We start from the raw sequence: 57,671 nt of genomic DNA on the forward strand, positions 1-57,671 counted from the left end.
CTCTCCCTCATTCGCCAGTTCTCTAAACTGACTAATGGTTTCACGCATGCGAGGAAGCGCCTCCTGCTTATAGGTGCTAATTGAATCTAGCGCCGATAGCACATCAACAAAAGCCTGTTTCATCGTGTCGACTGAAATATTCGTTTCAAGTGATTGCTTATGGATCGCTGCACCCTGATCTTTCAGCATTTTTGAAGTACCGCTGATGAGAGTGTCCGTGGTTTGATTGAGAAGCTCAATCTTTTTTAATACAATCCTTTGATTGTAGAGTGCGCTGGCCACTGTGACTGAAATTTTCAGGGCAGAAACGGTAACATTCCTCGCTCTGTCTACCCCTCTCATAAGCTCCTTATTATTTCTCATCACAACTTCAATTGCCATAATCCCCTGTTGATTAACGACCATCATTTGCTGCAAATCCATGAGTCGCTGGCGCAAAGGAAACAAAACTTCCTCTGTGATGAACAGGATTTTGTCTTCAGATTCTTGACGCAGTTTAGCTGCTTCGATCTGCGATTCAATTTCCGAATCCATTAAAACACCCAGTTGGATTTCCTTTTGAAGCTTTTTAGTGAGCTCCCTGAGAGCATGCTGCTCAATTTCCAAGGTTGTATTATCATTTTTCAATACCGTTTTTCCCTTATCCAAAGATATTATGATGTCCGAAATGACAGCATCTGCTTTCTGGTACTTTACAAAATAGCGCCGTAAAGGGTTAAACAACATGCCTAAAACGCCGCTTTTCGCAAAATCTATGACGCTGGGATCTAGATCTTTTAACTGAAGATGCAGCTCCGCCAACCCCTTGGCTACCTGCCCGCCTTCATCCCCTGTTTTGGATAAGTTCCCTACGGAAACCTGCAAAAGAGCATTTTTCTCCGAGGATGACCGCATGGAGCTCATCCCGAAGCTATCGATGGATTGCAAGACCGCCTTCCGTTTCTCCAATGACTCGATATCCAATGCCAAAATCGTAGAAACATTATTTAAAGCCAGCTCCTTCAGCTGCGTTAATTCCTCTGGCTCGGGCTTAACCTGCTCCTCCATTGCTGATTTCAGTTTTTCCTCACTAATTACTTCCATAGAAAATGACATTGAAGCCCCTCCTCATTGATAATCCTTACATTTGAACGTTGAGCAAATTGCTGATTTTATAAACAACATCTTCTGTATCTGCGTTAATGCTGGCCGCCTCATTGATGCTCGAAATACTTTGAAGCGCCTTGATGTTTGCATTGTAGCCTATCGTGTAGATCGGAATTTTGTACGTCTCAATCAGTCCTCTAATATCCTTAAGCGAATGCCCTTCATTCGTTTCCCCGTCGCTGAGCACAAAGATTAGCGGTTTCACATCTGGATTTAAGGCCATCTCATCCTGAAGCATTTTCATTGCCACCACAATACCGTCAAAAGTAGCTGTTCCTCCACTGGCTTGAAGGCTGTCTATGGCCCCAACGAACATCGACTGCTGATTCGTGTCATACTTCCCTATAGGAAGATTAATGGCCACATCACTGGAGTAAGAAACGAATCCAATACTGTTGTCCCGTCCCAAAAACTTTTGTCCTTTCAGCAGAGATTCCTTCAATCGGTTTAAGGGTTCACCGCCCATGCTCCCTGATACATCTGCTACAAACACAGCCGCAATCGGTTTACTCCCGTTCTTCTTTTCCTTCCACAGCTTCTGCGCAGCAGACAAAATACTGCCATCCACCGCTTCAAGCTCAGACTTATAGTCATTCAGGCCATTAAAACCCTTTTGCTCCGCTAATTTCTGATATTTCTCTTGTTCCACAAAATCGGCAAACTTCTGAATAATGTCGAGCTTATCCTTTGGCAAATCACCTAAAGCATAAAGCGGGCTGTCATGCCTGACACCGAAAGGGGTGAACACATAACCCGCTTTGAAATCTGTTGCGTTCACAAAGGTTTGATACTCAAGAACAAAAGCATCAAGCATACCCGTCTTGGCAGCCTCACGCATTTGCAACGTGGTAGAAGCAATAAACGGTACATTGGCCTGGAACTTCTCAAAACCTTGAACCGCTTTCTCCCCAAGCAGATTGGAGCTGTCAAAGGTTCCGAGGGCAGTCACCAGAAAGTTTAGCCCTGTAGAACTGGCAAATGGATCTGTATACCCCATAGCCAGCTCATTATCCGCGATAGCGTCGGTTACTGTTTTTAAATTTAGAGAACCGTATTTATCGACAAGCTCATCATATTTCGCCTTCGTTGCTACAATGCCAGTAACATTGCCAACAAGACGCTTAGAGATCAGCTCAGCTTGGATGCCATCCGCTTTCACCATTTCTCCCCACAGCTCGTTGGAAGGAGTAAAAGCATCCGGTATATATTTGCCTGATCTGATATAATCGGTAGCAGTTCCCGAAGCAATATTACGGATCATGACCGAAACCGGCTTTCCATTTACCGTCGTATTGGATTTATTGAATTCCTCAGCCACCTCGTTTAACCAGCCATCAACACCCGTTCCTGATTTCTCTGTGGAAGAGAAAATCTCTACAAAGCTGTCGGTTGTATTCGTTACTGAAACCGAAAACTTCGAAATATCAGGTAAGGAATCCCCGATTGACGCGGGATCGAGATCGATTTGACCCTTGATTGGCTCTATCGTTTTCACAGACACATCTTTATATAATTTATCAAGCTTTTTCGCTGCATCTTCCGTCGTGATCTGCGTCTTTGTTTTACCTAAATTTGAAGTTAAGCTTATGCCCAAATAAACAAGCAAAAAAACAGACACTGCAATAGCTCCTATCACTACAAAAGCTTTCCCCTTACCTGCCATATCCGTCTCCCTCTCCATGCTTATATAATTTTGTCTGCTTGATTAATATATCGATTTCCTTCATGCATGACATTTCCTCAACATCTCTATAGTCGGTACTGTTTAACAGCGATATTTCCAATAATAATTTATCTAGCTTAAGCAAAATTTCCTCATTCGCACGAAGATAACCCGTCACGTAGGATAAGTACTCCTTGTATAAATTTGTTTTTTCCTGTACTAGCTTGTTAGATAGCCCCGCGGGTTGTTGTTGGCCTGTAAAGTTGGAGTATCCTGAGGCATTGAATACACTAAGCTTATTGAGAATACCTCTAATATTAAGATAGAACAGCTTCTCAACCTCATAAATAACCGAATCGAACTTCTTATAGCTTAATTCCGTCTGATCAAATCGCTGACTAAGAACCTCGGTCAAGGCGGTCTTCTTCTTATCTATGCGTTCCAGCTGATCCAAAGCAAGAGCCATATCATTTTTAAGATCTTTTGCATGTCGATACGGTTGAAGCGCTGCGATATAATCCTCACGCGTTGAAATGTTTTTTACGGGCAGCGCAACTGGCGGTTTAAAAAGCAAACTATAACTCCCATATAACATAACAAGCAGGCTCACAACCAATAACGTTACGCCTGAAGCCGTTTCAAGTACACTTTCACCTCCTATTTCCACACCTAGAAGCCCAGGTGACAACACGACAATATTCAGGATCGCAACTCCGCCAATAAGCCCAAACAGCTTCACAAATCTCCCGTTATCCAACGTTCACACTTCCCCCTGCTATTACAGTAACTTACTCCAATTCAACTTTTTAAGAAGCATCGTTATCAACACAGCTACATCGTTAAAATATAGATATTAAACTCCTTATGCTTAATTTTATCAGAGAATAACCGAACAAGCTCCTAAATCTTACTAATTTATCCGTTTGAATTTATAAATGGAAAAAAGAGACGCCTGAGGGTCTCTTTTTTATTGGATTTATAAGTAGGGGAAGGCAATGATTTGCTGCCTAGAGGCATTAGAAAGCTGAAGCTGTAATGCCGTCTGTTTAAGTACCTTACGTGGACTTACGAGGGGTATATGATGTAATCAACCTATAAATTAAAAATTAAAATAGCTGCTTAATAAGTGAACAAGCAAAAACCCCGACCTCTTGTGGTCGGGGTTTCACATGGTGGAGACGAATTACATCAAAGTAAAACTACAATTCACCTCAGCGCAATGATTTGATTGCTGTGAGTAGTATGATTCCTTATATTCATTGCTTCCTAATCACTCTTTATGAAATGCGCAGCGCCTGTCTTCTCATCCACATCGTCGCGACCCACTTTTCACCTTTAATCACCGGTGTACCTGCATGCAAGGTGAAATCATTTATTTCATTATTGTTATAGAAATATTCAAAGTAAACAGCCATGCCTTTGTTAGGAAAAACTGAAATATTAAGCAGAGGGAACGCCGTTTCTCCGCCTTCCTCCACATCATTCAAATACATTATAAGCGTACTAATTCGATTGTTAGCACTTGCTCGATTTGTTTCTGCAAAGAAATCATAATGTGGCTGATACTCTTGGCCAGGGGTATATAGCAAAACTTGCAAGCCGTCGCCATGCTCAATGGGGATATTCATAATTTGAGAGAATCGTTTCTCGATTTTTGCAATCGTCTCATTCTCCTCACAAAATACTCCACTGCTCGTTCTAATTTGGTTCTCTGCACGATCTCCACTTATTTTTGAACGTTGCAATTGTTCCCTAGAATGTCTAATTAGCTCATCGCATTCCTCATCGCTAAGCACATTTCCTAGTACGACAACCAATGGCTCCTCATACTTGGCAAGAATACGAATCTCTCGATCTTCTGTCTTAATGGTATTTCCAGCATGATCAAATATCGTCCGCTCTTTCTCCGTCGTATCCCCTATCATTCTTACACAGCCCCTATGGTATGACATTCACCACAAAATACCATACCATACATTTCAAGTATTTACTTTAAAAAATCAGAAAAATCGAAACAATCAAACGGTCCACCACTTTATTGCTGCGCAGGTATATACATATTTTGTATCTCCTGTACTCCGGGCACAAATCCGAGATTAAAATAAACGGATTCAGCATCATTACCTTCCATCACATACAATCGTAAAATTGAATATTTATTTTTCAGCATACTCAAGGCCTTTTGCAACATCAGCGTCGCCAGCCCTCTCCCTCTATGAGCAGGTATTACACCGATACTATATACTGCTGCCATGTTATCTTGTAGACAAAGACGACAATTGGCAATGAGCTGACCAGAGTTTTTATCATAGATTAGTGTTGAAGCCTGAACTAATATGTCATTCGAATAATTAGGATCTTCATTTGGAATAAAATCTTCTAAAGAAAACTTTTTCCTCCTTACTGCTTCAAATCCGCCTTTAAAGCTTTCATAGTCACAATGAGCAATTTCATCTTCATTGATGAATCGCTTAGCTCCCCTTTCATTCTCTTCAATTTGGGGACTTTTAATAATTAGATTATCATCCCAGATCACTTCGAAATGATCTGTAGGACGCTGCATCCATCGGCATCTGAATTCATCCGCCCAGAAGCCTGCCCTCGCAAATAATTGAACTTGATCAGGAAGAACCTCAAAAGTCTTAATTGGCTGCGATCTGTCAGACCAATGCATTACTATTTTTTTAAGCAGCTTCAATATATTGAATGCATCATTAAAAGGAGGGATAAAAAATAAATGGTAGATTACGTTGGGCGCCATTCTTACGCCACCGATTTTATTCTCTCCCTTATAAATCCAAAATGAATTTCTTCGCGATGCGGCATAGCTTTCTTCTCTAAAAAACCCATTATATTGCATATTATAATATACAGAACAATACAATCCCCATTCTTCTGGCTCCGCCATCCGAATAGAATATTCCTTCGACAAATCATAAGTAATGGTATCCATAGACCAATTGTTTAATTGCATCCTCCATACCTCCTTGTAAATTCACAAAATAATAGAATGAAAACACAAATCATTACCGTTTGATACCTCTCCAGAAGACATTCGAGAACGACAAAAAGACTACAGATGAACATAGCTTCATCTGCAGCCTCTAATCTCCTAAGTGATCCCTATTCACAGGAATGAATTTCTTCATACCTGACATAAGTATACAATTACCGCGCACATAAGTGGTGTTAGAGTAAGGTCGTATGATATTACTATTATTCTTAATGTACGAGTTCAGCTAAATAGCAGATATGCAGATCATAACTGCGATCACATCCAATTGAGCCAAACCTCATATATTCAGTTATTTTTTCAACTGATTAAGAACAACAATAATCACGACACCATTCACTCCTATCGCATGCTTATTTGCCTATATTACCAACGAGATTGCCTATTTTCAATTTACTAAATAATTATAAAAGATCTCTACCCGTATTTTATCCTACAGATAGCAAAAACTTAACGACCTACAATCTGCCTATTGCTTCTGCCTTTCTATTTTACCAGCTACAATTTGTGGAGGATAAGATTGCATTACAACATATTCACCATTATCATTCGTTTTGGGAGTTATAGTAACTGATTCACCTATCGCCAGCTCGTTGTAGAGCAGAGTATCTTCAACAATATAATTTATTAACTCAATATCATTCTTTTTAAATGTTTCAAAGTCCATATTTTCTGCATCTTTCCAAGAGATGTCCTTCGCTACTAAGATTTTTTGCTCTTCCTTGGCAATAATGTAATTCCCCTTTTTATCGTCTGACGAGGAACTGCAACCAGCAAATACACATACGAAAATTAATAAGGCTACTCCTAATACTAACTTTTTCAACATTTTCACCCCTATTCAGTATAACCTTTAGACGAAAATGCAAGTGATATGTTACGAACGAATATAATTTTTAGCTTTTGTTTCGGTTGATTTATAACATAGAGCAGCTGCCCGAGAAAAATGTTACCTGTTTACTAAATGGGAGGTTGAATTTTAGATATTTACATTTTGGATAACATGAAAATCACTCACTTTGTATCCGTTTGTACTAGCTTTGAAAGTAATTCGAACTATATCAGAGCTAGAATCTTGTTTCGTAACTCTCCCTTCAAGTATGAACTCTTGTTGAGGAAAAGAATCGGATTTCCTCATCGGTATAATATGAGCGCCGCCAAAAAGATAGTTATCATACTCTTTTTTAAGTACATTCATAATCTTAGGACCAAGTTCGAAAATAAGAACCTCTTCATAGCTCTTATGTCGAATGTCGGCATTATATTTAGTTGGTAGTTCTTCACTGTAAGCTTCAACACGATCCATTACTGTGAAGTTAGTTACCCCAATTACCCAAATCAAAATTATACCTTTCCACCACATGAGAAATAACCTCCACTTTTTGGGTTATTTTGCTCAAAAGGTTATCGAACTATACCGCCTTTTAGCTCAATAGTTACATGGTGATCTTCTCACCTGAAGCGGCATAAAGCTGTTCAGCAGCTATAATTAGACAGCGATTTACTGAATCTGATATAGGGGTTGATGAATGTAGAACTCCCCAATACCCGTCCTCTCCCAAAATTTCGCTTATTTCAACATCATGTTCTAACCACATGAAAGTTTTTGATGTATATAAACCATCCTTAGACCGTTTAATTAACTGGACCTTGTAAAATCCGCTTGGAGATTTTATTTCTGTTATTACTTCATCCATTCTCCAGTACCCCTCATTTGCACTAACCTGATCGTTAGATTAACAACAACAAAATTACTCATCTGTTGCGTCAATCCCAATGTATATACCTTGTTTTTAAGCCCTGATTCAAAACATGCAACGTTAAATAATTCGCTTTGGCAACTTCAATATCCTTCCAGTTAAGGTGCTATCTCCTCCAATATAAATCTCCAATAGTGTAACGGTAGATTGAATTATTCCACATGCATTACGACTTACCAACCAATGTATGAGCTTATTAATTCATTATATACGTTGACACGTATATACACTTAGATGTATATTAAGTGCATGAACACAACAACTATGCAATTAACTTTACTTACACTCGCCGAGCCGAACCGCTTCAACATTGTTGAGCTGTTAAAAAAAGCACCGCGATCGGTGAGCGAGATCGTCCAAGCGCTCAATATCGGTCAGCCGCAGGTGTCTCGCCATCTACGTATTTTGAGCGAGGCTGGGTTGGTGCGCTCCCGCAACAAAGCACAACAGCGAATATATAGCCTCGAAGCAAAGCCCTTTCAGGATCTGGATGTGTGGTTTGATTCATTTAGTATCCTTTGGGAAGAGCGTCTCGATCATTTTGAGGACTACATGCTCGACTACAATAAAAAGGAGGATTAATGCTAGCCTTTTATCTCAAGCGTTATCGCAGCAATGTTCGAAATTACCAAGCCATTTGGAATAATCGATTTGACGCACTAGAAAATGATCTAAAAAGGATGAATGAAGATGCGATCAAAAACAAAAATCCATAAAAACCGGGAACTTCGTGAGCTTACCATCGAACGGATATTAGCATTGCCTCCCAAGCTTGCTTGGGAAGGTTGGACAAACCCGGAACATATTGCGCGTTGGTGGGGCCCTAAATTATGGACAACCACCGTCTATGAAATGGATGTAAGACCCGGCGGTATTTGGCGTTATAGTCTCAAATCAGATGACATTATCGGGGAAGAGGCATTCTGCAAAGCTGTTTATCAAGAGGTTACTGAACCTTTTACACTAGTATACACCGACTCGTTTACCGACAAAGACTGGAATGTCGTAGAGAACAGTGAGATGCTAACGACTGTTCTATTCGAGGAAACAACAAATGGCACAAAGCTTAGTATCGTTACACGATTCGCAAGTGCCGAGGAATTGGAAAATGCCGAAGCAATGGGTATGATTGAAGGCTTCAATGATGCATTTGACCGACTTGAAGTGTACTTAGAAACGTCAACGGGAGGACATATGGATACCGTTACTTCAAAGGATGGAACAAAGATCGCATATGAAAAGTTAGGAAATGGACCTGCAATTATTCTAATATCATCGGCCGTTGCCGACCATAGCGATGCAGCCCAGCTTGCCCAGCTGCTTGCAACTCATTACACCATTTACAACTATGATCGCCGTGGCCGCGGTCAAAGCTCTGATGTCGCGCCTTACTCCGTCCAACGTGAAGTCGAGGATATTGAGGCTCTAATCCATAAAGCCGGCGGTAACGCTTGCTTGTTCGGAAGCTCGTCCGGCGCTGTGTTAGCCCTTGAAGCAGCAAGTCGATTAGGAGACCAGGTTTCGAAGCTGTATCTTTACGAACCACCATTCATTATTAATGACAGCCGTAAACCCTTGCCTACAGAATATGTTCACCATTTGAACACGCTAAACCAAGCAGGCAGACGCAGCGAAGCGGTCGAATACTTCATGTACGAGGCTCTCGGTATTCCGGAAGAATATATTGGCTACATGAAAGCCGATCCTTCTTGGCAAGCGATGGAAAGCATGTCTCACACAATCGCCTATGATGGCATGATTATGGGTGACACGCAATACGGCAAACCGCTTCCAACCGACCGATGGAAAGTAAATGTTCCCACGTTAATTATGACAGGCGAGAACAGCGAACCGCTCTTTCACGAGTCAGCCAAAGCACTTACCGAACTGCTGCCTTTTGTTGAATCCCAAACGCTGCCCGGACAGGATCATTCGGCAGTCGTGATGGCTCCGAGCATTCTAGTGAAGACGATTGTCGATTATGACATCGTCCGAGAAGAAAAATGACGAGATTATTGCCATTAGAGAATACGAAATCAGCTAAACCACTATTGATTGCAAAACCTATTTCCTCGATGTCATCTAATGCCGCACGATTTTCTATTGTCTCTGGATTACTCTTCATCTTGATCCTGGGTTGCCTACACCTCTTAGAGCCTGAATTCGATCCGACTTGGCGTTTTATCAGCGAGTACGCATTAGGTAACTTCGGCTGGATGATGCATTTTGCATTTTTATTGCTCGCTGTAAGTCTTATAAGTGCCGGAGTTTCAATCTTCTCACAGATTCGTATCGTCTTGGGATATATCGGGCTCGTTATTCTTGGACTAAGTGTCTCAGGTATCATAATAGCAGGCATTTTTGTGACCGACCCTATATCGGTGAGCCCGGATGCTGCAACGTTCAGCGGTAAAATGCATGCCATCGGCGCCACGCTCGACTATTCGCCTGTCGCTGCCCTCTTGATCAGCTTTGCATTGGTACGCAATGAAGCTTGGAGGCCCATTCGCGGACGACTGTTAATCAGCAGCGGAATTATGTTTGTGTTAATGGCGCTATTTATAATTCAAATTCCTCAAGATGGACAGTTCACTCCCGACGTACTTGCAGGTTTATTCGGACGATTCTTAATCGTATCCTACCTTGGTTGGCTTTTGGTCGTCGGGTTCCACGTGCTCAAGCTTCGCAAGCAGAGCTTATAAAAACAGATTTGCCCTACTAGCATGAACAAAAAAACCAAAAAATCCGACCTCACGAGGTCGGATTTTTTCATGGTATTGGTGGCGAACCATGGCTGTGCAAAGCCATAATTCGCCGAAGTGTGATGCTCAAACGGTTTGATGTGTGGAATGACCAGTGGCACGTCCTCCTCACAGGCACAGCCTTACTCTTTCACCGCGCCTAGCATAATACCGGAAACAAAGTACTTTTGCAAGAAAGGATATACGATTAGCATTGGAACCATAGCTATGAAAACCTTGGCCGCATTCAGCGTTCGATTAGACAGCTCGGACAGCTTCTTATATTGTTCAGGGGTCAGATTAGTGCCAACCGGAATGTTTACGACAAGCTGCTGAATATAGGTTTGAAGCGGATATTTAGCCGCAGTATTCATTAGCACTAACCCGTTAAAAAACTCGTTCCAATGATAAACGCTAAGGAACAACGCCACTGCAGCAAGCACAGGAAAGGAGCAAGGAATATACACCCGAAACAACACTGACCAAGGACCAGCACCGTCGACTACCGCCGCCTCATTCAGCTCCTTCGGCAAGTTGCGGAAGAAGTTCATGATCAGGATCACGTCGAATACCGGCACTCCTCCGCCAAGTACTAACGCCCAAATCGAATCGATCAAATGATAGTTTTGAATAGTGAGATACCATGGAATCAGTCCTCCGTTAAACAGCATGCAAAAGACAAGAATCCACATGAAGGTATTGCGCATTTTAAAATCCCTCTTGGGCCTTGCGAGTGGGTAAGCCATTAACACCGTCATCAGCAAGGCAAAACCTGTACCGAGCACGGTGCGCTGAATGGAAATCCAGAACGCGTTAAAGAAGAGGGCGTCATTAATAATTTCCTTATACGGCGTCAAGGAGAAGCCAATGGGATAAAGCGTAACCAAGCCTGCATTAGCAGCGGATTTCTCGGAAATCGATACACAGAAGGTGTACCAAAGCGGGTAAATACAGCTAATAAGCAAAAGGCCGAGGACGACGATATTGGCAATTTCAAACGTCCGTGAGCCTAACGTTGTATTTCTGACCAATGCAGCGCCCTCCCTCAGAATACCGTGTAATCGGCATAGCGATACGCCAGACGATAGGATATGAATATCAGCACAAAGCTAATGACCGACTTGAACAAACCTGCCGCCGTCGCGAGCGAGAATTGAAGATTTTGCAAGCCCAGTCGGTACACCCATGTATCCAAAATATCTCCAGTTGAATACACAAGCGGGTTATAAAGGTTATACACTTGATCGAATCCGGCATTCAGCACGTTGCCTAGACTTAAGACGCCCAGCAAGACAACCGTGGTTGACAGTGCAGGCAACGTGACGTGCCTAATCAACTGCCAGCGATTGGCACCGTCAATGGCGGCCGCCTCATATAGATTAAGATTAATGCCCGTTAACGCCGCAAGATATATAATTGCGTTGAAACCAAATTCTTTCCACACATCCGTACCGATGATGAGCTGCCGGAATATCCCCGCATCCGCCATAAATAGTTTAGGATCGAAGCCGAACATTCCAAAAACCGTATTAACAACGCCATAATAGCCAAAAATTCCGATAACAATCGTTGACATAATAACCCACGATAGAAAGTGCGGCAGGTAAACGACAGTCTGCACCAGCTTTTTGTAGCGCATGCTGCGAAGCTCGTTCAGCAATATGGCAAAGATGAGCGGAATGAGCAGATTAAGCACGATTTTGCCGATTGCGATGATAAAGGTATTAACGATAACCGTCTTGCTGTCATTAAGCTGAAACATATACTTGAAGTTTTCGAGCCCCACCCACTCGGATTTAAGCAGCCCCGCTCCCGGATTGAAATCCTGAAAGGCCATCAGAATTCCAAACATAGGCACAATACTGAACATCACAAGCCAGACCATACCCGGCAACAGCATCAAATAATAGTGTTTCTGATGGCCTAATTTTCTCACTAAGGCTAGCCTCCCGTCTCCCTATCAGGATAACAAAGCTTGCAAAAGGCACTTAAAACCGCCAGCGCCTTCTGCAAGAGTATGCTCGGTTACTTCTTCAAGAGCTCGGCGACTTCCGCTGTGATCTCATCTCCGCCTTGAGACTTCCAGTCCTTCACGAATTTATCGAAAGAGTCGATGGACGCTTGACCAAGGATGATTTTCATAACGGTCTCATCCTCCATCTTCTTCAGGTTAGCCCATTTCGTTTCCATCGTTGAGGTTTGGTTATAGGTTACGCTAAAGACCTTTTTATCAATTGGAATTGTTGTGAACGGACGATCACCAATCATGATGGAGTACAAGCGCTGGAAGTCTCCGAAGTTAGCTGTACTGAAGTTGCTGACATTTAGATCGTCGTACGGAGGCTTAATGACGTCTTTTACCTTTTTCGCATCCGCATACATCAGCTTGTACAGGCTGTTCGGCTTATTATAATCCTCCGGATTGGTCTCGCCTTTCAGTACTTTCAGAAGCTCGGCATACTCATATTCCGTCTCATTGGCCGCGGCCATAACGTTGCGAAGAGGATACCAAGCCACATTAACCGACAAATCAAAGGTCGCTTCATCACGTACAAGCGCATTATTCATGATCATAATAGCTTTGACGACGTCCGGTTTGGCATTTTTGCTAATCACAGTGTAGGTGCTGCCCGTCGTTTTCATATGCACATTCCATTTGTTATCGTCAGAATAGACAGGATAGGCCTGCCAGTTAGCCGTCGGATCGTTTTTGAAGGAATCCCCGTTGCCATAGCCGCCATTCCACCATGGGCCGAAGAAAATTCCCGCCTGATTGGCATTAATCGGATCCCCTACGTTGTCACGGGTACCTACTTCAGGATCAATAAGCCCTTTTTTGTACCAGTCAGCCAGCAAAGCCAACGTTTTTTTCGTATTGTCCGTCGTCGTTCCGTATGTTACCGATCCGTCGCCATTGTCAAGCCAATAGCCCGGATATGCATCCATCGCGCCAAAAATCGGATCAAATCCTCCCATATTGTTAGAGGAGACGAGGAAGGTAGAATAAGGGAACGTATTCTTGGAAGGACCGGCAATACCGATCATTTTGTCTCCGCCAAGCTTGCTATCAACAAACGCTTTCGCCGTCTTTTCGACATCGGACACCGTCTTCGGCACCGGCAGCTGCAGCTTATCAAGCCAGTCCTTGCGAATCCATAAGACATGAACGCCGTCGGTATCCACCGTAATGTTCGGGAGCGAAACCATCTTGCCCTTGTAGCTGGCATTTTCCAATGCACGGCCTTCGGTGCTTGCCATGATATCCTTGACCTGTGAAGACTGATATTGCTGGAAGATGTCGGTGATATCATACAACAGTCCCGAGCTCGCCGCTTTGGTCATGAAGGAGCGGTCGTCAACGACCATACCGTCTGGCAGCTTACCCGATGCGATCGTCAAGCTGACCTTCTGCTTAAAATCGTTGCCAGTGGCCGCGGTCCAATCTACAATCACGTTGATGTTGTACTTTTCCTTAAGGTAACGCGTGTACTGGTTGTTGCTTACACTGTCGCCTTCCGGCAGCGTTTTGTCTGTCGGATCCACCACCATGCCGATGTGGACATCAACAGGGTTCGGAAATTTGGAGAAGGCCAGGTCATCTCCCGATAGTGCCGGGCTTTCAGTGTTTGAGTCTGGATTTGAAGACGCTTTCAAATTATTTGATGAATTGTTGGAAGAAGAACACGCTGTCAAACTTAGACCAAGTAATACGACGGAAAGCATCAATGCCATATTCTTTTTCATCTAATCCCTCCTCAAAAGAATGGCCAAGCAATTCTTACTTCGTAAGCAACTGCTTAGTTTCTTGCCTTCTCATTGTACATTGGAAGTTAGGAAAAAAAGTCAGACAGATGTGCCGTGTTTTGCGCCAGATACAAGGCCAAGGTAGATATTTGTTCGATCCGTTGTAGTCATTCCTCCCCCTTGTGGAACTGGGCCCGAAATTCGGAGGGTAAAAGACGGGTCTGTTCATGGAACAGCTGGGAGAAATATTTGGAGTCGTTATAGCCTACGGCATGAGCAACCCAGGCGATCGACTGATTGGTTTCGCACAGCAGACGTTCGGCCGCTCTTATTCGCTCTTGTCTTAAGTATTCATTAAACGTTGAGCCCGTCAGCTTCTTAAAGCATTGACTAAAATAACTTCGGCTCATGTGCACATGATCAGCGACGTCCTCGGCATGCAGTGTATTTGAAGCCTTCTCGCAAATGAATAATACAGCCTTTAGGATGCTGGTTGTCGTATTGGTAAAATCGGAGGATGAAGCAACCTGCGCATAAACACGTTTCCTGTAATCGCGCATCCATTCAACCGCAGACCGGACATCGTCGGCATCAGACTGGAGCTCTGCAGCGAGTAGAATTACGGGCTCAATTTGTGACAGCACACGCATAAATAACCCTTCCAGACGGCGAAAAGAAACCTTAGCTTCTATAGTCTGTTTACATAAACGCTGAAAAACCGATTCATTATAAAGCCAGTAGTGTGAGCGCCACTCCTGCTCCAGCCTGCACCACTCTTCTTCCTCCAGGTTTTGCTCAGGGCTATGCATAGACGCTGGTTGCGCAGGAGTCTTAGCAGAAAGAGGTATCATTTCTCCTGTCATTTTCTGCTGGATTCGTTTCAATATTTGCTCATCATCCTCTGATTCCAGGCGTACCTTGGAAATATAATCGAGCACACCCATGCGATAAGCCGTTTGCACAATCTCAAACTCTTCGTGAAAAGATAAAATAACAGAACGCAGATCCGGAAATCTTTGCCGAGTGACTTGAAGCAGCTCCATACCTGACATGACAGGCATCGAGAGATCTACGAATATGAGGTCCACCTCATAACTTTCCATAAACTCCAGCGCCTTCGCGCCGTTCGCCGCTTCTCCAACAACAACCATATCGTGATTGGACCAAGGCATAATCGAAATCAAACCTTTGCGCGCTAGCTTGTCATCGTCAACAATTAATACACGAATCAAATCGCTCTCTCCTTTCTATGATGGAGAAAAGGAAGGGTTAAAGTAACCGTTGTGCCTTGATTTGGAGTGCTTTCTATACTCATACGAGCTTTATAGCCATAAGATGATTCCAGCATAGACCTGACATAACGAAGTCCAATTCCCCAACCCGTCTGCTGCTGATCCGGCGTGTCGCGCTGCAGCAAAGCAAGCGTCTCAAGACTGAGCCCTTTGCCATCATCACGGATTATAATGCGCACCATCTGCGCCTTTTCATCAGCCGATATGTTGATCTCCAGCTTGCCGTTATCGTCAAGGCCATGACAGACGGCATTTTCCACAATGGGCTGTAGAATGAACCTCGCGACAGGACTATCGAGATAAACCCCTTCCGCAATATCCAGCTTCACTTCAAAATCATGCCTCATCTGCTGCAGTTCCAGATAGGTTCGCATGACCTCTATTTCCGATCTGAAGGTAGCCGTATCCTCTGATTTACCCAAGTTATAGTTCAGCAAAAAAATTAACGAGGAAACGAACTTCTCAATCTCCGCCTGCTTATGCATAACCGCCAGCCACCGTACCGAATTGAGCGTATTCATCAGAAAATGCGGGTTGATTTGGTAGGCTAGCTTCTCTATCTCCAGCTGATGACGGCGCTTTTCCTTTTGCTCCACGTCCATAATCAGCTGCTGAATTTGTCGCTTCATAATATTGAATTGATCGAGTAGCCGATCGAATTCATCGATCCCCGTATGATATTGGCTGGTACCCATATATCCCTTGCCAAACGTCCTCATTTCCTTCTCGATTAGTCGAAATGGCTTGTTAATGATCCTCCGCAATAATAGTGTGAGCATAAACATCATTAGAAGAGCAATGGCGAGAATCCAGTACATATGATTTTTCCACGTGTAGAGCTCGTGATTGTAAAAGGAGACGGGAAGCAGCAGCGTGATGCCGTAGCCGTAATCACCTGTCATTCGGTTCCATACATAACCGCCCGTCACACCCGATTGCCCGCTTAGACTGAGACGCTCGCCAGCACTAAAAGCAGTTGAATTGCTGCTATAAGTCACCAAGCCCGCCGGATCGGTGAAAACAAGCATATAGGGCATACTCAAGCTTTCTGTAAGCGAGTTCATAACGGTGGAGATATCCGACTTTGCTTCAACATAAACAACTAATTTTGTTCCGTCTGAAAATTCAACCTCCCTTGTCACCGACATAACCAGATCATCGCTGAATCGGCATAGGGATTTATGCGGGGACTGGTATTTCAGCTCACCAGTACCGGCGACACTCGGCAAAGATTGCAGCGTAAAGTCACCGCGCAGCGGCAAATTTGAATAAGAAGCATTTCCGCTTGCGGGATTATAATACATCACCAGCTCCATAGCCGGATTCGAAAAAGTAATTAATCCAATGTTGTAGGCGATATCGCGTGAAAGAAGGCGCTGACTATACGTGTCCGCGGTGGAGATATACGTCTCCATCAGGTTGCCAACTGTACCTTCCGGTGTCATCTGCTGTGTAACCTGAAGCAAGTTACTGTACATTTGATTCAACTTTGTCGTTTGCTGGTATAGATCAAAAGCCATAGAGGTCTTGATTTTATCGCGCTGCATCGTGTAGATCGCATTATAGGAAACAGACGCCATTAAGATGGCATATCCTACAAATCCAACGGTCAGAAACACCATGATTCGTTTGCGAAGAGAGGTGAAAACAAACCGATTACGCAGCATAGACACGAAGCTTATTTTCCTACTTGTAGACTTCATAGAGCGATTACCGTCCACCTCCATCACCTCACAACAAGTATGAATCAATATTCGCTGTTTTACAGGTTTATCCTTCCTTGTAGGGAGAGCGCTGTGTTGCACAGACACATAACGATCTGAGAAAAAGCAAAAACCCACAACCTGTTGCGATTGTGGGTTTACATGGGGAGGTGAACCGTGGTTATACAAAACCACAATTCGCCGACGTAATCTCTACAATATGCCTACAACGATCCACTCACAAGCCGCCCTTGGTACCATACCGCTTGACGCGCCGCTCTTCGCGCTATCGCTTCAGCCGTGCAGCTTGCGTGCAACAGTACAAAGCTTGCGTCGTCCCCGATCTTAGGCCACACCTGCTGACCATTTGAATCAAGTGGCGTTATCCCCCCAGTAATGAAACTGATAGCTTGGGATAGTGATAATTCATCGTTATATCCATACAATTCTGCGAACCGACCTGCTTTATCTAATTGATCTCCATTTCCGAAGGGAGACCAGTGATCTGTAAGGCTATCCGTTGCCAATTTTACCGCTACTCCATTTTTAGTTAACATCGGGAGCGGCATCGTCATCTTGCCAATCGGAACCGTTGAAGCAACGGACATGCCAAGCAATCCCATCCGTTTAGCAACTTCCTCCGCCTCTTGTGGCTGCGCGCTTGCAAACCAGAATGCATGACTAACCGTTACTTTTCCTTGCAAACCAGCCTCTTCGGTCAGATCAACTAACCGCATCAGAGCTTGCTTGCCCGCTTCGTTTCTATCATGTAAGTGAATATCGATACCGGCATTATTCAAAACCGCTAGTTCTACGATGGTCTGCAGTGACTTCTCTATATCTCCATCCACTGAGAATGGATCTACTCCGCCAACATGAGTTGCCCCCTCTGCCAAAGATTGCTTTACGAGTTGAACAGAATCCGATAGCAGAAGCCCATGCTGAGGGAAAGCGACAATTTCCGATGAAATTTTACCTGAGAATGTATCTAGCGCCTGCTTAGTCGCCTCTAACCGTTGCAATCCACTGGTAGGCTCAATATTACAATGGGTACGAACATGAGTAGCGCCATATCCCTGTATAAGAGTTAAGATGCTTTCGGCTTGTTGTCTTGCCATTGGAAGGAGCTTAGGCAATAATACTTTCTCTTCCTCAATTCTCTCGAAGATGCTCGATACAGGCTTTACCGCTTTCCACGGTCCATTGAAATACGTTTTATCCAAATGAATATGAGCCTCTTCGAACGAAGGCAGAATCAATAACTCTTTACAATCATATTTAACAGCACCACTTTGAATATCAAGTTCTTTCCCTATAATTTCAGCAATAATACCCTTCTCAATTCGTATATGGCAAATTTTCGTTTTCGTACCAGAGACCTGTCCATCTTCCATATCATAACCCTGTTCTAATCTTACATTCGTCAACCAATATGAAGCATTCAACCGATCATCTCCTGTCTTTACCCCTATTATATTCGCGTCCTCTTTATTCCCAATCTACCTCTATGGTATAACTAACCACTATTTTACGATAATTTCAATAGCGTTATCATCCCCGCTTAGCTTGCAATTGAAACTCCAATACATATATTATGACCGCATCGCATTAGTGAATAGGGAGAAAGAATTTGCAGTAATGTATTGCGAAGCTCATATCAAAATTAACAAAATACAGCTGCGATGTTTTATTTATGTATGTAAAAAAACGCCATCCTCATGCGGATGGCGTTAATGATGGCGGAGGCGAGGGGAATGCATACCTCTTATATTCAATTTAACCCAAACGACTGAGTGAAAAAAAAGGCTCTACCTTAAATGGTGGAGCCCTCTAGTTTTGTTATGTAATTAAATTATGCCGAGATTCTTCTGCCTTCACTATCCGTAAACTTTCCTACAATAATCGTAATTAGGTCAATCAGCAACCAAATTCCCAATCCACCTAAAGTAATAATTTGTAAGATAGCTGTGCCAATTTTCCCGACATAAAACCGGTGGATGGAAAACCCTCCCAAGAAAAAACAAAATAGTAATGCAGCTACAAATGATTTAGGACTCTTATCCATGATACATTCCTCCATATTATTATATAATACCCTCCTATTCTATCGACAGAAAACCCATCAAATGTTAATTTTTCTAGTTGATGAGGTTTCTATAAATTTTAGGGGCCCTTTGATGCGTTCACTAGCCAAAAGAATTGCGCAAAGTGATTTAATTGATGTAAATAGGATTGGATCTGCAGCTATGGAAAGCCAATGAAAAAGTGGATAATTTTCCGTGAAGATAAAGCAATTCTGTACCCTTCTTTCAGTCACTAACTTAACGAGGCCGGTGTCGTGTTAAACTAACTCAACATAAAAAGAGCTGTCGAGACTTTCTCGACAGCTTGAGCCTGCCATATGGCAGGCTTTTTGTATGAAAGCACTATGCGTTAATTATTTTAATGCTTCCAATATTGCTTTTAGGTCCGCATTGGTTTGAAGCGTGTGTAAAATAATCGTTAACGCTTCAGCGCGAGATGATGGCTTGTTTGGCGCAAATTGTCCATTACCCGCTCCGTTAATAATTCCTGCCACTGCTGCTTGCTTGATTTGCTCTTTGTTCCACGCTCCATCAATATCTGTGAAAGCAGGCGCTGAAGCTGTGTTTACAGCTTTAAGGTCAATGATTTTAGAAATAATGGAAATAATTTCGGCACGGCTGATTTCTTTGTTTGGTTTAAATGTGCCATCTTCGTACCCTGAGATAATGCCGCTTTCAGTTAAAGCAGCAATTGATGCTGAAGCCCAGTGATCAGAAACGTCACTTAGCTTATTTTTATCACCCATCGCAGAGAGGTCAAATACCTTTGCAATAATGGTAGCAAATTCTGCGCGGGTAATACTTGCGTTAGGATGGAAGGAACCATCCTCATATCCGTTTACAATCCCCAATTTCACGAAAATATGAACAGTTGCCCCAGCCCAGTGAGATTTTGTGTCTTTGAACTCAACATCAGTAGGATTAGCTTTCGCTTCCTCTACTTTCTTGTTTAAGCTGGATATCACTTTTTCCACTTGAATCACATTTTGATCAAATTTCACTTCAGGCGTTGCTGTCGGTTTTGGTTCAGGTGTTTTTTCAGGCTTTGTTGTTGGCGCTGGAGTAGGTGTCGGATTTCCATGATCGCCACCGCTGCCAGAGTTTACTTTAACCTCAACTATTTTTGTTCCAAAAACGGTACTGCCGTCAGCAGCCGTTGCTTTAACGGTAACCGTTCCTGCTGAAACACCCGTCAATACTCCGCTTTTGCTGATTGTTGCTGTGCCTGTTCCGTTTTCAACAGACCACTCGATTGATTTGTCCGTCGCATTAGTAGGAGCAATGGTAGCGTCAACGGTTAACGTCTGCCCAACCAGCACGCTGGAATCACTTGTCAACATAATCGAGGCAACAGGGACTTGGACAGCCGTAATCGTAAGGATCGTGCTGCCTACAACTCCGCTTTCATCGGCAGCTGTTGCTTGGACTGTTACTGTACCTGGATTGCCGGCAGTAAGCTCACCCGTTGTTTTATCAATAACAGCCGTACCTGTTCCATCTATTACGGACCAAGCGACCGCTTTGTTTGTTGCGTTGCTAGGAGCAGCCACAGCATTCATTTGCAGCTTCTTACCTGATTCGATTGTAGTAACTTCACCATCCGCCGTTACGGTAATCGTTTGAACAGGTATGGTGGGCTCCTTAATTTCGATCGTTTTGGTTCCAAAAACAGCGCTGCCGTCAATAGCCGTTGCTATAACGGTTACCACACCTGCTGAAGTTCCGGTCAATTCACCGCTTGTACTGATTGTCGCAGTGCCTGTTCCGTTCTCAACAGACCACTCGATCGATTTGTCCGTTGCATTTTCAGGAGCAACGGTCGCGTCAACGGTTAACGTCTGGCCAACTAGCAAGCTAGAATTCCCTGTTAATGTAATCGAGGATACAGGGACTTGGGCGGCTGTTATCGTAAGAATCGTGCTGCCAACAACTTCGCTTTCATCGGTAGCCGTTGCTTGGACAGTTACTGTACCTGGATTGCCTGCAGTAAGCTCTCCCGTTTCTTCGTCAATAACAGCTGTACCCGTCCCATCAATAACAGACCAAGCAACCTCTCGGTATGTTGCATCGCTTGGGGCTACAACAGCATACATTTGAAGTGTCTTGCCTGATTCGATTGTAGAAACCTCATCTTCCGCTGTTACAGATATGTTTTGAACAGGTATGACAGGTCCATGGATTTTAATCGTTTTTGTTCCATAAACGGTGTTGCCGTCAATAGCCGTAGCTTTAACGGTAACCGTACCTGCCGAAATACCCGCCAATACACCGCTAGTGCTGATTGTCGCTGAGCCTGTTCCGTTCTCAACGGACCATTTCACCTTTTTGTAAGAGGCGTCTACCGGCAATATATCCGCACGCATAGCTAAAGTATTGCCAATAAGTAAGGAAGATGCATCCCCTACGCTGCCTACATTGATTGCTGCCACAGGTGTAGATTTTTTGTGAAAAGGATCATTCGTTATGAATTGAGAACCTGAATATAAAGAAAGAGGTGCATTATAAATTTCACTAATGCCCGATTTAATTTGGAAAGTGACCAATCCGTTAACGGTGTACCAAGAGTAACCCTCGTCTACCGTATTCGTCCTCGTATAAAAATTACCATTATTCTGGTCGCTTGGGTCTATGTTATAGAAGGTTAAAGCAGTATCTGCGGAATGTGCAAAAATTTCCGTACGATCATCCACAGGCTTGCCATCGGTATCATAAACAGCAAAGGTTACGCTTATATACTCGGGTTGACTCTGAACAACTACTGGTGAATTATTTAACTTGACATAGCCTACGGGAAGCTTGGGTTTACTTGCCGAAATACCACTAACAGTAACATAACCTCCTCCGCCATAACTCATGTTTGGAACCCAGCTCACCACACCGTCGCTTACGTATCCGCCTACAATGGGCTGCGTGTTATTCGTAGGAAAAGTAACGCTGTTTTGGTTCGGCAATAGGTTGGGTGCCTGAACGATTTCGCCATTCGAATATCTGATATATGCATACTCTGCCTCACTTAACCTTTCCGAGTTAAAATTAATGGTGACTTCGCTTGTTTTGATCACACATCCGCTTAACAGACTCAGAATTAAAACCGAAACTAAAAATAAATTGCGTATTGAAAATCGTTTCATGTTAACTTATCTCCTCATCTCTATAGTTAGATCCATTATATCCAAGCCCAATGACGGCAAAATGACAAACTTCGACAAAAGCAAAAAAAGCCCCTATTATTTTAGGAGCCTTTCATATCTACTCATTCTTATTTATCCAGCTCGGACAGCAGACTGAAATATAAATCAGCAACCTCGCGGGAAGGTTTTATACCGATCTCTCTATGCAGCGTGTCTTCGTATTGCTTATATTGCCGGGTCAATGCTTCCTTGTTCTCTTGCAAAGCCAAAGCTTTCATAAGCAGCAAAAAGGATTGTTCGTCTAGTTCATTGCGCGACACGAGCTTCATTAACAACCTAATGGCAGCATTCGTCTCGCTTTTATTTAACAAAGCCATGCATAATCGCTGAGTAAAGGATGTGTACAGCAACGAAAGACGCTCAATCTCGTTCCAAGCCCATGCAAAAGCGTGATCCCCAAATAAGTCCCCTGCGTACAACTGCTCTAGTGCAATCGCCTCTTCCAGATTCGTCTCATCCACGACTGACATTTTTCTACAGCCTTCTTCAAAGCTTACAAGGTCTACACTCACCTCACTCAGACTAAGGGCGTAGTGGTTGCTGTCAGAATGCAAATTCTCTCTCAGGCCAAATGGATCTAATACCTTCCGCAGCTGATAGACGGTCGTATTCAAGTAAACCTCAGCATTCTTTTGTGGCATGTCGCCAAACAGCTCTTCGATCAGTCTTGCTCTGGATATCAGCCTTCCTTTATGCATAAGCAAATAGCCAAACAGTTCCGCGCTTTTGCTTGATTTCCATTTCGCCCTTATACCCTGCGTGCTTTGAATATCTATAACACCTAAGCAGTTAAACCTCGTCTCATTTAAAGGCGCCGCCAACTCCCCTTGCCGCAAGTGCTCTTTACGCAACTCAGCAAACGCTCTTTGCAGCGTTTTTTCAAGTCTTTCCAGCACAACCGGCTTTACGATATAGTCGAAGGCATAAACATCAAAGGCAGGCAAAGCATATTCTTTGTGGGAGGTCAGGAACACGATCTTTATCTCTCTTCCGACCTCTCTTAACCGTTCGGCAAGCTCGAGCCCAGTTTCCCTCGGCATGCTTATATCCAGAAACACCAAGTCTACATCATGATTCATCAGATAAGAAAATGCTGTTTCTGTCTCCGTGAAGCTGCCTGCAATTTCTATTTCCACAGACGTCTTCGCAAGCATCCGTTTCATAATTAAATGCATCGCCTTCTCGTCATCAATAAGGATAACCTTCAACCTGCGCTCGCCTCCAAGCTGCTTCGTCTGAATGCATGTGCAGATGGCGTAGGAACGGAGAAGTAGAAGGTACTTCCTTGCTCAGAACTATCGAACCAAATGTCTCCACCATTTAAACGAACAAATTCCCTGCATAACGTAAGTCCCAAACCGACGCCCCGTTCTCCTGCTGTTCCTGTTGATGACACCGGATAACCTTCTAGTAGCAGTGAGCTGGCCTGTTGTGGCGATATGCCGTCTCCAGAATCACTTACAGAAATAATTAGTTTATCGGCTTGATGTTCTGCTTTTAACCGGATCGTGCCGCCGATGTTGGTAAATTTAACGGCATTGGACAATAAATTTCGGACGATCAAATCCAGCATTTCTTTGTCGGCTAGCACAAATGTATCCTTCGGTATTTCCGATATCAATTGGATTTTTTTACTCTCGCAACGAACCGCCAATAACCGGATGCAGACCTGTACGGTATGGTTTATGTCTCTCTCCACTGGGTTAAATACCATGCCTTCGCGTTGGCTTCGGAACCATTCCAACAAGCTCTCTACCAGTGCAAAAGTATTTTCAATTTGCTGTCCCATTTCATGGACGATTTCCTCATGCTCTCCGCCGGATCCTTGCAACTCGTCCTCCATGAGCTCCATCAAATTGATGAGCACCGCAAGCGGATCACGAATATCATGAGCGACTACGCTAAACATTCGATCCTTGAACATGTTTAGTTCGCTTAGCTGACGGGCATTATCAAGCAGCCGCTCCTCTGAACGCACCATTTCCGTAACATCGCTTAACAAAAACATTTTGCCGACAGGCTTCTGGTTCTTATCACTAATCAAGGACATATGCACATTATAATAGGGTTCATCCGCTCGACCCGAAATTTGAACCTTGCTGTTCAAAGAAGGCCCTTGCATGATTTTCTCCAACAGCAATGGATATTGCAAAAAGACTTGCGCAGCCGGCAAACCGATCCACTTATTATTTATCCCTTTAATAACCTGCTTGCTAGATTGGTTGAAGCTAGTTAGCGTATTTTCCAAATCAAAAATAATTACCGCATCCTGCATGGATGCAAACACCTTTTGCAGCGCTAAGGGCGCTAGTCTAAGCATGTTAAATTGATAAATCCCCCACATGTAGAAGATTCCTGAGAAAATAAAACCAAATGGGGAGATATCAATTGGCATATAAATGACATTGCTCAAATAAATAAGCGTAAATCCAAAAGGCCCCCATGATCCAATGATCATAAAAGCGATTTGTTTCTTCATGCGAGATGTCGCTTTTAGAAACATTTCAACCATTAATCCCATGCCTACTACAAAGAAGGAATACGAATAGTAGACATGCAGCTTGTATAAAGGTCCTTTCTCCGTCGTTACCAGCGGAAAGCCCTCTGAGTAATTCAAAGTCATGCTTTTATAAAATAAATGATGCCAATCGTTCGTATAATGAGCTACAAATGTAATGGAAGGAACAATCATCAGCAGCGCTACTACCCATTTTCGAACGAGCGCTTGCCTTCCCGTATATTGCAGCACCATTATAATCCATAAAATAGTGCCGAATGGGATGCCTAGATATTCAATTCGAAGCCAGAAGCGTATATGCTCTAAATCGGTGCTAACAATTTCAAAAGCATATCCGAAAGTGTACAATGAACCCGTCAACATGCCTAGTCCATAACTAATCGCAATAGGCAGCTCTTTTCTTTTCCAAGAGAGATAACACAGCATTAGCGAGCAGCAGGTAGCCGCCATCAGCAATGCTGATAAATATAAATTGTAGCTCATAGATGTTAGCCCCCGTGCTTTATGTACTCTCTCGTTATGTTTCTCTTATGTTAGCAGATGAAGTTGTAAAAACATATATTGCCGCAGCAAAAAATTGCATAAAACACTATTTTTTATTATTAAAAATTCGAATCCTAAAAAGCCCACTAGGTAAATTTCACCTAATGGGCTTTTAGCTCGCTGTAGTTGATTATGATTACCTCAACGATTTTAAGGTTTCTTATAGAAGTACGCTAATCAATGCAATCAAAGCAGGTAGGCCTTGGACCAACCAAATAGACCGTTTCGCTGTCGCTCCTCCGTACAATGCCGCAATTAGAACGCAAATCAAGAAGAAGATTACAATAGACTCGCCTGTTTGAGCATTGGGATGCACCAAACCCCAGATAATCCCGGCCGCCAGAAAGCCATTGTATAGTCCTTGGTTAGCGGCCAGTGATTTTGTGACTGCTGCCTCTTCCTTCGTCGTGCCGAACGTTTTCATCCCGCGCGGGGTCGTCCATAGAAACATTTCTAGTATGAGAATATAGATGTGCTCAAGCGCTACAATTCCGACTAATAGGGAAGCAATAATAGTCACTACCTCCTTGGATGATTTGTATTCTATTCTTCCATTGATTCTAACATAATATTCAAAAGTCTACCTGCAAGATCACATCGCTTTATATAGAAATGAACGGTAATAGATTTCATGCTGCCCAGGGCAGAAGAATACGCGCAAAGTACGCTATTAATCAGCTGTTAGCTTCGTCTACAAAATAGCTTAATTCGGTTCACATGAACATTTACTAAGCGGATATTTCATCCGTTTTGTTTACTGTACGATTTTTTCCTTCCCTGCACCGAGAAAAACAAACGGCATAGGGCTTTTCCCCATGCCGTTTCGATTTCCGTTTTATTCCCAGTCTTGTCTTTAAGATTAACTTAATGACATTGGCTAACACGACGCTCTTTGTTCATGGTTTGGTGGAAGCGAGGGGATTTGAACCCCTGTCCGAAAATCACGCCACTTAGGCTACTAAGGGGTTAGTCACAGTTCTGATGTCACTCGAGCAAACGCCCCAGACAATTTTATTAGCATATCTAATGTTGAAAAATGGGTACTGCCACTTACACTTGTGTACTCTTTCCAGAATATGATTGTTTAGAAAAGAACCGAAAATGTAACGCATGCTTTAAAGGAGATGTGGTTCAATGAGATATTCCAGAAATTCGCAACGGTTCTCCAGCCACACACGCCATTTCATTAAAAAACTAGGCTGCAAGCAGAACGAACAACTGCATTTTATTTTAGTCCATGACGCTAAAAACAAAAACAAGAGATTCAGTTCTTCATCTAATCACCCTGCGATGACACTCCATAAACCTCTAAATCTACTTGAAAGGCTTACTCCTCAAATTACACTCTTTTCCAAGAGAAATAAACTTATACATGTACTCAGCCAAAATAAAAGAGGCTATGCCGTATTTATGGAGATCAATTACCGAGAAACAAGGGCTAGTGATTTCAAAAAAGTCAGAGCACAGTTCATCGATGTAGATCTAAATAAGATATCAGTACATTTAGACACAAAAGAACAAGTCAAGCAGATGATTAAATCCATTCAGTCCGACCCTGCAGAACTGCTTCAATCTATTACAGTTAAAAGAAATAAGCAAGGTCAATATCATCTATTGGCACTGCGAAAAAAACAGAGAGTAGCAAAATTGAAGAATGCGTTTATAAAAAAATTCAGGAGTCAAATTAAAGATTCGATGATAATCGAAACGAAAAACGGATATCACATCTATTGGGTCCTTCAAAGCGGATCCGTAAACAAATTCGTTCCTATACAAAAAGCATTGGCCAAAAAATTCAGTTCTGATCCCATGATAACAAATCTATCAAGAGTCATGCGTATACCTGGCTTTTACCATATGAAAAATCCTAAAAACCCCTTTATGGTAAAGATCAGACAATTGGGTAGGAAAAAACCTTTTTCCCAAGAGGAAATTATTCATTCACTCGCATTAGAGTCCTTGTAATCAACTTATATAAACCAATCAAGCTTAGAACAGTCGATAGCATATCTAAGATAGCAAAAACCCCCGACCTCTTGCGGCCGGGGTTTACATGGTGAAAGCGAGGGGAATAGATACCTCTGATACAGAATATTTCCACCATTACAAGCAAGTGAAAAAACAAGCTATAGTTGCCCGTTAGCTGAATGCGGTATAGTTTGGTAACCATTCCGTGCAAGCATCTGCACGTAATTGCAGCTCATTATACAGCATCCCGGCATGGTAACCATCACAAACGGCATGGTGGAATTGTCCTGATAATGGCAACAGTATTTTGTCGTCATAGTGAAAATATTTCCCCATCGTAAAGATGGGCAGTAAATAGTTTCCCTCATTATAGATGTTCAGGTTAAATCCAGTGAAGCTGACCCAAGGAATGCTGGAAATAGGGACAGTGCCCGGTGGTTCATTTGTTTTAGCGGCAAATTGTTTAACACTTCCGTACTTTTTCATATCATCAAGATAGCGACTGTAGAAATCATTAAAATCTTCACTGTACAACGTCCATATGCTTGAAAAAGTCTTATCATCATCATGGAAAATTGTAAAGCTAGGAGATAAACGATCCCAATAACCTAATGTCCCGTCTGCATGAAAACATGTGCGAAATTCATCGTGGCGGTTTACCACCGTAGTTATCATGTGGATTAGTGCTGGATACAGCTTTATCCCCCGGATCTTAAGTTCTTTCAGCAGCCGGGAAATGTCGATATTTGCCGTCATGCTAAAAGTGCATCTGACATTGTTTAAATAATGCTCAAAATAGGGTTTTCTACTCCAGTTATCCATGACAATCGGATTGAATTTCATTTATTATAACCTCCTAAAATGATTACTTTTTCGTTTTAGGAGGTTTGATCCACTGCTTTAACCATATCCTCATCACAATCCCAACAAATTATTTTTCTACTGCCAGTTTTGAGAGAACCCGATCCATTTCATCAAAATGTTCTCTATCGCTTGAAGCATAGATCAAATCAAAACTATCGTTATTTTTCAACACTGTTATTATGCTGTCATTGTAATTCCCATAAAATTCGATGCCAATCCAATGCTGAAAGGAAATACCTTTATTATTAAAATTTTCACGAATAAAATCCAAGTCGGTTTGTTCAATAGAATAGAACGATTCACAGCCATATTCAAGAGCGAATACGCTTTGCAAATAGGCCATCGCATGAAAAAAATCGGTCAATGTTTCAAAATCCTTTTCCCATACCTTTTCATCGTAACTCATATAAACAGGGGGATTGGACTTGAATAAATCGTTCTTATGGATTCCCCAAACACAGACACGTTGATTCTCGCAATAAAAAATTAAATATTCGCTATGTTTGAAGTATTGAATTTGCTCGGGTTTGATCAAATAATCTTGCGTATGATTTAGCCTCTCGTCTTTACCGAGTTCCAAATAATAATCAATAAACACCTGAGGCAATGCACCAAAATTATTTTTAATAATTTGTATCTCGTCATGACTAAACCCATTTCGTTTCGTAATACGAAACAGCTGTTTAATCATTGTAAAATCAGTCATCCGCATCACACCTTATCCTTGTATAATACTCCATATCTGCATTTCTTCGTACAACTCTTTAGTTAAATATTTCATTCTTTCCTCTTAATCTCATTTCGCTGACTCACTAAGTATACGGCTTGTAAATCTCTTTTGTTGCGCTAACCTTCCCATTAGTTTAATAAAAGACGTGCCCTTAACATGACTAAAAAATCAAAAAAACCGAACTCACGAGGTCAGGTTACTTCATCTTATTCACCATTCTGTAGTGCGATGACGGTATAGCTTTTGTATTCTGCGCCTGCTGAATTGATTTTCTTAAGTTCCTCAAATAATTCCTTCGTGGCAGTTGACCGCTTTCCTTCACTAAATAAAGTCTGAAACTTAGCCTTTATTTTCTTTCCCCATCAGATAATTTGCATATCCCCGCCTCATGCGTTACTATGTTTATATCGACAAATTTGCAGGTCTATATAAGGAGGTTCACGCATCCATGTGCCCCCGCACCAAAGAACAAAACGAGTTTATCCGCATGCAGCGCAAGGAACAGATCCTGGACGCCGCTGCGCGCACCTACTTCCACACGGGTGGCAGCTTTGATATTCGCGACGTCGCCCGCGAAGCCGAGCTCGGTTACGGCACGGTATACCATTATTACCCCAACCGGCATTTATTAATAGAAGATGTGTTGGGCAGCGGTTTCGAGCGATGTGAGCAAGCCCTGACAGAATGGGCAAACACCTGCGTCGACAGCCCGGATAATAGGCAGCTGTTGACTTATTGCAAGGCACTGCTCCGTCTGTGGCAGTCGGACGCTCGCGCATATCTTGTCTACAAAATGGCGGCGGAACATTATACAGGCTTGCCTGCGAAGGATCAGCACCCCACAAAGAAACGATTCATGGAACGGCTGTATGTTCCGCTCCAATCGATCGTACAGCGCGAAGACGACAGCGTCGACCATATGCTTGCCGTGCTGGTCGGCTGCTGTGGGCTGCACTATTATGCGGGCACATCCGAGCTGGACGTCGATCGAATCGCCAAGCTCGCGATACAAGCTATTACGAAGGAGTCCTGATACGAATATGGTCATTTTAAAAAGCAAACATGAAATCGAGGCCATCCGCAAGGCATGCCAAGTGGTGGCCGAATGCCATCGCACGATCGCCTCACTGATCAAACCGGGAATCACAACGAACGAGATTGAGCGCATCTTCGAGGACATTATCTTGAAGCATGGCGCCAAGCCCTACACAAAGGGCTACAAGGGATATCAATATGCGACCTGTGCATCCGTCAACGACGTGATCGCGCATGGCTTCCCTAGCAATAAGCCTCTTGAGGAGGGCGATATCGTGACGATCGACACGGTCGCAGAGCTTGACGGCTGGCTCGGCGATTCGGCCTGGAGCTATGCAGTCGGGAACATATCGCCGACGGCCGAGAAGCTGATGCGTGTCACGAAGGAATGCCTTGACATCGGCATCTCGCAGGCGCAGCCCGGCAATCGGCTAGGCGACGTGACGAGCGCCATCCAGCGGCATGCCGAATCGAACGGCTTCGGCGTCGTGCGCGACCTTCTTGCGCATGGCATTGGCCGGGATCTGCACGAGGAGCCGAACTATATGCATGTCGGCAAGCCCGGCAAAGGCCTCCGCATCAAGGAAGGCATGGTGTTCACGATCGAGCCAATGATCACCGAAGGCACCTACCACATGACAATCGATTCGGACAACTGGACCGCACGGACGCTGGACCGCAAGCTCGCCGCCCAATACGAGCATACGATCGCCATCACGGCTGAAGGTCCGCAAATCCTGACCGCGCAATAAAATAATTAGAGGTCGACCACGAGATGGTCGACCTCTTTTTTACATATTCGGTTTAGCGTCTTTCTTCATCCAATTCAAACCGAAGCAGGATCGTGATGAGACTGCTAGCCTCGGCACAATCACATGCCGATACGATGAATTCATCTCCGGCGAACCGAAAGAAAAAATCGGAAACGCCGACTGAATCGGACTATAACTGGGCCAGATGATGCAATGCAAGGTCTCCCACTTGATGGCCATTGGTGTCGTTAATAGAGCATTTTTGTCCTTTATTGCGACTGCGTAACATTGCGTTATTCTACCCGTTATTTTAATAAAAGACGTGCTCTTAACATAACTAAAAAATCAAAAAAAACCGACCTCACGAGGTCGGGTTTCTTCATGGTATTGGTGGAGGCGAACCGTGGATGAGCAAATCCACAATTCGCCGCAGAGTATTAATTAGGATGTTTGGGGAGGTGGCGTCAACGAATTAACCTTATTGGCAACCCCAAAAGGAACATGTGCAGTTGGAGAAACACTCGATACTCCCTCAATATGACCTACCTGATCATCGAAAAAGATATGAGGACGAAATACCTTTAACACTCTCCCCTTCTCTATTCCGCCAAGGAAGAAAGCTTCGTCAACCAGTATGCCAAGAGTTCTCAGCGTCGTTACTACGCGTTCATGTGCAGGTGCATTTCTAGCCGTTACTATAGCTATCCGGACACGCGGGGAATACGAATTATCCTTCTGCTTTTTCTTCCACTCACGGCGCTGAAGAGTGGCTACTTCACCAAAAAATTTGAAAAGCGGCCCGGGCGGCAGAGCTTCGCTTGCCTTTTGTCTCTCATTCTCATGAAAGCCTTCCATTCCAAGAGCCTGATAGATCCCTTCCGCTGAATCGTCGGCGATAATACCATCAAAGTCAAACGCAATCCGAAGTTCCAACTCTTTCTCATCATCAACAAATCCAGTAGGAAACACCTGGGCGGCTGGCAAACCCATTTCGATGGCAGATCGCACATCGTTAGGATCTGCCGAAAGAAATAATGAAGCGTTAAATGCATTCATGTAAATGAATGGATTCGAACCTGCAACGAATGCAGCACGAGTTATCGAAAGTCCATAGTGTTGAATAGATTTGAAAACACGAAGCCCCGTATCGGGATCGTTCCTCGACAGTAACACGACCTCAACCGGTTGGTCGGCCGGATCATCACCGTTGATCATGAGTAGACGTTTGATCAACGGGAAGGCGACTCCCGGTTCTAGCACATCCTGTTCATGATTATGTTGATATTGGCGATATTCTTCCTCTCCCTTATCCTTAAATACCTTGTCGGACTCCTCCAAGTTGAAAAGGGCGCTTGAGGCGACAGCTACTACAAACTTCTCTTCTATGGGAAAAGGCATGGTCTCCTCCTTACCGTTATATGTGAGATAGTAAATTCCAGTGGGGTAGAGCCAGTCCCTTCTCGCCGATTATCATCTCAAATAATCTTATAACAATATTCGACTAAATCTTCCAGACCCCTCCACCTACAAATAAAAAAGTACCCAATCAACGTCTCATTGACGTAAGTCGGGTACTTCTATTAGTCACAAGCACGTTGAACCCCTGTCCAGTATTATTAACCCTGAATCTTAACTTAATTCGTAACTCTTTAGTAATAAAGATTTGGCCTTTTCTAACTGTTCATCGTTGTTAATAGTGATTTCGAGTTCACCAGTTCCATAATGCCCGATTTTTCTTACATCCCTTGTGAAGCCTGGTTCAATGTCGATGGATTCTGGATTTACCTTTATATAAATGGTGATTCTACCCATTTGGGGATGTACTTCAATACATGCAAAGTTCTTAATTCTTCTAAAAGCGATGTAATGCTTCAGAGTTTTTTCTTGTACATCATCACCTAGGGCTACCAGAAAAGCCCTAATGGCCTCATAACGATTTTTTAGAACCGCATCTGATTGTGCAAGGTATTCTGTTACCGTCTTCTCAGAAGTTTTATTCGATGCCGGTACTTGCTTCACTTTATCGAATTCTACATCTTGAGCTGTTGTTGCATTGACAAGGTCAAGCATTAAGAGTTCATCACCAAACTGCTTATAACTATATAATTCAATATTACGATTGATTTGCTGTACTGCGTGTCCGTCATATTTGGTGAAGCCGCCAGCTATACAGACTAGACGTGTAGTTGACCAATCAATGAGTTCAGCAACATCATTTCCGTACTTTTTCATGACCAGGAGAGTAAACTCTGCTTTATGGTCGAGTAACCAATCCAGATAATATAATCCCTGATTGATAACATTTTCGTTAGTAGATCTTTTATATTCAATAATCACAGGAGCATTATTTTCATCTATACCCAGCGTATCAATCCGCCCGCCATGTGTCTTTCCAGTCGAATATTCAGTTGCTAAAAATCGGATTCCGAGAATTGCTTCTAAGTGTCGCTCCATCAAAGTCTGGAGTGATTTTTCAACCGCTACTGATTTCCCTTCAAGTTCTGTAACTTCTCCACCATTTATATTAAATAACTTGATATCCCCCAAATGTCGACGCTCCTTTTAAACTAGAGATTTGTCTATACCTTTCAACACCAGACAGCAATTTCCTGCAACATGCTCACTCCAAACTATATAAAAAAAGCGTCAGTACAGGGAGTTATTCTGGAACATATATTCATTATTCGTCATATTTGGGTAGATTGGAGTGAGTAGTCTACAATATAGTCGAAATGAGGAGACTTCAAATGAATGTTCAAGATTTAGGAAGAGTTCTTAGTGAAATGTATCATAAGGCACCCCAAGGAAAACAAGTTGTTAAAATTCATTTATTCGGTATTAAGTATGCCGATGTTATACAAAAAAAACATTACAGCATAAAGGATATCGTAACTGCTTCTGGTTTAAACATTTCATTAACCGAAGTTAGTAAAGGAATAAAATTATCAGAATATGTCGTACCTAAAAATTAATCTTCTATAATAAGAACCCCTGTCTAATATTAACCATTGTGGTTTTGTCTGGACAAGGGTTCATCTTTCCGAGGGGATTTGAACTCCTGTCCGAAGATCACGCCACACTTGTCATCTATGATTTTCACACATAAAAAATTTTCAATAATTTTATTATTTATAGGTAGGAGGGAAACAATAATAATAGAAGAAATTATGGAAGTCAAAACAAAGGAGGAAGCCATGGGAAGATTAGTTCATTTCGAGATTCATGTAGATAATATGGAGCGTGCTAAGAAGTTTTATGGAGAGGTATTTGGATGGACATTTGAGGATTGGAGCAGTTATGCAGGAATGCCCTACTTTGGAGCTGTGACGGGAAATACAAATGAACTTGGAATCAACGGAGCTTTGATGCAGCGTCAAGGTGCCTCTCCACAACCTGGCCAAGCCATGAATGGTTATGCATGCACAATGGGAGTGGAAGACTACGATACTACTGCAGCAAAAATTCTTAATCTTGGAGGCAAGCTCGCATTGCCAAAGTATGCACTGCCTGGGATGGCGTGGCAAGGTTATTATATTGACACTGAAGGTAATTTATTTGGAATCCATCAGCCAGATGAGAATGCAAAATAGCATTTTGCCTTTTCCGCATATTTACAACTGCCCGGCCTCACGGTTGGGCTTTTCATGGTGGAACTAAGTGTTTTTGCGCATTTTCATAATTGAAATATAGCTGATAAATAGCAAAAACCCGACCTAATACGGTCGGGTTTCTCATGGTTTGGTGGAGGCGAGGGGATTTGAACCCCTGTCCGAAGATCACGCCACACAGGCTTCTACGGGTGTAGTCACAGTTTTGATGTCACCCAAGCAAACGCCCCGTAACCGGCTTTCGCTAAGGTCAGCCTGATTGTCTTCTTCAGCTCACCGCAGGCGGAGATGAGACAGCGTATTCCACTACTTGTTAGCCCCTAATCCAGTCACATGGACGATGCTGGGTAGAAGCACGCACACAGTTTCTTAGGCTGCGAAAGCGTAGTTTGTTTGTTGTTTGCCGTTTAATAGGCTTTAGCGTTGATGAAGCGGACGACTCCCCGCTACCCGCAACCCGCGCTCGTACAATCCCCGTCGAATCCATAAACGCCCCCAATTTTGCATAAACGGTTAGCTGCAGATTAACACTACTCCAAAAAGTAGATCTACACTAACGTTTAGCTCGATTGAAGCTTTAGGATTAAGGATCAGCATCTGACCAAGCAGGCTGTTCCGATTGTCTAACACAATTGCACTTGCATTTATTGATTGTCTTGCCGTTGCTACTGTCTTAGTATACCATGAATCAGCTGCTTCCGTGCACAATTGTTATTGGCAATCATGGTCGCTTGCTGCCATGGAAATCTACACCTTAGTTAGAAACCTTCTGTTTCTCACGCAGCACACGCTGAATATCACGCTGAGCATCACGTTTAGCTGCACTATCGCGCTTGTCGTATTGCTTCTTACCTTTACCGAGACCAATCAATAACTTTGCGTAACCATTGCGCACATAAATCTTCAAGGGTACAATAGCATAACCTTCTTGCTTCGATAAGCCTAGAAGCTTATGAATTTGCATCTTGTGCATCAACAGCTTGCGAGCACGTGTTGGATCGGTAGGGTTGTGAATATTCCCTTGCTCGAACGGACTAATGTGCATATTGTGTATGAAAATTTCGCCGTTACGAATGGTAGCAAATGCATCACTAATATTTGCACGACCTGTTCGCAGCGATTTAATTTCTGTACCCAAAAGCACCATGCCAGCTTCAAACGTTTCCTCAATGAAATAGTCATGGGAAGCTTTCTTATTCTGGGCGAGCTGCTTGCCGTCACTTTTCTTACCCATGCTAGTCACCTCGACTTAATTAAGCTAAAATAATGGTTGCATATATACTGGTGTTCATTGTAACAACTTTAACAACGAAAATCAAGGCGGCTACGGAGCATCCCGCTCTGTCCCCTGCCCAAAAAGGAGATTTCCCATGCTGCTTGAAATCATTGCTACGACTGCAGATGAAGCGGTTACAGCTGTAGTGCACGGTGCGGACCGTGTAGAGCTTATATCCGCCTTTGAAGAAGGTGGACTAACTCCACAAGAGGACGTTACGGTTTCGGTGCTTGAGGCGTTAAAACGGCTCGAGCAAGCTAATCACACACCTATAACTAAAGTATATCCCGTACATGCGATGGTTAGGCCTCATAGCAAGTCCTTTGTTTACGATAAGGCAGATCTTAGTGAAATGACTGCTCAAATGATCAGAATGCGTACATTAGGCGTTCATGCGTTCGTCTTAGGCACGCTTCAGCTTGATGGGACTATTAATACAGATGCTTTAGAAAGTTTATTGGAAGCTGCCGGCGATCGTCCTGTTACCTTCCACCGAGCATTTGATGAGGTACCTGACCAAGAAGAGGCGTTAACCACACTCTTAAAATACCCTCAAATCAAATGGATACTTACCTCAGGCGGTAAACCGAGCGTTCTTGAAGCAACAGATCAAATTAATAGGTTGGTTAAACAAAGTATTGGACATACTGTTACCATACTCCCAGGAAGCGGTCTATCGGTTCCTTCATTGCCTGCCTTCATAAAAACTACCGGAGCACAAGCCGTTCATCTCGGAACTGGTGTTAGAACCGGTGGAACAGATTCTCCTATCGATGGAATGCTCGTTCGTCATGCCCGTCAATTACTTAACGAATTCCTATAAAGAAACAAAACAGAAGCTCCTTTTATGCACAAAAAAACCGCCCTCAACCTAAAAGGTCAAAGGCGGTTTTATCAACGTTCGTAAGCTACTACAGCTTTACAACGTTTTCTGCTTGTGGTCCACGGTTGCCTTGAACAACGTTAAATTCTACGCGTTGTCCTTCTTCAAGAGTTTTGAAGCCTTCGCCAGTGATTGCGGAGAAATGTACGAATACATCGTTGCCGCCTTCAACTTCGATAAAGCCGAAACCTTTTTCTGCGTTAAACCATTTAACTGTACCTTGTTGCATGTGTAAAAACCTCCAAAAAAATAATATTAATATGCGCCTGGTTTGTCTTTAAACAAAAAATTCACACATTGGAAAGGGTTTCATGACTATAATGATACCCTTTTCAATATGTGAATTCAGGTTCATATTATCGATTGATTTGAGTGTACTATACCCAGAATTAAAATGCAAGTGACGAGCTTAAATATATTTTCCCAAATTGCCCAGATCGCGGCGACTTCCAATTATGCCATAGAACGGAAGTCGCCGCCCTTATTTATTTGCGATTTTTCCGGACAAAAGCAGCTGTGGCGTTGCCGCCGCCTCCGCTTTTTTTCTTCCGCTTGCTCTTCACCGCATCGCCGCCGCTGCCTTCCACGCTCGGTAATTCCGCGCCTCGCTCACTACCGACCACGCCGCCCTGCGGCGTATGCCGCCGCTTCGCGCCGCCGCCACTTCCATCGCTCCGCCGCTGCCCGGCTCCACGACCATTTCCGCCTGGCCCGCCGCTATTGCGGATGGGCAGGCCCCACATATCCGTACGCGCATTGTTCCCGCGCGATGAATCTCTACCGTTGCCCGGCGACAAATCCGCCTCTTGCCCCGGCCCACGCTCCGCCGGATTTCCACCGTCGTTCACGCCAGCTCCGGCTGCGCCTTCGACGCCACGTCCGCGCCGCTTGCCGCCGCGCCCGCTATCAGGTGCATCGATGCGCCATGGATTGGCCTGCTCGACAATACCAACTACGCTGCGGTCGACGCCGCCGCCAAATCCGCCGCGTCCGCCTTTGCCTCCGCGACCTTTGCCGCGGCCGCCCTCGGCTGCACCGCCTTGACCTTTACCTCCCGCGTTTGCACCGCGATCCGTTTTACCACGATAACCTTCGGCTGCACCGCCTTGGCCTTTGCCAGCCGCGCTTGCTCCGCGCTCGTTTTTGCCACGGTAAACTTCGCTTGCGCCACCTTGGCCTTTGCCAGCACCGCCTTGACCTTTGCCGCCCGCACTTCCTGTGCGCTCGCCTCTGCCGCCGCGATTGCGATCACCGAAACCACCGCGTTTTTTGCCGCCGCGTTCGCCGCCGCCAAAACCGCTGCTTGGTATGCCTTTATAGCCGCTGCGCGGCTTCATATCTACGAGCTCGAAATCAATCGTGTGCTCCGTCATACTTACCCGAGTAACGCGAATTTTAACTTCATCGCCAATTCGGTACACCTTGGACGTACGCTCGCCGACCAATATCATATGCTGCTCATGGAAGTTATAGTAATCATCAGACATATCGCTCAAACGAATTAGTCCTTCGACCGAATTGTCCAATTCGATAAACATGCCGAAGCTCGTTACGCTGCTAATAATGCCTTCGAACTCTTCGCCCACTTTATCGAGCATGAATTCACATTTTTTCAACTGCTCTGTGTCACGCTCTGCATCAACCGCTACACGCTCACGTTCCGAGGAATGCTGCGCAATTTCCGGCATCCTTGCCGTTAGCGACTCATGTCTTGCTTCCGTCAATTGGCCTTTGCCATCAAGCACCTCGCGAATGATACGGTGAATGACCAAGTCAGGATATCGGCGAATTGGGGATGTAAAGTGTGAATAAAACTCAGCTGCAAGGCCAAAATGCCCCAAGCTCTCCGCATCGTATTTCGCCTGCTTCATCGAACGAAGCATCACCGTGGAAATAACGGTCGCTTCCTTCGTGCCGCGAATGTCCTCAAGCAGCGTCTGCAATGCTTTTGGATGAATGGAATTGCCTTTGCCTTTCACGACATAACCGAAGTTTGCTGCAAACTGAACGAAGTTAAGCAATTTCTCTTGTGTCGGATCTTCATGGATCCGGTAAAGGAACGGAACGCGCAGCCAGTGAAAATGCTCAGCAACCGTTTCATTTGCCACGAGCATAAATTCCTCGATGATTTGCTCCGCTACCGAACGCTCGCGTTTCACAATATCAACCGCTTTGCCGTTCTCATCCACGATAACTTTAGACTCTTGGAAGTCGAAGTCAATCGCACCGCGCTTCATTCGTTTTGAACGAAGACGCATCGCTAGATCCTCCATCAAACCAAACATATCAAGCAAGCTGGCATAACGCTCTTTCAGCTCGGTTTGCGGCTCTTCTTCCGTTGCAGTCAATATTTTTTTCACATTCGTATAGGTCATACGCTCTTTCGTGCGAATCACACTCGTAAACACATCATGACGTACACGCTTAAGCGTCGCCGCATCAAATTCCATTTCGCATGAAAGCGTCAGACGATCAACCTGTGGATTGAGCGAGCATATGCCATTCGACAAACGATGCGGCAGCATTGGAATAACGCGATCCACCAAATATACGCTGCAGCCTCTAAGGTATGCTTCCTGATCGAGCTCTGAATTTTCTTTTACGTAGTAGCCGACATCGGCAATATGTACACCTAACAAATAATTGCCGTTCTCCAGACGCTTCACATGCACCGCGTCATCTAGATCTTTTGCGTCCTCGCCGTCGATTGTCACGATGACCTCATCGCGCAGATCTCGTCTGCCTTGCTGAACAATCTCATCGTCCGTAATGGAATCAGGTGCCGCTTCAGCCTCTCTCATTACTTCATCAGGAAAGCCTTCTGGCAGCTGATGCTTGCGAATAATCGACAGGATGTCGACGCCGGGATCGTTTTTATGTCCCAAAATTTCGACAATTTCCCCTTCAGCTGCAGAACGGCCTTCTGGATAGGAAACAATTTTAACGACGACCTTCTGTCCGGAGACAGCTCCTTGATAGCCGCCTTTTGGTATAAAGATATCCCGATTGATCCGTTTATCATCCGGCACGACAAAAGCATACACCTCGTGATCCTCGAACGTTCCTACAATTTGCGTAACGGCACGTTCTACAATACGGACGACTTCGCCCTCCATCCGGCCCCCATGCTCACTTCTCGAAGTGACACGAACCAGAATGATGTCTCCGTTCATTGCGCTCTTCAAATCATTGGCGTGCAAATACACATCTCCATGATCCTTCTCATCCGGGATTAGAAAACCGAAGCCCTTCGCATGCGATTGCAGCTTGCCGCGCAATAAGTTCATTCGTTCCGGCACGCCGTAATGATCATTTGGCGTACGAATGATTTTGCCTTCATCCTCTAATTTATTCAGCAGCTTAAGGAACTCCTTAAACTCCACTGCATCTACGATACCAAAATGTTTCTCAAGCTCTTGGTACGTCATCGGCTTATACGCCGTCTCTCTCATAAAATCAAGCAGTTCCTGCTCGTAATTAATCATTATTAGTTTTTCTCCTCATAAACCTGCCATATTGCTCTAGCGCCATTTGCAGCAGGTTGATAGATTATCATATAACTTGTAGTATACACGAAATGGAAGCCCCGCATCCGTGAATATGATGAAAATACAAAAAAAGCGAGGAATATCCTCGCTTTCTGCGTGTGTGTCCGTTATTGTTTTACGAAGTAAGATACAACAAGCGCCAATATGAAGAAACCAGCTGCTAGAGCAACTGTCAAACGTTGCAAGAACAAATCCAAACCGCGCGCTTTCTGTTTTCCGAAAAGGTGCTCAGCGCCACCCGTAATCGCTCCGGACAAGCCTGCACTCTTACCTTTTTGCAACAATACGACAGCAATAAGGCCGACAGAAAATATAACAAGCACGATTTTCAATATGATATCCATTCATTCCACCTCCAGCATAGGAGCTCCGTAGAAACACATAAATCGAGTGTACCATAGATGGGCGTAAATTACAATAGGACAGGCCTTATTCTCGCTGTTCACGCAAAGCCATGCTCTTTTAAATAGTTGAAATTATTTGCTGCGCTATCAAGAGAGCTTGAGCTGAATTGCTCCTGCTCCACGAACATATACTTAACGCCTGCAGGCTCAAGCTCTTTTAACAGCTCATCATAACCTACCTCGCCTTTGCCGATTTCAGCATCCTTTCGCCCTTTCAAAAAGTCTTTCAAATGTACGCAAGGAACGCGTCCCTTATATTTTTTCAAATAATCAGCCGGTTTATAACCCGCAATATAAATCCAGCCCAGATCAAACTCCATCTGCAAGAGCTCCTCTGGAACATCCGACAGAATATGATCGATAATTGGCTTCTTCTCAACCAGCTTAAATTCAAAATCATGATTATGGTAGCCGTATTGCATTCCTGTTGCCTTCACCTGCTTTGCGCATTTTGTGAAAACATCAACTAAATACTGCACATTATCCTTTGTCGGAAGTTCAGGAAGCGGCGACCAAGGCGTAATAATATAAGTGACATCAAGCTCCATGGCATATTCAATTTGCCCTTCAAAATCAGACTCCATTTGCTTGGTGTCGCTAAAATTCAAAGGTACATGAACAGAGGGGGCAATTAATCCGAGTTCATCCATTTTGCTTTTCAACTCTTTGGCTGGCATTTTGAAATACCCTGTGAATTCTACCGCTTTATAGCCGATCTTGGCTACCTTCTCCAGCGTGGACAAAAAATCAATCTCCGTTTGATCACGAAGAGAATACATTTGAATGCCTATAACAGGTTTCGCCAATCAAACACACCGCCTAATCGTTGATGCTTTACCCTCTTATTATGTCCTGTACGAGCGAAAAAAAAAGAAGGGTATGCCTGATGAGGCATACCCTTCTATATAAGCCGCTAAATGCGTCTTATTTTACGTGTTTCAAGTTGTAGAAAGCTGATTTGCCAGCGTATTGAGCTGTCGAACCAAGTTGGTCCTCAATGCGAAGCAATTGGTTGTATTTCGCAACGCGGTCCGTACGGGAAGGAGCGCCTGTTTTGATTTGGCCAGCGTTTGTAGCTACAGCGATGTCAGCGATTGTGCTGTCTTCGCTCTCGCCTGAACGGTGAGAGATAACTGCTGTGTAACCAGCGCGTTTAGCCATTTCGATTGCATCAAAAGTTTCAGTAAGCGTACCGATTTGGTTAACTTTTACAAGGATAGAGTTACCTACGCCTTTGTCGATACCATCGGATAGACGCTCAGTGTTCGTAACGAACAGATCGTCACCAACGAGTTGAACTTTTTTGCCAAGCTTCTCAGTAAGCAATTTCCAACCATCCCAATCGTCTTCAGAACAGCCGTCTTCGATTGTAAGGATTGGGTATTTGTCAGCCCATGAAGCAAGTAGGTCAACGAACTCAGCAGGTGTAAACGATTTGCCTTCGCCTGCAAGCACGTATTTGCCGTCTTTGAAGAACTCAGTGGAAGCAACGTCCATACCTAGGAATACGTCAACGCCTGGCTTGTAGCCTGCGCGCTCGATAGCCGAGATAATTGTAGTAATTGCTTCTTCGTTTGAACCAAGGTTAGGAGCAAAGCCGCCTTCGTCGCCAACAGCTGTGTTAAGGCCTTTATCATGCAATACTGCTTTTAGGTTGTGGAAAATTTCAGCGCCGATACGAAGCGCTTCTTTGAAGCTTTCAGCACCAACAGGAAGAACCATAAATTCTTGAACGTCGATGTTGTTGTCAGCGTGCTCGCCGCCGTTGATGATGTTCATCATCGGAACTGGAAGCGTCTTAGCGTTGAATCCGCCAAGGTAAGTGTAAAGAGGTACATCAAGAGCGTCAGCAGCTGCGCGAGCTACTGCCATCGATACAGCTAGAATCGCGTTAGCGCCTAGCTTAGCTTTGTTTGGCGTACCATCAAGCTCGATCATTTTGCGGTCGATAGCTACTTGATCAAGAGCGTCAAGGCCAATGATTTCAGGAGCGATTTCAGTGTTAACATTTTCAACAGCTTTCAAAACGCCTTTACCAAGGTAACGGGATTTGTCGCCGTCACGAAGCTCAACAGCTTCGTATGCGCCAGTAGAAGCGCCGGATGGAACGATTGCACGGCCTTTGCCGCCAGACTCAAGGGAAACCTCTACTTCTACAGTTGGATTCCCGCGGGAATCAAGCACTTCGCGTGCGTATACATCAACGATAATTGACATGAGAGAAAACACTCCTTTTAAAGTTTTATTTTTTGTTGATTAATGTAATGCCTGTCATTTCAGCTGGTTTTGCAAGCTCAAGCAGATCAAGAACTGTTGGTGCGATATCTGCAAGAATACCGCCGTCGCGAAGAGTCTCGCCTGCTTTCGTTACGATAAGCGGAACCGGGTTCGTTGTATGTGCCGTAAACGGACGGCCATTCTCGTCGAACACCATGTCAGCATTACCATGGTCAGCCGTGATGATGCAGACGCCGCCTTTGGCTAGTACTGCTTCCACTACTTTGCCAAGGCACTCATCCGTCGCTTCAACCGCTTTGATCGTAGGCTCCAGCATGCCGGAGTGCCCTACCATATCAGGGTTGGCGAAATTCAGAATGATTGCGTCATGCTTGTCAGATTCAATCTCGCGTACCGTGGACTCAGCTAGCTCATATGCGCTCATTTCCGGCTTGAGATCGTACGTTGCGACCTTAGGGGAGTTAATAAGCACACGAGTTTCGCCAGGAAGCTCATGATCGCGTCCGCCGCTGAAGAAAAATGTAACGTGCGGATATTTTTCTGTTTCTGCAGTACGTAATTGAGTCTTGTTGTTTTGCACGAGCACTTCGCCAAGCGTATTATCAAGGTTCTTTGGTGAATACGCAACGAATCCGCCAACGGTTTCACTGAATAGCGTCAAGCAGACGAAATACAGATTAACAGGGCGCTTCTCGCCACGGTCAAAGCCGCGGAAGTCCTCGTTCGTGAATACTTGCGACAATTGAATCGCACGGTCAGGACGGAAGTTGAAGAAAATCACTGCGTCCTCGGATTCAACAAGGCCAACTGGCTTGTTTTCACCGTCTACTATAACCGTTGGCATAACGAATTCATCATAAACCGATTTCTCGTAGGATTCAACTACCGCTTGAATCGGATCGAAATATTGAGGGCCCTCGCCATATACCATAGCGCGGTAGGATTTCTCCGTACGCTCCCAACGCTTGTCGCGGTCCATTGCATAGTAACGGCCTTGAACCGTCGCAATGCGGCCTACGCCAACCTCTTCGATTTTGGCTTGAAGACGCTCTAGATAGCCCTTTGCACTGTCCGGGGACACGTCGCGGCCATCAAGGAAAGCATGAATGTACACTTCTTCAAGCTCTTCCTTCTTCGCTAGATCGAGCAATGCGAACAAATGCTCAATGTGGCTATGAACGCCTCCATCCGACAGCAAGCCGTATAGATGAAGCTTTTTGCTATTTGTTTTTACATGGCGAACAGCACCAAGGATCGTCTCATTGTCGTAAAATTCACCATCGCGGATCGATTTACTAATACGAGTCAAATCCTGATAAACGATGCGGCCTGCGCCGATGTTCAAGTGGCCAACCTCAGAGTTGCCCATTTGACCTTCAGGAAGTCCAACCGCTTCGCCGCATGCTGTCAATGTCGTATGCGGATAAGTTGACCAATAACGGTCATAGTTTGGTTTGTTTGCTTGTGCAACCGCGTTGCCCGTTACATCATCGCGCAAACCGAAGCCGTCGAGAATAATAAGCGCTACAGGTTTCGGAGCAGCCATATTACTTGGCCCCCTCGACCAGTGCGATGTAGGATGCAGGCTCCAAGCTCGCGCCTCCAACAAGTGCACCGTCAATATCAGCTTGACCCATGTACTCCGCTACGTTATTAGGCTTCACGCTGCCGCCGTATTGAATGCGAACCGCATCAGCAGTCGCTTGATCGTAAAGACCAGCAACAACGCTGCGGATATAACCGATAACATCTTGTGCATCCTCGGAAGTAGAAGATTTGCCTGTACCGATAGCCCAGATTGGCTCATAAGCGATAACAACTTCAGCCGCTTGTGCTGCAGATAGGCCAACAAAAGCCGCTTCTGTTTGCACTTTGCATACTTCTTTTGTTTGTCCAGCTTCGCGCTCTTCCAGCTTCTCGCCTACACAAACGATAGGAAGCAAGCCATTTTTGAAGGAAGCATGAACCTTCTTGTTTACGATCTCATCTGATTCCGCGAAATAAGCGCGGCGCTCGGAGTGACCGATAATTACGTATTTCACACCAAGATCCTTCAGCATAACGCCGCTGATTTCACCTGTGAATGCACCGTTGTCTTCAAAATGTACGTTTTGTGCTCCAATAGCAATCGACGTACCTTTTGCAGCTTCAACAAGTGCCGGAAGTGTTGTGTATGGCGCGCAGATCACGCTCTCTACACCTGCAACTTCAGCTTTACCTTTAATTTCGGAGAAAAATGTTACAGCCTCGGATACCGTTTTGAACATTTTCCAGTTACCTGCAATAATCGGTGTTCTGTTGCTCATGCGTAATCCTCCTCAAATCTATATAGTTGGGTAAATGTATTATTTATCGTTAAGAGCAACTACGCCTGGAAGCACTTTGCCTTCCATAAACTCTAGGGAAGCGCCGCCGCCTGTCGAGATGAAGTCCATTTTGTCAGCTAGGTGGAATTTCTCAGCTGCTGCTGCGGAATCGCCGCCGCCAATTACAGTATAGCCAGCTGTTTCTGCGCAAGCGCGAGCAACGGCTTGTGTACCATGGGAGAATGGCTCGATTTCGAATACGCCCATAGGTCCGTTCCATACAACCAGCTTGGAGTTTTTGATTACATCAGCATAAAGTTCACGTGTTTTAGGACCGATGTCGATACCTTCCCAATCAGCAGGGATGCTGTCAACGTCAACGATTTGTGTGTTAGCGTTAGCGCTGAAATCGTCAGTTACAACGATATCAACTGGGATCAAGAAGTTTTTGCCTAGTTTTTTCGCTTTTTCCATGAACTCAAGAGCCAAATCAAGCTTGCTGTTGTCTACAAGCGATTTGCCGATTTCATGACCTTGTGCTTTGAAGAATGTATAAGACAAGCCGCCGCCAATGATGACATTGTCAGCAATTTCAAGCATTTTATCGATTACAGCGATTTTGTCTTTAACTTTCGAACCGCCAACGATTGCTGTGAAAGGACGCTCTGGGTTGTTAAGCGCTTTGCCTAGTACTTCAAGCTCTCTCTCCATAAGAAGGCCTGATACAGCTGGCAAAATGTGTGCAATGCCTTCTGTCGAAGCGTGAGCGCGATGAGCAGCGCCGAATGCATCGTTTACGAACAGGTCAGCAAGTTTTGCAAAAGCTTTCGCTAGTTCTGGATCATTTTTCTCTTCGCCTTCATAGAAACGTACGTTTTCAAGCAATAGCACATCACCGTTGTTTAGTGCAGCAACTTGCGCTTCGACAGCTTCACCGATAGCTTCGTTCGCTTTCGTTACTTGCTTGCCTAGCAGCTCAGATAGACGTACTGCGGAAGCTGTGTGGCGAAGCTCTTCTACTACTTGACCGTTCGGACGTCCAAGATGACTTGCAAGAATAACTTTTGCGCCTTTTTCGATCAAAAAGTTGATTGTAGGAAGCGTTTCACGAATACGTTTGTCATCCGTAATTTTTCCATCTTCAAGCGGCACGTTAAAATCAACGCGAACAAATACTCGTTTACCAGCTAGTTCTGCAACATCACGTACACTTTTCTTATTCATCTATGAAGCCTCCCGAAAATGTGTTATGGAAAGGTATAGCGGTAGAATACAAAAAAAAGAAGGGCGTTCCTTCAAAGAAGAAACGCCCCCATGACTTACGACTCTAGAAGCCGCAAATCAAAAACCTTAGCTCCGCATGCGCGGTATGCTGCGGTCTTTAGTCCGTCTTCTTTGCTTACAGACCTTTGCTAGCAATGTAAGCAGCAAGATCAACTACGCGGTTCGAGTAGCCCCACTCGTTGTCGTACCATGAGATAACTTTAACCATGTTGCCTTCAACAACCATAGTCGAAAGACCATCGATTGTGGAAGAAGCAGGGTCGCTATTGTAGTCGCTTGATACAAGCGGCAATTCGTTGTAGTTCAAGATGCCTTTAAGAGGACCGTCAGCAGCTTCTTTCAATGCTGCGTTAACTTCTTCTACAGTAACGTTAACTTTAAGCTCAGCTACAAGGTCAGTTACAGATACGTTAGGCGTAGGAACGCGCATTGCCATACCGTTTAGTTTACCTTTAAGCTCAGGAAGAACAAGTGCAACAGCTTTTGCTGCGCCAGTTGAAGAAGGAATGATGTTCTCAGCAGCTGCGCGAGCACGACGCAAGTCTTTGTGAGGAACGTCAAGAACGGATTGGTCATTTGTGTATGAGTGAATTGTAGTCATCATACCTTTTACGATTCCGAATTTGTCGTTCAATACTTTTGCGAAAGGTGCTAGGCAGTTCGTTGTGCAAGAAGCGTTGGAAATAATGGTGTGTGCCGCAGCGTCGTATTTATCTTCGTTAACGCCGATAACTACTGTAATATCTTCGTTCGTTGCAGGTGCGGAGATGATAACTTTTTTAGCGCCGCCTTGCAAGTGAAGCTCAGCTTTTTCTTTCGCTGTGAAAATACCAGTTGATTCAACTACGATTTCAACGCCTACTGAACCCCAAGGAAGGTCTGCAGGGTTGCGCTCTGCGAATACTTTGATTTCGCGGCCATTTACGATAAGCGCGCCTTCTTTAGCTTCAACAGTACCGTCAAGTTGACCGTGTGTTGTATCGTATTTCAGAAGATGTGCCAGTGTTGCAGTATCCGTAAGATCATTTACTGCCACGATTTGAACATCAGGGTTGTTCAGTGCTGCGCGGAATACGTTACGGCCGATGCGACCAAAACCATTAATACCAACTTTAACCATTTTTGTTTCCTCCTAAGCGTTTTTAAAAGATTTATGAATATATTTCAAGACATTTTGCAGGTATGCCTTAACAGCAATTTGCAAAGCGTCATGATTCCTTATTGCCTTCTTCTTGACTATGCTTCTCTTGTTCGATCAAAGCTACGATTTCGAGCGCTGCTGCTTCATCCGTTACGAGTACATCATTGTGTCCAAAGCGCATCACTGCCGCTATAGCCTCGCCTTTGCTCTTGCCGCCGGCAACACCTATAACAACTTCAGTTTTAACAATATCCTCGAGCCGTAACCCCACCGTTTGCATTTTGTGCACGACAGCGCCTTTTCGGTCAAAATAAAACCCGAACGACTCCGCCAAAGCACCCTCAGCTTCCATAGCATCAATAACTTCACGCTCTAGCCGCCTGCGTCTTGCCATAACCATAGCATCTCCGATACCATGTACAACGATGCGAGCACTGCGGATGACATCCACAATTTCTCGAATGTTCGGCTCCTGCATAATAGATGCAAAAGCTTCCTCTCCCAGATGATCCGGCACATGCAGAAGTCTGTACTGCGCTCCTGTACGCTTAGCCATCATGGAAGCAATCGTATTCGCTTGATAATCCAAGCTCTCCCCTAGACCGCCTCTAGCCGGTACGAACAAGTTCGTATTCAGCTGAGAAGAACTAATCAGTTGATTCGACAGCTGTGCAATCGTCGTTCCGCCTGTTACAGCTACAACGTCGTTAGGCTGCATTACCTTGATAAGCACCTGACATCCCGCACGACCAAGCTCTCGCTTTGTTTGGGCAGAGACTTCCGAATCGCCAGCAACTATAATGACCTGCGATAGGCCGTAGTGGCTGCGAATCGTTTCCTCCAGTTCGGATAGTCCGAACATTGTCTTGTAGAATGGCTCAAGCTGCTCTAATAGAAGCTTGCCTGAATCGCTAATCCGCATGCCTCCCGAATGAATCTCGAGCAGCCCCTGCGTCTTTAGGAAATCGGTCTCTGCCCGAAGCATACGCTCCGTCATCGATAATACAGAAGCCAACGTTCGACGTCCGATTAAATCCGATACCATTACTTGATGCAAAATCGAATATCGTTTCTTCATGACCTCTAGCAGATCAGGCACAAGCTGCTGCTGCAGTTCAATGATCTGACGCATTTCTCATCCTTCACTCCATCGGCCTATAGCGTATTCGCTTCAAATACGTTGGACTCAATATGTCCCGCGGTATCATTTCAAGTCCCACCTTTAGTTTATCGGAAATAACCGATTGTAGCAATAGCCGATTATCAATTGGAAACGGTTTCCGACGCATTTTTAACAAATTTAATTTTTGAACATCGCTTGCTTTAAAATCTTTAATATCATATAATCATTTTTGCGACTATTTTCTTACAAAAGCAGATAGGCAACAGCAGCTTTTTCTTATGCGCCCGTGGTCCAATGGATATGACGCAGCCCTCCGAAGGCTGAGATCTAGGTTCGATTCCTTGCGGGCGCGCCAATACTTTTTATTATCGCAAGTTCAAACTCTATATTGATACACACGAACCGTTCCTATACGCTGGAACGTTTTTTTTATTTTAAGCAACGGCCAAGTAATTAATCTCCCGCTATAACATCCAACCTATGCCTCATGGAAAACACTCCAAATTGCGCTTGTATATTTCATCCAATCCACTTCAAACCCATTTTTTTCGTATACGCAGCAAGGGAATTGCAGACCCGTTTGACTATCTTTGACTTTTGACTTTTCATCCGTTATTATGAGAATACGATTTAACCATTCATTGTTTTTTAGGAGGGGGCTTACGTTGGATATGAATTTCGTTCCTATGGTTATTGAGCAAAACAATCGGGGTGAGCGTGCGTATGACATTTACTCTCGCCTACTGAAAGATCGCATTATTTTTCTAGGATCAGGTGTAAATGACGTGGTGGCCAACTCCATCATCGCTCAATTGTTATTCCTGGCGGCAGACGACCCTGAGAAGGACATTTCTCTTTATATTAACAGCCCGGGCGGCTCAATTACGGCAGGCATGGCTATTTACGATACGATGCAATATATTAAACCTGATGTATCTACGATTTGTGTAGGTATGGCTGCTTCTATGGGTGCTTTCTTGCTTACTGCAGGTGCAATTGGCAAACGTTACGCGCTTCCGAACAGCGAAGTCATGATCCATCAGCCACTTGGCGGAGCAGAAGGCCAAGCAAGCGATATCGCCATTCGTGCGAAACGCATTATCGGCATGCGCGACAAGCTGAACGGTATTTTGGCAGAGCGCAGTGGACAATCGCTTGAACGTATCGAGAAAGATACAGACCGCGATTACTTCATGAGTGCAGCAGAAGCCAAAGAATATGGCTTGGTTGATAAAGTAATTGAGAAACTCGCATAATTCATTCCGATTCCGCTAGGTAATAGGTTTGAACGCAAAAAAGAGCAAGTTCGGATTCATCCGAGCCTGCTCTTTTTTTTATTGCAAACACATTCGTAAGATTATTGTACAATCCATATAAAAAAAGAGCTGCCGCCGCAAGCTCATAATGAACCTGCGTGACTTCTCTCCTTCTTCATTATTGGTTCTCCAGCTCTTCTTTGCTTACCAAAGCGACTAAAGCGTTTACAGCCTGTTCTGCGTCCGAACCCTCAGCACTAATGGATACTTCAGTGCCAGAACTGATAGCCAAACTCATAATACCCATTATGGATTTAGCATTTACTTTTTTGTCGTCTTTCTCTACAAATACTTCGGAGGAAAATTTGTTCGCTTCTTGTACGAATAATGCTGCTGGTCTTGCATGTAGTCCAGTCTTAAGACGAACAACAACCGGAAGCCTTGTCATGGAAACCATACCCCCTATATTTTTCTCAATCATTAGCATGCGGCAAAAGCTTATACGGCTCTGTTTGCCGTCTTCTGGCTGCAAAAGCTCGTTTCCGGACAAAGATAAGATGTGTAAGTATCAATGCTGCTTATTCTTATCTTTAAAAATTGCGTCATTTTAAATTATTATATCATTATACCAGCTGATGCACTAGGATAAAAGTTCAGACACCACGGATTTTTTCCGCAAGTGCGTCGATTTTGCGCAAACGATGGTTTACGCCTGACTTACTGACCTTTCCTCCGAGCATTTCGCCGACCTCTGTCAAATTCATATCCGGATGCTGAAGCCTTATCTCAGCTACTTCCTTCAGCTTATCAGGCAAGCTATCCAGTCCTACTTCACGTTGAAGCAGCTTAATGTTCTCGATCTGACGAACAGCTGCACCAATCGTTTTATTTAGATTGGCCGTTTCGCAGTTTACGATCCGGTTTACTGAATTGCGCATGTCGCGCATGATTCGAACATCTTCAAACTTGAACAGAGCTTGGTGCGCACCAATAATATTGAGGAGCTCGATTATTTTCTCGCCCTCTTTGATGTAGAAGATAAATCCCTTTTTTCGTTCAATGCATCTCGCGTTAAGATCAAATTTGTTCGCGAGGTCAACTAACGACTCACAATGCTCTTGGTACATCGAAGAGATTTCCAAATGATAAGATGAACCTTCTGGATTGTTAACCGATCCGCCAGCAAGAAACGCACCCCGTAGATAGGAGCGTTTGCAGCAAGGCTTGCGAATGATTTCCTTATCGATGCCTAAATTGAACATAAAACCTTCCGATACAATTTTGAGCTCGCTTAATATTTCCTGAACTCTAGCCGGTATACGGACAATATACACGTTATTTTTTTTCAATCTCATCTTTTTACGGACAAGCAGTTCTACATGCACATCATAATGTTTTTTGAGCAGGGAATAAATCCTTCTGGCAATCGCGGCATTTTCCGTTGAGATGTCCAAAACGACTTTGCGGCTAGATACGCTAACCGAACCATTCATCCGTATGAGTGCAGATAGCTCCGCTATCTCACAGCAGCTGTCCGCTTCAATTAATGTCAGCTCTTTCTTTGTTTGGGCCGCAAATGACATTGTGTATCACCTCTTTCGTAACATCCAGTTCTCTACCAGCTTATAAATATGATGGCTTAAGCGTTCGGCATCATGCCGAAGAAAAGTGCGAAACAATACTAGCCGATCCGCAATGACTTCATAACCCTTTTGCGTAACTGCATCTAAATCCAAATGGACGGCCTTTGCACCAAGCTCAGCATATCTGCTTTCGATTTGCGGCGGAATTTCGCCGTCATTTACAATGACATAATCGAATAGATGTTGACCGATATGAGCATGAATGGCATCAAGGTGATCGCCTACCGAATAATTATCAGTCTCCCCAGGCTGCGTCATTACATTACATACAAATAATTTTACGGCTTCTGATTCCACGATGGCAGTTGCCAGTTTAGGAACTAGCAAGTTTGGAATAATACTTGTATATAAGCTGCCCGGTCCAATCAAAATAGCATCGGCCTGTTCGATGGCCTCGACCGCCTCTCGCAGCGGTTCGACATCAGCTGGTTCCAAAAATACTCGTTTAATGACCTTGCCAACTTTCGGAATCATGGATTCCCCTGTGACAATGCTGCCATCAGCCATTTCCGCTTTAAGTACGATAGCCTGATTCGCTGCGGGCAGAACCCGTCCTCGAACGGCTAACACACGGCTCAGCTCACGAATCCCCGTTACAAAGTCGCCGGATATATCGGTCATTGCTGCCAGCATAAGATTGCCAAGGCTGTGGCCTGCAAGTCCCGGCACCGTTTTGAAACGATACTGAAGAACCTCAGTCAGCAGCGGCTCAGCATCCGCTAATGCCATAAGTACGTTCCGAATGTCACCCGGAGGCGGAATTTGCAGCTCATTGCGTAAAATGCCTGAGCTCCCGCCATCATCGGCAACCGTAACAATCGCGGTAATATCGAGCGGCTTCTCCTTAAGACCTCGCAGCATAACAGAGAGACCTGTACCGCCGCCAATTACGACGATTTTAGGCCGTCTCATTATCTTGTGTCTACTTTGCATTCTCTCACCTCGTCAATGCTTGTCACGTTCGGCATCGCGATGGCTGACACGCACACGTTCCGTATCACTGCTGCCGAGCATGCGTCCCAAATATTCTGCTATAGCAACGGAACGATGCTTACCGCCAGTACAGCCAATACCGATAACAACCTGACTTTTCCCTTCCTTACGATAGAGCGGAATAAGGAATTGCAACATATCCAGCAGCTTCGTTAGAAATTGCTGAGTTTCAGGCCATTTCATAACGTATTCATATACATCGGGATTTTGACCGGTATTTGGGCGCAGATGCTCGACATAATGCGGATTAGGCAAGAAACGAACATCATAGATCAAATCCGCATCGATAGGAATGCCATATTTAAAGCCAAAGGAAGTTACATTTATCGACAAGCTGTTTTGCTCTAGGTGTGTAAAATGAGAAATAATACGTTCCTTCAATTGAGCTGGTTTCAAAATACTCGTATCAATAACCTGTGATGCCCAGCCCTTTAAATCTTCAAGCAGGCGACGTTCGTTGCGAATGCCCTCAAGCGGCATGCCCTCAGGCGCCAGCGGATGGCGCCGCCTACTTTCCTTATAGCGCTGAACCAAGACAGAATCAGTTGCATCCAAAAATAAGATTTCACAGCTAATCGTATAATGCTCCTTGATATAGGCCAACGACTCCGAAAGCGCCGTGAAAAACTCACGCCCGCGCAAATCGATAACAAGCGCAACGTTGCCGATTTTACCGTTCGACTGATCGATCAACTCTGCAAATTTAGGAATAAGAACGGGCGGCAGATTATCTACGCAGAAGAAACCGAGATCCTCCAGGCTTTGGACAGCAATGGTCTTGCCCGCGCCAGACATCCCGGTTATTATGACAAGCTTTGCTACTGCTGCTGTCGTTTCCATGAATAAACCTCCTAAAGACTTTGCGAATGCAAAGTCACTTCGTAAGGATATGCTTAGACTTTGCGAATGCAAAGTCACTTCGTAAGGATATGCTTAGACTTTGCGAATGCAAAGTCACTTCGTAAGGATACGCTTAAGGTTTGCGAACGCAAACCTACTTCGTTAGAATAGGCTAAGACTTTGCAGATGCAAAGTCTCTTCGTCATTGACAACTATGAAATTAACCTCTTAGAATAAGGCCTGCTGCGCCTACAACGCCAGCGTTGTTGCCTAGTGTTGCCGCTACGATTTGCACATTTTCTTTCGCTTGATCCTGTGTATACTTGTCGAATACTTCACGAATTTGCTCGAATAAAAATTCTCCAGCCTTCGAAACGCCGCCGCCAATGATGAAATATTGCGGATTCAATACAATAGCCATCATCGCCATTGATTTACCCAAATAATAAGCAGCACGGTTTACGATGCGAGTTGCAACTTCGTCTCCTGCTTTAGCTGCATCAAGAACATCCTTCGCCATAATATCCTCAACAAGTGAAAGCGATGTACGATCGCCGCGTTCAACTGCATCTTTTGCCATACGGATAATACCTGTTGCAGAGGATACCGTTTCCAAGCAGCCGATTTTGCCGCAGCCGCATACAATAGCTTCAAGATCAGGCACGATAGCCATATGACCAAGCTCGCCAGCCATACCCATAGAACCTTCAACGATTTTACCATCTATAATAATGCCGCCGCCTACGCCTGTGCCGAGTGTGTAGCATACGCAGTGCGCGATGCCTTTGCCCGCTCCGCCCCAAGCTTCGCCTAGTGCAGCAACATTCGCATCATTATTAACTTTAACTGTCTTATTCAGCTCTTGCTCCAAATAAGCCTTAAGATTGACGTTCTCGATTTTTAAGTTTGGTGCAAATTTCACAATTCCGTTTGGAATATCTAGGAAGCCAGCAATACCAACGCCTACCCCGTCAACTTGCTCCCAATCATAGTCCGATTCCACTACGATTTGTTGTGCATATTTCGCAATATTTTGAAGGATAGTGTCCGTTCCTTTACTCGCCTCCGTCGGCCCCTCGTACGTCTGGAGCAATTGCCCATCCGAATTACAAATACCTACTTTAATAGCAGTTCCGCCGACATCGACTCCAACGTAAATCTTCTCAGACATCACTAGTCCACCTCATCAATATGTTAATCTTCTCTTGTAACACTATAAGCGACCTTCATCCTCTGGTCAAGATAGAGGAATACTGGCAAATCAACCATTCTAGGCTTAGAAAAAACGCCTTCAGCATTTAATGAAAAAGCTATACCTTCAAGCATGTCGCTCTGCTGGTATAGCCTCTTCTTTATCTTATGTTGCAACTCGTCAAGTATTAAAGCGATTTGCTCCAGTCGTGCGTAATTGCACCCTCCAAATATCTTTCACAATCCAGTGCAGCCATACAACCGCTGCCTGCTGCTGTAATTGCTTGACGATATTTGCTGTCTTGAACATCTCCACAAGCAAACACGCCCGGTACATTCGTTTCAGATGTGCCTGGTTTTACAACAATGTAACCATGATCGTCCGTATCGATTTGACCTGCTAGGAATTTCGTGTTTGGCGTGTGGCCGATAGCGATAAAGATTCCGTCTGTCTCAATAACATCCTCTTCACCTGTCTCGTTGTCACGAACTTTAAGCCCAGTAACACCCATGCCAGTTGCTACAACCTCAACCGGTGTGCGGTTTAGGCTCCAGCTGATTTTCTCGTTCTCACGAGCGCGATCCTGCATGATTTTTGATGCGCGAAGCTCATCACGACGGTTAACAAGCTCTACGTTTGAAGCAAAACGAGTAAGGAAGTTTGCTTCCTCCATCGCAGAGTCGCCGCCGCCCACTACGATAATTTTTTTACCGCGGAAGAAGAAGCCATCGCAAGTTGCGCATGTGCTTACGCCGCGGCCAACGTTTTCTTTCTCGCCTGGAATGCCGAGGTATCTAGCCGATGCACCAGTAGAAATAATGATGCTCTCCCCAACAAGCTCGCCGTGGCCTTCCACTTGAAGCTTGAATGGACGCTCTGACATATCCACGCTATTAACCCAACCCGTAATAAACTTAGCGCCAAAGCGCTCCGCTTGCTTACGCATGTTTTCCATCAGCTCAGGACCCATAATCCCTTCCGGGAAACCAGGGAAATTCTCAACCTCTGTTGTTGTTGTCAATTGACCGCCAGGTTCTGGACCTTCAATAATGAGTGGGCTCATGTTAGCGCGAGCCAAATAAATAGCTGCTGTAAGTCCCGCAGGACCAGTACCGATAATAATTGATTTGTACATAAGCTTCACCTCGTAAAAGTTTATTCGTCCTGTAATTCTTGCGTAAAGAAGACGGAACTCATCGACTTCATCTTTTCTTTGATGCCGCAAACTTCATCAATAATCTTGACGTTCTTGCTGACTGTCGCAATAGATGTACCGTATCTGGTGGAAACCTCGTGATAGGAGATAGCACGACGATGCATTTTTGCAGTCAAATATTCTAATGCGGCCGCCCAGCTCTCCGGCTTCGTAAGCTTCGGAGCATCTGGATATACTCGCGTCAAAAATTCCACCCATAAGGTCATCAAATCATGCTGCTGAACCAAATCATACTGCTTGCTCATGCGATCAAGAGCGATATCTGCAACAGCCTGCCATTTATCTTCCCATACAGGCAGACTTGAAGGGACCCGGTTCGGCTCAATGACCGTTTCTTTGCCTTCCAGCACCACATGTAAAGGCTCTTGTACGCCCATCGTTCGGAGTACAAAGATGGCAATCCGTTTTAAATAATCATCCTCTTCCTTCTCGAGCAAAAACGTCTGAAGAACATCCTTCACTTCGCTGTCGGCGATCATCCCTAGAGCCTGAATAACCTGGAGCTTCGTGTCCTGATCACCATGACGCAGCGCCCAGAAGAACGACGAACGTACTAGCGGATCGCGCTTCAGATGATCGGGAATGCCATCGGAAGATTTCTCCCATAGCTTAAACTGCTCTTCGAACGGCAAATGATAGTGATAGCTGATGGCAGCCGTCTGCTGCCCGCTTCGTACCAGCTCAAGCTGCTCCATATAATAAAGTGGAATGCTTGATTTTGGGTCGAGCTTGATTGTCTGCCTCCATAGGCGCTCTGCTTCCTGCAAACGTCCGATATTGCAAGCTGCAACAGCCGCGTAATGATACAGGCTTGGATCCTGAGTGAGCTCTGAGTCTTTGAGAAGTCTGGTGAAATGCTTATAAGCAGCACCATGCTCTCCTAAGATGCCCATTGTTGTTGCCAGTTTAAACACATGCTCTTGATGGAATGGTACCGTCTTCGCAAGCAGCTCAACAAGCGGCTTCAAGCTTTTTTCATCGTTTTTGTGCTGATAAAAGATAGCAAGGTTGCACAACGCATGCAGGTTGCCCGCTTCAAGATCAAGCACTTCATGAATCGTATCCATCGCTTTATCGAACATGCCCATATAGTAATAGGCCAAAGCCAAATTATTTCGAGCAGCTAAAAAATCTGGCTGTCCTTCGATAATTTTCTCCAAAATGCGCACAGCCTCAGTGAACTTACCTTCCTCCAGCAGCGTGCGCGCCAAATCATGCTCGACCATGCCTTCACGAGACTTGATGTTGGTTAGACGAGTAGGACGCTCCAGTTCAAAATGCAGTAGATCCATCATATCTTCTGCTTCATCCAGAAACTGTCCTTCGGAGTCCTCTTCCAAATATCGAATAAGCGAGCCCTCGGCTGCTTCATATTGTTCTAAATTAGCAAAATTGTTCGCCATATAGAAATGGCACTCCGTCATCGTCGGATCAAGCTCATCTACAATCCAACCGAGGATTTTATTTGATTCCTCATAGTTGCCCATTTCAGAAAGAATGCCGGCCATATTACAATGGTTTACCGGATTCTCCGGCTCGTATTCGACGGCGCGACGAAAATATTTAAGTGCCTTGTCATAATGGAGCCGATCAAGCGATCGAACCGCACGTTCGAAAAAAAACGTAGCGTCCCATTGAACCGGTATGACTTTCGTCTGTTGATCTACGGCAACTCGTTTCTTTTCTTTCACCCGCAAGGCACCTCCCGTTACTTCCGATTTTATACGATTATACCATAGCAATACCCCTGAGAACATGAAAGAATATGTGGGAAAATCGCGGATGGCAAATACACCACCCGCGATTTCCCGCGGCATTACTATTCATTTCGTTAGTTCTGCATTCCATTTGAACGTTTAGACACCATTGCTTTTGAACAATGTGCTAATGGAGCCGCCCTCCAAAATAATGCGTGTTGCTTCTGCAAGCAACGGCGCAACGGAAAGCACTTTGAAGCGTTCAGGAGTCGATTC

General features: G+C 44.4%; 54 protein-coding genes, 1 tRNA gene and 1 other RNA gene (2 of these 56 cut by a window edge). 13 read left to right on the forward strand and 43 right to left on the reverse strand.

The window, feature by feature from the left end:
- The 8 genes from BK120_RS27505 to BK120_RS27540 form a co-directional block, all read right to left on the reverse strand.
- Positions 1-1,095 carry the 5' portion of a toxic anion resistance protein gene (locus BK120_RS27505; protein WP_076270709.1) on the reverse strand. It extends 45 nt beyond the left edge of the window, so the window shows 1,095 of its 1,140 coding nt (coding positions 1-1,095); its start codon is at positions 1,093-1,095; the stop codon falls past the left edge of the window.
- A gap of 25 nt (positions 1,096-1,120) precedes the next feature.
- Positions 1,121-2,809, reverse strand: coding sequence for a vWA domain-containing protein (locus BK120_RS27510; RefSeq protein ID WP_076270710.1), 1,689 nt, complete (start codon positions 2,807-2,809; stop codon positions 1,121-1,123).
- Entirely contained in the window at positions 2,799-3,566 is a 768-nt protein-coding gene (locus BK120_RS27515; RefSeq protein WP_076270711.1) for a hypothetical protein, read from the reverse strand. The genes BK120_RS27510 and BK120_RS27515 overlap by 11 nt, the downstream gene beginning before the upstream one ends.
- 520 nt (positions 3,567-4,086) lie before the next feature.
- Positions 4,087-4,734, reverse strand: a complete 648-nt coding sequence (locus BK120_RS27520; protein WP_076270712.1) for a 2OG-Fe(II) oxygenase — start codon at positions 4,732-4,734, stop codon at positions 4,087-4,089.
- 110 nt (positions 4,735-4,844) lie between these two features.
- Positions 4,845-5,783, reverse strand: coding sequence for a GNAT family N-acetyltransferase (locus tag BK120_RS27525; protein ID WP_076270713.1), 939 nt, complete (start codon positions 5,781-5,783; stop codon positions 4,845-4,847).
- Between the two features lie 508 nt (positions 5,784-6,291).
- Complete coding sequence (locus BK120_RS27530; protein ID WP_076270714.1) at positions 6,292-6,651, reverse strand: hypothetical protein; 360 nt, start codon at positions 6,649-6,651, stop codon at positions 6,292-6,294.
- Positions 6,652-6,801: 150 nt separating this feature from the next.
- Positions 6,802-7,185, reverse strand: coding sequence for a DUF3888 domain-containing protein (locus BK120_RS27535; RefSeq protein ID WP_076270715.1), 384 nt, complete (start codon positions 7,183-7,185; stop codon positions 6,802-6,804).
- Positions 7,186-7,258: 73 nt separating this feature from the next.
- Positions 7,259-7,519 carry a hypothetical protein gene (locus BK120_RS27540; protein ID WP_076270716.1) on the reverse strand — a complete coding sequence of 87 codons (261 nt, stop codon included), beginning with the start codon at positions 7,517-7,519 and terminating at the stop codon, positions 7,259-7,261.
- A gap of 312 nt (positions 7,520-7,831) precedes the next feature.
- On the opposite strand from BK120_RS27540, the gene BK120_RS27545 reads away from it, so the two are divergent.
- The 4 genes from BK120_RS27545 (at position 7,832) to BK120_RS27560 (ending at position 10,284) form a co-directional block, all read left to right on the forward strand.
- Positions 7,832-8,164: an ArsR/SmtB family transcription factor gene (locus tag BK120_RS27545; protein ID WP_083682541.1), complete on the forward strand. Its 333-nt coding sequence runs from the start codon at positions 7,832-7,834 to the stop codon at positions 8,162-8,164.
- A complete protein-coding gene (locus tag BK120_RS36145) occupies positions 8,164-8,298 on the forward strand; it encodes a hypothetical protein (RefSeq protein WP_256711041.1) in 135 nt (44 codons plus the stop codon). The genes BK120_RS27545 and BK120_RS36145 overlap by 1 nt, the downstream gene beginning before the upstream one ends.
- Positions 8,273-9,589, forward strand: coding sequence for an alpha/beta fold hydrolase (locus BK120_RS36150; RefSeq protein ID WP_256711042.1), 1,317 nt, complete (start codon positions 8,273-8,275; stop codon positions 9,587-9,589). The genes BK120_RS36145 and BK120_RS36150 overlap by 26 nt, the downstream gene beginning before the upstream one ends.
- Before the next feature lie 68 nt (positions 9,590-9,657).
- A complete protein-coding gene (locus BK120_RS27560) occupies positions 9,658-10,284 on the forward strand; it encodes a DUF998 domain-containing protein (protein WP_076270771.1) in 627 nt (208 codons plus the stop codon).
- Between the two features lie 182 nt (positions 10,285-10,466).
- Here the strand turns inward: BK120_RS27560 and BK120_RS27565 are convergent, their stop codons facing one another.
- The 7 genes from BK120_RS27565 to BK120_RS27595 form a co-directional block, all read right to left on the reverse strand.
- The gene (locus BK120_RS27565; RefSeq protein ID WP_076270717.1) at positions 10,467-11,354 is read right to left on the reverse strand and encodes a carbohydrate ABC transporter permease; all 888 of its coding nucleotides are present in this window, start codon (positions 11,352-11,354) and stop codon (positions 10,467-10,469) included.
- A 14-nt stretch (positions 11,355-11,368) separates the two neighbouring features.
- Positions 11,369-12,259, reverse strand: coding sequence for an ABC transporter permease (locus tag BK120_RS27570; RefSeq protein WP_076270718.1), 891 nt, complete (start codon positions 12,257-12,259; stop codon positions 11,369-11,371).
- Between the two features lie 89 nt (positions 12,260-12,348).
- Positions 12,349-14,067, reverse strand: coding sequence for an extracellular solute-binding protein (locus BK120_RS27575; RefSeq protein WP_076270719.1), 1,719 nt, complete (start codon positions 14,065-14,067; stop codon positions 12,349-12,351).
- 167 nt (positions 14,068-14,234) lie between these two features.
- On the reverse strand, positions 14,235-15,299 hold the full coding sequence (locus BK120_RS27580; RefSeq protein WP_076270720.1) for a helix-turn-helix domain-containing protein: 1,065 nt from the start codon (positions 15,297-15,299) through the stop codon (positions 14,235-14,237).
- The gene (locus tag BK120_RS27585) at positions 15,296-17,080 is read right to left on the reverse strand and encodes a sensor histidine kinase (RefSeq protein ID WP_179089909.1); all 1,785 of its coding nucleotides are present in this window, start codon (positions 17,078-17,080) and stop codon (positions 15,296-15,298) included. The genes BK120_RS27580 and BK120_RS27585 overlap by 4 nt, the downstream gene beginning before the upstream one ends.
- A gap of 206 nt (positions 17,081-17,286) precedes the next feature.
- Entirely contained in the window at positions 17,287-18,507 is a 1,221-nt protein-coding gene (locus BK120_RS27590; protein WP_076270722.1) for an amidohydrolase, read from the reverse strand.
- A gap of 407 nt (positions 18,508-18,914) precedes the next feature.
- Positions 18,915-19,127 (reverse strand): TM2 domain-containing protein, encoded by a 213-nt coding sequence (locus BK120_RS27595; protein WP_076270723.1) that lies wholly within the window; start codon positions 19,125-19,127, stop codon positions 18,915-18,917.
- Between the two features lie 61 nt (positions 19,128-19,188).
- Here BK120_RS27595 and BK120_RS36155 point away from each other — a divergent pair, with 61 nt between their 5' ends.
- Entirely contained in the window at positions 19,189-19,323 is a 135-nt protein-coding gene (locus tag BK120_RS36155) for a DUF3626 domain-containing protein (protein ID WP_256711043.1), read from the forward strand.
- A 176-nt stretch (positions 19,324-19,499) separates the two neighbouring features.
- On the opposite strand, the gene BK120_RS27605 is transcribed toward BK120_RS36155, so the two are convergent.
- The 4 genes from BK120_RS27605 to BK120_RS27620 all read right to left on the reverse strand — a co-directional run bounded on the left by BK120_RS27605 (position 19,500) and on the right by BK120_RS27620 (position 25,918).
- Complete coding sequence (locus BK120_RS27605; RefSeq protein ID WP_076270724.1) at positions 19,500-22,277, reverse strand: Ig-like domain-containing protein; 2,778 nt, start codon at positions 22,275-22,277, stop codon at positions 19,500-19,502.
- Between the two features lie 128 nt (positions 22,278-22,405).
- On the reverse strand, positions 22,406-23,545 hold the full coding sequence (locus tag BK120_RS27610; RefSeq protein ID WP_076270725.1) for a response regulator: 1,140 nt from the start codon (positions 23,543-23,545) through the stop codon (positions 22,406-22,408).
- A complete protein-coding gene (locus BK120_RS27615; RefSeq protein WP_076270726.1) occupies positions 23,542-25,338 on the reverse strand; it encodes a sensor histidine kinase in 1,797 nt (598 codons plus the stop codon). Before BK120_RS27615 ends, BK120_RS27610 begins: the two co-directional genes overlap by 4 nt.
- 220 nt (positions 25,339-25,558) lie before the next feature.
- Positions 25,559-25,918: a DUF1304 domain-containing protein gene (locus tag BK120_RS27620; RefSeq protein ID WP_076270727.1), complete on the reverse strand. Its 360-nt coding sequence runs from the start codon at positions 25,916-25,918 to the stop codon at positions 25,559-25,561.
- A gap of 614 nt (positions 25,919-26,532) precedes the next feature.
- Here BK120_RS27620 and BK120_RS27625 point away from each other — a divergent pair.
- On the forward strand, positions 26,533-27,363 hold the full coding sequence (locus BK120_RS27625; RefSeq protein ID WP_076270728.1) for a DNA-primase RepB domain-containing protein: 831 nt from the start codon (positions 26,533-26,535) through the stop codon (positions 27,361-27,363).
- A gap of 174 nt (positions 27,364-27,537) precedes the next feature.
- Here the strand turns inward: BK120_RS27625 and catA are convergent, their stop codons facing one another.
- Together catA and BK120_RS27635 are read right to left on the reverse strand one after the other, a co-directional pair.
- Positions 27,538-28,209 (reverse strand): type A chloramphenicol O-acetyltransferase, encoded by a 672-nt coding sequence (gene catA / locus BK120_RS27630; RefSeq protein WP_076270729.1) that lies wholly within the window; start codon positions 28,207-28,209, stop codon positions 27,538-27,540.
- Between the two features lie 88 nt (positions 28,210-28,297).
- Complete coding sequence (locus BK120_RS27635) at positions 28,298-28,936, reverse strand: hypothetical protein (RefSeq protein WP_076270730.1); 639 nt, start codon at positions 28,934-28,936, stop codon at positions 28,298-28,300.
- Positions 28,937-29,408: 472 nt separating this feature from the next.
- Here BK120_RS27635 and BK120_RS27640 point away from each other — a divergent pair, with 472 nt between their 5' ends.
- Positions 29,409-29,993: a TetR/AcrR family transcriptional regulator gene (locus BK120_RS27640; RefSeq protein ID WP_076270731.1), complete on the forward strand. Its 585-nt coding sequence runs from the start codon at positions 29,409-29,411 to the stop codon at positions 29,991-29,993.
- A gap of 7 nt (positions 29,994-30,000) precedes the next feature.
- Positions 30,001-30,747 (forward strand): type I methionyl aminopeptidase, encoded by a 747-nt coding sequence (map, locus tag BK120_RS27645; RefSeq protein WP_076270732.1) that lies wholly within the window; start codon positions 30,001-30,003, stop codon positions 30,745-30,747.
- A 441-nt stretch (positions 30,748-31,188) separates the two neighbouring features.
- Here map and BK120_RS27650 read toward each other — a convergent pair whose 3' ends face one another.
- Positions 31,189-32,145: a 5'-nucleotidase gene (locus tag BK120_RS27650; protein ID WP_076270733.1), complete on the reverse strand. Its 957-nt coding sequence runs from the start codon at positions 32,143-32,145 to the stop codon at positions 31,189-31,191.
- A 231-nt stretch (positions 32,146-32,376) separates the two neighbouring features.
- On the reverse strand, positions 32,377-33,294 hold the full coding sequence (locus BK120_RS27655; protein ID WP_076270734.1) for a DUF5655 domain-containing protein: 918 nt from the start codon (positions 33,292-33,294) through the stop codon (positions 32,377-32,379).
- Between the two features lie 200 nt (positions 33,295-33,494).
- Here BK120_RS27655 and BK120_RS27660 point away from each other — a divergent pair, with 200 nt between their 5' ends.
- Entirely contained in the window at positions 33,495-33,719 is a 225-nt protein-coding gene (locus tag BK120_RS27660; protein ID WP_076270735.1) for an HTH-like domain-containing protein, read from the forward strand.
- A gap of 222 nt (positions 33,720-33,941) precedes the next feature.
- Positions 33,942-34,337 carry a VOC family protein gene (locus tag BK120_RS27665; RefSeq protein ID WP_076270772.1) on the forward strand — a complete coding sequence of 132 codons (396 nt, stop codon included), beginning with the start codon at positions 33,942-33,944 and terminating at the stop codon, positions 34,335-34,337.
- A gap of 149 nt (positions 34,338-34,486) precedes the next feature.
- Here BK120_RS27665 and ssrA read toward each other — a convergent pair.
- Positions 34,487-34,852, reverse strand: a transfer-messenger RNA (tmRNA) gene (gene ssrA, locus BK120_RS27670).
- A 257-nt stretch (positions 34,853-35,109) separates the two neighbouring features.
- On the reverse strand, positions 35,110-35,589 hold the full coding sequence (gene smpB / locus BK120_RS27675; protein WP_076270736.1) for an SsrA-binding protein SmpB: 480 nt from the start codon (positions 35,587-35,589) through the stop codon (positions 35,110-35,112).
- Between the two features lie 136 nt (positions 35,590-35,725).
- Between smpB and BK120_RS27680 the strand changes: the two genes are divergently transcribed.
- A complete protein-coding gene (locus tag BK120_RS27680; protein WP_076270737.1) occupies positions 35,726-36,454 on the forward strand; it encodes a copper homeostasis protein CutC in 729 nt (242 codons plus the stop codon).
- An 88-nt stretch (positions 36,455-36,542) separates the two neighbouring features.
- On the opposite strand, the gene BK120_RS27685 is transcribed toward BK120_RS27680, so the two are convergent.
- From BK120_RS27685 to BK120_RS27730, 10 genes are all read right to left on the reverse strand, one after another.
- Complete coding sequence (locus BK120_RS27685; protein ID WP_028609190.1) at positions 36,543-36,743, reverse strand: cold-shock protein; 201 nt, start codon at positions 36,741-36,743, stop codon at positions 36,543-36,545.
- A 256-nt stretch (positions 36,744-36,999) separates the two neighbouring features.
- Entirely contained in the window at positions 37,000-39,996 is a 2,997-nt protein-coding gene (gene rnr / locus BK120_RS27690) for a ribonuclease R (protein ID WP_483874407.1), read from the reverse strand.
- Between the two features lie 173 nt (positions 39,997-40,169).
- Positions 40,170-40,406 carry a preprotein translocase subunit SecG gene (gene secG / locus BK120_RS27695; RefSeq protein WP_054025946.1) on the reverse strand — a complete coding sequence of 79 codons (237 nt, stop codon included), beginning with the start codon at positions 40,404-40,406 and terminating at the stop codon, positions 40,170-40,172.
- Between the two features lie 98 nt (positions 40,407-40,504).
- Positions 40,505-41,272 (reverse strand): sugar phosphate isomerase/epimerase family protein, encoded by a 768-nt coding sequence (locus BK120_RS27700; RefSeq protein ID WP_076270739.1) that lies wholly within the window; start codon positions 41,270-41,272, stop codon positions 40,505-40,507.
- Positions 41,273-41,390: 118 nt separating this feature from the next.
- Positions 41,391-42,683 carry a phosphopyruvate hydratase gene (eno, locus tag BK120_RS27705; RefSeq protein ID WP_076270740.1) on the reverse strand — a complete coding sequence of 431 codons (1,293 nt, stop codon included), beginning with the start codon at positions 42,681-42,683 and terminating at the stop codon, positions 41,391-41,393.
- A 25-nt stretch (positions 42,684-42,708) separates the two neighbouring features.
- On the reverse strand, positions 42,709-44,250 hold the full coding sequence (gene gpmI / locus BK120_RS27710; RefSeq protein ID WP_076270741.1) for a 2,3-bisphosphoglycerate-independent phosphoglycerate mutase: 1,542 nt from the start codon (positions 44,248-44,250) through the stop codon (positions 42,709-42,711).
- Between the two features lies 1 nt (position 44,251).
- Positions 44,252-45,010, reverse strand: a complete 759-nt coding sequence (gene tpiA, locus BK120_RS27715; protein ID WP_076270742.1) for a triose-phosphate isomerase — start codon at positions 45,008-45,010, stop codon at positions 44,252-44,254.
- A 39-nt stretch (positions 45,011-45,049) separates the two neighbouring features.
- Entirely contained in the window at positions 45,050-46,234 is a 1,185-nt protein-coding gene (locus tag BK120_RS27720) for a phosphoglycerate kinase (RefSeq protein ID WP_076270743.1), read from the reverse strand.
- 175 nt (positions 46,235-46,409) lie between these two features.
- Positions 46,410-47,414 (reverse strand): type I glyceraldehyde-3-phosphate dehydrogenase, encoded by a 1,005-nt coding sequence (gene gap / locus BK120_RS27725; protein ID WP_076270744.1) that lies wholly within the window; start codon positions 47,412-47,414, stop codon positions 46,410-46,412.
- Positions 47,415-47,502: 88 nt separating this feature from the next.
- Positions 47,503-48,567: a sugar-binding transcriptional regulator gene (locus tag BK120_RS27730; protein WP_076270745.1), complete on the reverse strand. Its 1,065-nt coding sequence runs from the start codon at positions 48,565-48,567 to the stop codon at positions 47,503-47,505.
- Between the two features lie 271 nt (positions 48,568-48,838).
- On the opposite strand from BK120_RS27730, the gene BK120_RS27735 reads away from it, so the two are divergent.
- Together BK120_RS27735 and clpP are read left to right on the forward strand one after the other, a co-directional pair.
- Positions 48,839-48,913, forward strand: a tRNA-Arg gene (locus BK120_RS27735).
- 316 nt (positions 48,914-49,229) lie between these two features.
- On the forward strand, positions 49,230-49,814 hold the full coding sequence (clpP, locus tag BK120_RS27740; protein WP_169091151.1) for an ATP-dependent Clp endopeptidase proteolytic subunit ClpP: 585 nt from the start codon (positions 49,230-49,232) through the stop codon (positions 49,812-49,814).
- A gap of 178 nt (positions 49,815-49,992) precedes the next feature.
- Here the strand turns inward: clpP and BK120_RS27745 are convergent, their stop codons facing one another.
- The 8 genes from BK120_RS27745 to BK120_RS27780 all read right to left on the reverse strand — a co-directional run.
- Positions 49,993-50,262 (reverse strand): HPr family phosphocarrier protein, encoded by a 270-nt coding sequence (locus tag BK120_RS27745; protein WP_028609180.1) that lies wholly within the window; start codon positions 50,260-50,262, stop codon positions 49,993-49,995.
- Between the two features lie 205 nt (positions 50,263-50,467).
- On the reverse strand, positions 50,468-51,397 hold the full coding sequence (whiA, locus tag BK120_RS27750) for a DNA-binding protein WhiA (RefSeq protein ID WP_076270746.1): 930 nt from the start codon (positions 51,395-51,397) through the stop codon (positions 50,468-50,470).
- 6 nt (positions 51,398-51,403) lie between these two features.
- The gene (locus tag BK120_RS27755) at positions 51,404-52,369 is read right to left on the reverse strand and encodes a gluconeogenesis factor YvcK family protein (protein WP_305953909.1); all 966 of its coding nucleotides are present in this window, start codon (positions 52,367-52,369) and stop codon (positions 51,404-51,406) included.
- 33 nt (positions 52,370-52,402) lie between these two features.
- On the reverse strand, positions 52,403-53,290 hold the full coding sequence (rapZ, locus tag BK120_RS27760; RefSeq protein WP_076270748.1) for an RNase adapter RapZ: 888 nt from the start codon (positions 53,288-53,290) through the stop codon (positions 52,403-52,405).
- 220 nt (positions 53,291-53,510) lie between these two features.
- The gene (locus BK120_RS27765; protein ID WP_076270749.1) at positions 53,511-54,461 is read right to left on the reverse strand and encodes an ROK family glucokinase; all 951 of its coding nucleotides are present in this window, start codon (positions 54,459-54,461) and stop codon (positions 53,511-53,513) included.
- Positions 54,462-54,669: 208 nt separating this feature from the next.
- Positions 54,670-55,617 (reverse strand): thioredoxin-disulfide reductase, encoded by a 948-nt coding sequence (trxB, locus tag BK120_RS27770; RefSeq protein ID WP_076270750.1) that lies wholly within the window; start codon positions 55,615-55,617, stop codon positions 54,670-54,672.
- Between the two features lie 20 nt (positions 55,618-55,637).
- On the reverse strand, positions 55,638-57,389 hold the full coding sequence (locus BK120_RS27775; RefSeq protein WP_076270751.1) for a tetratricopeptide repeat protein: 1,752 nt from the start codon (positions 57,387-57,389) through the stop codon (positions 55,638-55,640).
- A 165-nt stretch (positions 57,390-57,554) separates the two neighbouring features.
- Positions 57,555-57,671, reverse strand: the 3' portion of a protein-coding gene (locus BK120_RS27780) for a ribose-phosphate diphosphokinase (protein WP_076270752.1). 834 nt of this gene lie beyond the right edge of the window; 117 of the gene's 951 nt are visible here — the last part of the coding sequence; the start codon falls outside the window, past its right edge; its stop codon occupies positions 57,555-57,557.

It is taken from the genome of Paenibacillus sp. FSL A5-0031, assembly GCF_001956295.1.
Taxonomy (GTDB): Bacteria; Bacillota; Bacilli; order Paenibacillales; family Paenibacillaceae; genus Pristimantibacillus.

Bases quoted from the DNA above. Each gene is read 5' to 3' on its own strand.
- BK120_RS27530 (WP_076270714.1), bottom strand. From the start codon at position 6,651: ATGTTGAAAAAGTTAGTATTAGGAGTAGCCTTATTAATTTTCGTATGT.
- BK120_RS27730 (WP_076270745.1), bottom strand. From the start codon at position 48,567: ATGCGTCAGATCATTGAACTGCAGCAGCAGCTTGTGCCTGATCTGCTA.
- gap (WP_076270744.1), bottom strand. From the start codon at position 47,414: ATGGTTAAAGTTGGTATTAATGGTTTTGGTCGCATCGGCCGTAACGTA.
- map (WP_076270732.1), top strand. From the start codon at position 30,001: ATGGTCATTTTAAAAAGCAAACATGAAATCGAGGCCATCCGCAAGGCA.
- BK120_RS36145 (WP_256711041.1), top strand. From the start codon at position 8,164: ATGCTAGCCTTTTATCTCAAGCGTTATCGCAGCAATGTTCGAAATTAC.
- BK120_RS27535 (WP_076270715.1), bottom strand. From the start codon at position 7,185: ATGTGGTGGAAAGGTATAATTTTGATTTGGGTAATTGGGGTAACTAAC.
- BK120_RS27540 (WP_076270716.1), bottom strand. From the start codon at position 7,519: ATGGATGAAGTAATAACAGAAATAAAATCTCCAAGCGGATTTTACAAG.
- BK120_RS27520 (WP_076270712.1), bottom strand. From the start codon at position 4,734: ATGATAGGGGATACGACGGAGAAAGAGCGGACGATATTTGATCATGCT.
- tpiA (WP_076270742.1), bottom strand. From the start codon at position 45,010: ATGAGCAACAGAACACCGATTATTGCAGGTAACTGGAAAATGTTCAAA.
- BK120_RS27595 (WP_076270723.1), bottom strand. From the start codon at position 19,127: ATGGATAAGAGTCCTAAATCATTTGTAGCTGCATTACTATTTTGTTTT.
- BK120_RS27650 (WP_076270733.1), bottom strand. From the start codon at position 32,145: ATGCCTTTTCCCATAGAAGAGAAGTTTGTAGTAGCTGTCGCCTCAAGC.
- eno (WP_076270740.1), bottom strand. From the start codon at position 42,683: ATGTCAATTATCGTTGATGTATACGCACGCGAAGTGCTTGATTCCCGC.
- BK120_RS27605 (WP_076270724.1), bottom strand. From the start codon at position 22,277: ATGAAACGATTTTCAATACGCAATTTATTTTTAGTTTCGGTTTTAATT.
- BK120_RS27660 (WP_076270735.1), top strand. From the start codon at position 33,495: ATGAATGTTCAAGATTTAGGAAGAGTTCTTAGTGAAATGTATCATAAG.
- BK120_RS27625 (WP_076270728.1), top strand. From the start codon at position 26,533: ATGAGATATTCCAGAAATTCGCAACGGTTCTCCAGCCACACACGCCAT.
- catA (WP_076270729.1), bottom strand. From the start codon at position 28,209: ATGAAATTCAATCCGATTGTCATGGATAACTGGAGTAGAAAACCCTAT.
- BK120_RS27545 (WP_083682541.1), top strand. From the start codon at position 7,832: ATGAACACAACAACTATGCAATTAACTTTACTTACACTCGCCGAGCCG.
- smpB (WP_076270736.1), bottom strand. From the start codon at position 35,589: ATGGGTAAGAAAAGTGACGGCAAGCAGCTCGCCCAGAATAAGAAAGCT.
- BK120_RS27640 (WP_076270731.1), top strand. From the start codon at position 29,409: ATGTGCCCCCGCACCAAAGAACAAAACGAGTTTATCCGCATGCAGCGC.
- BK120_RS27680 (WP_076270737.1), top strand. From the start codon at position 35,726: ATGCTGCTTGAAATCATTGCTACGACTGCAGATGAAGCGGTTACAGCT.
- BK120_RS27615 (WP_076270726.1), bottom strand. From the start codon at position 25,338: ATGAGCTACAATTTATATTTATCAGCATTGCTGATGGCGGCTACCTGC.
- clpP (WP_169091151.1), top strand. From the start codon at position 49,230: ATGAATTTCGTTCCTATGGTTATTGAGCAAAACAATCGGGGTGAGCGT.
- BK120_RS27635 (WP_076270730.1), bottom strand. From the start codon at position 28,936: ATGACTGATTTTACAATGATTAAACAGCTGTTTCGTATTACGAAACGA.
- BK120_RS27560 (WP_076270771.1), top strand. From the start codon at position 9,658: ATGTCATCTAATGCCGCACGATTTTCTATTGTCTCTGGATTACTCTTC.
- BK120_RS27745 (WP_028609180.1), bottom strand. From the start codon at position 50,262: ATGACAAGGCTTCCGGTTGTTGTTCGTCTTAAGACTGGACTACATGCA.
- BK120_RS36155 (WP_256711043.1), top strand. From the start codon at position 19,189: ATGTTAATTTTTCTAGTTGATGAGGTTTCTATAAATTTTAGGGGCCCT.
- rapZ (WP_076270748.1), bottom strand. From the start codon at position 53,290: ATGGAAACGACAGCAGCAGTAGCAAAGCTTGTCATAATAACCGGGATG.
- trxB (WP_076270750.1), bottom strand. From the start codon at position 55,617: ATGTACAAATCAATTATTATCGGTACTGGTCCTGCGGGACTTACAGCA.
- BK120_RS27765 (WP_076270749.1), bottom strand. From the start codon at position 54,461: ATGTCTGAGAAGATTTACGTTGGAGTCGATGTCGGCGGAACTGCTATT.
- gpmI (WP_076270741.1), bottom strand. From the start codon at position 44,250: ATGGCTGCTCCGAAACCTGTAGCGCTTATTATTCTCGACGGCTTCGGT.
- BK120_RS27720 (WP_076270743.1), bottom strand. From the start codon at position 46,234: ATGAATAAGAAAAGTGTACGTGATGTTGCAGAACTAGCTGGTAAACGA.
- whiA (WP_076270746.1), bottom strand. From the start codon at position 51,397: ATGTCATTTGCGGCCCAAACAAAGAAAGAGCTGACATTAATTGAAGCG.
- BK120_RS27525 (WP_076270713.1), bottom strand. From the start codon at position 5,783: ATGCAATTAAACAATTGGTCTATGGATACCATTACTTATGATTTGTCG.
- BK120_RS27755 (WP_305953909.1), bottom strand. From the start codon at position 52,369: ATGAGACGGCCTAAAATCGTCGTAATTGGCGGCGGTACAGGTCTCTCT.
- BK120_RS27685 (WP_028609190.1), bottom strand. From the start codon at position 36,743: ATGCAACAAGGTACAGTTAAATGGTTTAACGCAGAAAAAGGTTTCGGC.
- BK120_RS27665 (WP_076270772.1), top strand. From the start codon at position 33,942: ATGGGAAGATTAGTTCATTTCGAGATTCATGTAGATAATATGGAGCGT.
- secG (WP_054025946.1), bottom strand. From the start codon at position 40,406: ATGGATATCATATTGAAAATCGTGCTTGTTATATTTTCTGTCGGCCTT.
- BK120_RS27510 (WP_076270710.1), bottom strand. From the start codon at position 2,809: ATGGCAGGTAAGGGGAAAGCTTTTGTAGTGATAGGAGCTATTGCAGTG.
- BK120_RS27575 (WP_076270719.1), bottom strand. From the start codon at position 14,067: ATGAAAAAGAATATGGCATTGATGCTTTCCGTCGTATTACTTGGTCTA.
- BK120_RS36150 (WP_256711042.1), top strand. From the start codon at position 8,273: ATGCGATCAAAAACAAAAATCCATAAAAACCGGGAACTTCGTGAGCTT.